General features: G+C 40.7%; 59 protein-coding genes and 2 pseudogenes (1 of these 61 only partly in view). 31 read left to right on the top strand and 30 right to left on the bottom strand.

The features are described from left to right. A protein-coding gene (locus tag ACE1CC_RS25870; protein WP_413273309.1) for an alpha/beta hydrolase crosses the window boundary here: on the top strand, positions 1-1,258 show its 3' portion. 350 nt of this gene lie to the left of the window's left edge; 1,258 of the gene's 1,608 nt are visible here — the last part of the coding sequence; the start codon falls outside the window, past its left edge; it ends in the stop codon at positions 1,256-1,258. Positions 1,259-1,280: 22 nt separating this feature from the next. Here ACE1CC_RS25870 and ACE1CC_RS25865 read toward each other — a convergent pair whose 3' ends face one another. The 8 genes from ACE1CC_RS25865 to ACE1CC_RS25830 form a co-directional block, all read right to left on the bottom strand. Continuing rightward, complete coding sequence (locus tag ACE1CC_RS25865) at positions 1,281-1,616, bottom strand: XisI protein (protein WP_413273308.1); 336 nt, start codon at positions 1,614-1,616, stop codon at positions 1,281-1,283. After that, positions 1,604-2,020 (bottom strand): XisH family protein, encoded by a 417-nt coding sequence (locus ACE1CC_RS25860; RefSeq protein WP_413273307.1) that lies wholly within the window; start codon positions 2,018-2,020, stop codon positions 1,604-1,606. Before ACE1CC_RS25860 ends, ACE1CC_RS25865 begins: the two co-directional genes overlap by 13 nt. Positions 2,021-2,158: 138 nt before the next feature. Then, complete coding sequence (locus tag ACE1CC_RS25855; RefSeq protein ID WP_413273306.1) at positions 2,159-2,875, bottom strand: hypothetical protein; 717 nt, start codon at positions 2,873-2,875, stop codon at positions 2,159-2,161. A 243-nt stretch (positions 2,876-3,118) separates the two neighbouring features. Beyond that, positions 3,119-3,307: a CPXCG motif-containing cysteine-rich protein gene (locus tag ACE1CC_RS25850; protein ID WP_413266160.1), complete on the bottom strand. Its 189-nt coding sequence runs from the start codon at positions 3,305-3,307 to the stop codon at positions 3,119-3,121. A 27-nt stretch (positions 3,308-3,334) separates the two neighbouring features. Continuing rightward, positions 3,335-3,781 carry an SRPBCC family protein gene (locus ACE1CC_RS25845; protein ID WP_413273305.1) on the bottom strand — a complete coding sequence of 149 codons (447 nt, stop codon included), beginning with the start codon at positions 3,779-3,781 and terminating at the stop codon, positions 3,335-3,337. Between the two features lie 37 nt (positions 3,782-3,818). Continuing rightward, on the bottom strand, positions 3,819-5,444 hold the full coding sequence (locus ACE1CC_RS25840; protein WP_413273304.1) for a B12-binding domain-containing radical SAM protein: 1,626 nt from the start codon (positions 5,442-5,444) through the stop codon (positions 3,819-3,821). 27 nt (positions 5,445-5,471) lie between these two features. Beyond that, positions 5,472-5,726 carry a SemiSWEET transporter gene (locus ACE1CC_RS25835; RefSeq protein WP_413273303.1) on the bottom strand — a complete coding sequence of 85 codons (255 nt, stop codon included), beginning with the start codon at positions 5,724-5,726 and terminating at the stop codon, positions 5,472-5,474. 140 nt (positions 5,727-5,866) lie between these two features. Continuing rightward, positions 5,867-6,286 (bottom strand): hypothetical protein, encoded by a 420-nt coding sequence (locus ACE1CC_RS25830; protein ID WP_413273302.1) that lies wholly within the window; start codon positions 6,284-6,286, stop codon positions 5,867-5,869. A 630-nt stretch (positions 6,287-6,916) separates the two neighbouring features. Here ACE1CC_RS25830 and ACE1CC_RS25825 point away from each other — a divergent pair. Beyond that, positions 6,917-9,982, top strand: a complete 3,066-nt coding sequence (locus ACE1CC_RS25825; protein WP_413273301.1) for a transglycosylase domain-containing protein — start codon at positions 6,917-6,919, stop codon at positions 9,980-9,982. Between the two features lie 157 nt (positions 9,983-10,139). Further along, a complete protein-coding gene (gene psb35 / locus ACE1CC_RS25820) occupies positions 10,140-10,364 on the top strand; it encodes a photosystem II assembly protein Psb35 (protein ID WP_413273300.1) in 225 nt (74 codons plus the stop codon). 167 nt (positions 10,365-10,531) lie between these two features. On the opposite strand, the gene ACE1CC_RS25815 is transcribed toward psb35, so the two are convergent. The 5 genes and pseudogenes from ACE1CC_RS25815 to ACE1CC_RS36955 form a co-directional block, all read right to left on the bottom strand. Continuing rightward, a complete protein-coding gene (locus ACE1CC_RS25815) occupies positions 10,532-10,954 on the bottom strand; it encodes a tellurite resistance TerB family protein (protein ID WP_413273299.1) in 423 nt (140 codons plus the stop codon). 194 nt (positions 10,955-11,148) lie between these two features. Next, on the bottom strand, positions 11,149-12,516 hold the full coding sequence (locus ACE1CC_RS25810) for a 16S rRNA (cytosine(967)-C(5))-methyltransferase (protein WP_413273298.1): 1,368 nt from the start codon (positions 12,514-12,516) through the stop codon (positions 11,149-11,151). 215 nt (positions 12,517-12,731) lie between these two features. Then, a complete protein-coding gene (locus ACE1CC_RS25805) occupies positions 12,732-14,516 on the bottom strand; it encodes a DnaJ domain-containing protein (protein ID WP_413273297.1) in 1,785 nt (594 codons plus the stop codon). 41 nt (positions 14,517-14,557) lie between these two features. Further along, entirely contained in the window at positions 14,558-14,905 is a 348-nt protein-coding gene (locus tag ACE1CC_RS25800) for a hypothetical protein (protein WP_413273296.1), read from the bottom strand. Positions 14,906-15,480: 575 nt separating this feature from the next. Continuing rightward, a pseudogene (locus tag ACE1CC_RS36955) lies at positions 15,481-15,675 on the bottom strand (type II toxin-antitoxin system HicB family antitoxin); the annotation flags it as partial. Between the two features lie 48 nt (positions 15,676-15,723). Here ACE1CC_RS36955 and ACE1CC_RS25790 point away from each other — a divergent pair. From ACE1CC_RS25790 to cysE, 5 genes are all read left to right on the top strand, one after another. Further along, on the top strand, positions 15,724-16,188 hold the full coding sequence (locus tag ACE1CC_RS25790) for a XisH family protein (RefSeq protein ID WP_413273294.1): 465 nt from the start codon (positions 15,724-15,726) through the stop codon (positions 16,186-16,188). Further along, positions 16,158-16,481 (top strand): XisI protein, encoded by a 324-nt coding sequence (locus ACE1CC_RS25785; protein ID WP_413258465.1) that lies wholly within the window; start codon positions 16,158-16,160, stop codon positions 16,479-16,481. Before ACE1CC_RS25790 ends, ACE1CC_RS25785 begins: the two co-directional genes overlap by 31 nt. 152 nt (positions 16,482-16,633) lie before the next feature. Further along, complete coding sequence (locus ACE1CC_RS25780; RefSeq protein WP_413273293.1) at positions 16,634-17,836, top strand: Coenzyme F420 hydrogenase/dehydrogenase, beta subunit C-terminal domain; 1,203 nt, start codon at positions 16,634-16,636, stop codon at positions 17,834-17,836. A 206-nt stretch (positions 17,837-18,042) separates the two neighbouring features. Then, positions 18,043-18,507: a hypothetical protein gene (locus tag ACE1CC_RS25775; RefSeq protein WP_413273292.1), complete on the top strand. Its 465-nt coding sequence runs from the start codon at positions 18,043-18,045 to the stop codon at positions 18,505-18,507. A 76-nt stretch (positions 18,508-18,583) separates the two neighbouring features. Beyond that, positions 18,584-19,375, top strand: coding sequence for a serine O-acetyltransferase (gene cysE, locus ACE1CC_RS25770; RefSeq protein ID WP_413273291.1), 792 nt, complete (start codon positions 18,584-18,586; stop codon positions 19,373-19,375). Between the two features lie 258 nt (positions 19,376-19,633). Here the strand turns inward: cysE and ACE1CC_RS25765 are convergent, their stop codons facing one another. Then, a complete protein-coding gene (locus ACE1CC_RS25765) occupies positions 19,634-20,215 on the bottom strand; it encodes an Npun_F5749 family FMN-dependent PPOX-type flavoprotein (protein ID WP_413273290.1) in 582 nt (193 codons plus the stop codon). Positions 20,216-20,380: 165 nt separating this feature from the next. Here ACE1CC_RS25765 and ACE1CC_RS25760 point away from each other — a divergent pair, with 165 nt between their 5' ends. The 3 genes and pseudogenes from ACE1CC_RS25760 to nrdJ form a co-directional block, all read left to right on the top strand. Beyond that, positions 20,381-22,795: an LAGLIDADG family homing endonuclease gene (locus tag ACE1CC_RS25760; RefSeq protein WP_413273289.1), complete on the top strand. Its 2,415-nt coding sequence runs from the start codon at positions 20,381-20,383 to the stop codon at positions 22,793-22,795. A gap of 263 nt (positions 22,796-23,058) precedes the next feature. Continuing rightward, complete coding sequence (locus ACE1CC_RS25755; RefSeq protein ID WP_413273288.1) at positions 23,059-23,895, top strand: NUMOD3 domain-containing DNA-binding protein; 837 nt, start codon at positions 23,059-23,061, stop codon at positions 23,893-23,895. 49 nt (positions 23,896-23,944) lie between these two features. Further along, positions 23,945-25,018, top strand: a pseudogene (gene nrdJ / locus ACE1CC_RS25750) (ribonucleoside-triphosphate reductase, adenosylcobalamin-dependent); the annotation flags it as partial. 186 nt (positions 25,019-25,204) lie between these two features. Here nrdJ and hypB read toward each other — a convergent pair. The 7 genes from hypB to ACE1CC_RS25715 form a co-directional block, all read right to left on the bottom strand. Continuing rightward, entirely contained in the window at positions 25,205-26,032 is an 828-nt protein-coding gene (gene hypB, locus ACE1CC_RS25745) for a hydrogenase nickel incorporation protein HypB (protein ID WP_413273286.1), read from the bottom strand. Beyond that, positions 26,023-26,367, bottom strand: coding sequence for a hydrogenase maturation nickel metallochaperone HypA (hypA, locus tag ACE1CC_RS25740; protein WP_413273285.1), 345 nt, complete (start codon positions 26,365-26,367; stop codon positions 26,023-26,025). Before hypA ends, hypB begins: the two co-directional genes overlap by 10 nt. Then, positions 26,368-27,435: a hydrogenase expression/formation protein HypE gene (gene hypE, locus ACE1CC_RS25735; protein WP_413273284.1), complete on the bottom strand. Its 1,068-nt coding sequence runs from the start codon at positions 27,433-27,435 to the stop codon at positions 26,368-26,370. It abuts the gene before it with no gap. 278 nt (positions 27,436-27,713) lie between these two features. After that, the gene (gene hypD / locus ACE1CC_RS25730; protein ID WP_413273283.1) at positions 27,714-28,850 is read right to left on the bottom strand and encodes a hydrogenase formation protein HypD; all 1,137 of its coding nucleotides are present in this window, start codon (positions 28,848-28,850) and stop codon (positions 27,714-27,716) included. Between the two features lie 44 nt (positions 28,851-28,894). Further along, entirely contained in the window at positions 28,895-29,161 is a 267-nt protein-coding gene (locus ACE1CC_RS25725; protein WP_193982915.1) for a HypC/HybG/HupF family hydrogenase formation chaperone, read from the bottom strand. Beyond that, complete coding sequence (hypF, locus tag ACE1CC_RS25720) at positions 29,152-31,524, bottom strand: carbamoyltransferase HypF (RefSeq protein ID WP_413273282.1); 2,373 nt, start codon at positions 31,522-31,524, stop codon at positions 29,152-29,154. Before hypF ends, ACE1CC_RS25725 begins: the two co-directional genes overlap by 10 nt. A gap of 343 nt (positions 31,525-31,867) precedes the next feature. Beyond that, the gene (locus ACE1CC_RS25715) at positions 31,868-33,034 is read right to left on the bottom strand and encodes an NHL repeat-containing protein (protein WP_413273281.1); all 1,167 of its coding nucleotides are present in this window, start codon (positions 33,032-33,034) and stop codon (positions 31,868-31,870) included. A 64-nt stretch (positions 33,035-33,098) separates the two neighbouring features. Here ACE1CC_RS25715 and ACE1CC_RS25710 point away from each other — a divergent pair, with 64 nt between their 5' ends. Both ACE1CC_RS25710 and ACE1CC_RS25705 read left to right on the top strand, forming a co-directional pair. After that, positions 33,099-33,326, top strand: coding sequence for a DUF2281 domain-containing protein (locus ACE1CC_RS25710; RefSeq protein WP_413273280.1), 228 nt, complete (start codon positions 33,099-33,101; stop codon positions 33,324-33,326). Continuing rightward, the gene (locus ACE1CC_RS25705; protein WP_413273279.1) at positions 33,326-33,730 is read left to right on the top strand and encodes a type II toxin-antitoxin system VapC family toxin; all 405 of its coding nucleotides are present in this window, start codon (positions 33,326-33,328) and stop codon (positions 33,728-33,730) included. The genes ACE1CC_RS25710 and ACE1CC_RS25705 overlap by 1 nt, the downstream gene beginning before the upstream one ends. 174 nt (positions 33,731-33,904) lie before the next feature. Here ACE1CC_RS25705 and ACE1CC_RS25700 read toward each other — a convergent pair whose 3' ends face one another. From ACE1CC_RS25700 to ACE1CC_RS25670, 7 genes are all read right to left on the bottom strand, one after another. Beyond that, the gene (locus tag ACE1CC_RS25700) at positions 33,905-34,978 is read right to left on the bottom strand and encodes a hypothetical protein (RefSeq protein WP_413273278.1); all 1,074 of its coding nucleotides are present in this window, start codon (positions 34,976-34,978) and stop codon (positions 33,905-33,907) included. Positions 34,979-35,124: 146 nt separating this feature from the next. Then, complete coding sequence (locus ACE1CC_RS25695) at positions 35,125-35,463, bottom strand: type II toxin-antitoxin system PemK/MazF family toxin (protein WP_413273277.1); 339 nt, start codon at positions 35,461-35,463, stop codon at positions 35,125-35,127. Continuing rightward, positions 35,450-35,674: a ribbon-helix-helix domain-containing protein gene (locus ACE1CC_RS25690; protein WP_459563921.1), complete on the bottom strand. Its 225-nt coding sequence runs from the start codon at positions 35,672-35,674 to the stop codon at positions 35,450-35,452. Before ACE1CC_RS25690 ends, ACE1CC_RS25695 begins: the two co-directional genes overlap by 14 nt. A 185-nt stretch (positions 35,675-35,859) precedes the next feature. Next, positions 35,860-36,711 (bottom strand): NifU family protein, encoded by an 852-nt coding sequence (locus ACE1CC_RS25685; protein WP_413273275.1) that lies wholly within the window; start codon positions 36,709-36,711, stop codon positions 35,860-35,862. A gap of 41 nt (positions 36,712-36,752) precedes the next feature. Continuing rightward, positions 36,753-36,977 carry a hypothetical protein gene (locus ACE1CC_RS25680; RefSeq protein WP_413266192.1) on the bottom strand — a complete coding sequence of 75 codons (225 nt, stop codon included), beginning with the start codon at positions 36,975-36,977 and terminating at the stop codon, positions 36,753-36,755. Positions 36,978-37,025: 48 nt separating this feature from the next. Continuing rightward, positions 37,026-37,283 carry an asr0689 family protein gene (locus ACE1CC_RS25675; RefSeq protein ID WP_413273274.1) on the bottom strand — a complete coding sequence of 86 codons (258 nt, stop codon included), beginning with the start codon at positions 37,281-37,283 and terminating at the stop codon, positions 37,026-37,028. Between the two features lie 37 nt (positions 37,284-37,320). Beyond that, a complete protein-coding gene (locus tag ACE1CC_RS25670; protein WP_413273273.1) occupies positions 37,321-38,271 on the bottom strand; it encodes a tetratricopeptide repeat protein in 951 nt (316 codons plus the stop codon). 388 nt (positions 38,272-38,659) lie between these two features. Here ACE1CC_RS25670 and ACE1CC_RS25665 point away from each other — a divergent pair, with 388 nt between their 5' ends. The 14 genes from ACE1CC_RS25665 (at position 38,660) to ACE1CC_RS25600 (ending at position 53,765) form a co-directional block, all read left to right on the top strand. Beyond that, on the top strand, positions 38,660-39,622 hold the full coding sequence (locus ACE1CC_RS25665; RefSeq protein WP_413273272.1) for an NADH-quinone oxidoreductase subunit B family protein: 963 nt from the start codon (positions 38,660-38,662) through the stop codon (positions 39,620-39,622). 138 nt (positions 39,623-39,760) lie between these two features. After that, positions 39,761-41,356: a nickel-dependent hydrogenase large subunit gene (locus tag ACE1CC_RS25660; protein WP_413273271.1), complete on the top strand. Its 1,596-nt coding sequence runs from the start codon at positions 39,761-39,763 to the stop codon at positions 41,354-41,356. Between the two features lie 140 nt (positions 41,357-41,496). Next, positions 41,497-41,832, top strand: a complete 336-nt coding sequence (locus tag ACE1CC_RS25655) for a hypothetical protein (RefSeq protein ID WP_413273270.1) — start codon at positions 41,497-41,499, stop codon at positions 41,830-41,832. Between the two features lie 84 nt (positions 41,833-41,916). After that, positions 41,917-42,357, top strand: a complete 441-nt coding sequence (locus ACE1CC_RS25650) for a retroviral-like aspartic protease family protein (protein ID WP_413273269.1) — start codon at positions 41,917-41,919, stop codon at positions 42,355-42,357. Between the two features lie 133 nt (positions 42,358-42,490). After that, positions 42,491-42,802, top strand: a complete 312-nt coding sequence (locus tag ACE1CC_RS25645) for a late competence development ComFB family protein (protein ID WP_413273268.1) — start codon at positions 42,491-42,493, stop codon at positions 42,800-42,802. A 213-nt stretch (positions 42,803-43,015) separates the two neighbouring features. Next, positions 43,016-43,477 (top strand): hydrogenase maturation protease, encoded by a 462-nt coding sequence (locus tag ACE1CC_RS25640; protein WP_413273267.1) that lies wholly within the window; start codon positions 43,016-43,018, stop codon positions 43,475-43,477. Positions 43,478-43,558: 81 nt separating this feature from the next. Further along, positions 43,559-43,777 (top strand): hypothetical protein, encoded by a 219-nt coding sequence (locus ACE1CC_RS25635; RefSeq protein ID WP_413273266.1) that lies wholly within the window; start codon positions 43,559-43,561, stop codon positions 43,775-43,777. 289 nt (positions 43,778-44,066) lie between these two features. Beyond that, positions 44,067-45,131, top strand: coding sequence for a class 1 fructose-bisphosphatase (gene fbp / locus ACE1CC_RS25630; RefSeq protein WP_413273265.1), 1,065 nt, complete (start codon positions 44,067-44,069; stop codon positions 45,129-45,131). Positions 45,132-45,188: 57 nt separating this feature from the next. Beyond that, positions 45,189-46,334, top strand: coding sequence for a transaldolase (gene tal / locus ACE1CC_RS25625; protein ID WP_413273264.1), 1,146 nt, complete (start codon positions 45,189-45,191; stop codon positions 46,332-46,334). 133 nt (positions 46,335-46,467) lie between these two features. Continuing rightward, complete coding sequence (locus ACE1CC_RS25620; RefSeq protein ID WP_413273263.1) at positions 46,468-47,280, top strand: hypothetical protein; 813 nt, start codon at positions 46,468-46,470, stop codon at positions 47,278-47,280. 38 nt (positions 47,281-47,318) lie between these two features. After that, positions 47,319-48,848 carry a glucose-6-phosphate dehydrogenase gene (gene zwf, locus ACE1CC_RS25615; RefSeq protein ID WP_413273262.1) on the top strand — a complete coding sequence of 510 codons (1,530 nt, stop codon included), beginning with the start codon at positions 47,319-47,321 and terminating at the stop codon, positions 48,846-48,848. 114 nt (positions 48,849-48,962) lie between these two features. After that, the gene (gene opcA, locus ACE1CC_RS25610; protein WP_413273261.1) at positions 48,963-50,330 is read left to right on the top strand and encodes a glucose-6-phosphate dehydrogenase assembly protein OpcA; all 1,368 of its coding nucleotides are present in this window, start codon (positions 48,963-48,965) and stop codon (positions 50,328-50,330) included. 232 nt (positions 50,331-50,562) lie between these two features. After that, entirely contained in the window at positions 50,563-52,071 is a 1,509-nt protein-coding gene (locus ACE1CC_RS25605; RefSeq protein ID WP_413273260.1) for a cobyrinate a,c-diamide synthase, read from the top strand. A gap of 137 nt (positions 52,072-52,208) precedes the next feature. Next, the gene (locus ACE1CC_RS25600) at positions 52,209-53,765 is read left to right on the top strand and encodes a phytoene desaturase family protein (RefSeq protein ID WP_413273259.1); all 1,557 of its coding nucleotides are present in this window, start codon (positions 52,209-52,211) and stop codon (positions 53,763-53,765) included. On the opposite strand, the gene ACE1CC_RS25595 is transcribed toward ACE1CC_RS25600, so the two are convergent. Next, positions 53,751-54,635 carry a class II fructose-bisphosphate aldolase gene (locus ACE1CC_RS25595; RefSeq protein ID WP_413273258.1) on the bottom strand — a complete coding sequence of 295 codons (885 nt, stop codon included), beginning with the start codon at positions 54,633-54,635 and terminating at the stop codon, positions 53,751-53,753. The genes ACE1CC_RS25600 and ACE1CC_RS25595 overlap by 15 nt on opposite strands. Positions 54,636-54,978: 343 nt before the next feature. On the opposite strand from ACE1CC_RS25595, the gene ACE1CC_RS25590 reads away from it, so the two are divergent. From ACE1CC_RS25590 to ACE1CC_RS25580, 3 genes are read left to right on the top strand one after another with little or no spacing between them, the layout of a single operon-like run. Then, entirely contained in the window at positions 54,979-55,218 is a 240-nt protein-coding gene (locus ACE1CC_RS25590) for a hypothetical protein (protein WP_413273257.1), read from the top strand. A 41-nt stretch (positions 55,219-55,259) separates the two neighbouring features. Then, positions 55,260-55,772 (top strand): hypothetical protein, encoded by a 513-nt coding sequence (locus tag ACE1CC_RS25585; protein ID WP_459563920.1) that lies wholly within the window; start codon positions 55,260-55,262, stop codon positions 55,770-55,772. Between the two features lie 53 nt (positions 55,773-55,825). Beyond that, on the top strand, positions 55,826-56,692 hold the full coding sequence (locus tag ACE1CC_RS25580) for an NACHT C-terminal alpha/beta 1 domain-containing protein (protein WP_413273255.1): 867 nt from the start codon (positions 55,826-55,828) through the stop codon (positions 56,690-56,692). A 4-nt stretch (positions 56,693-56,696) separates the two neighbouring features. On the opposite strand, the gene ACE1CC_RS25575 is transcribed toward ACE1CC_RS25580, so the two are convergent. After that, positions 56,697-56,876: a hypothetical protein gene (locus ACE1CC_RS25575; RefSeq protein ID WP_413273254.1), complete on the bottom strand. Its 180-nt coding sequence runs from the start codon at positions 56,874-56,876 to the stop codon at positions 56,697-56,699. Between the two features lie 86 nt (positions 56,877-56,962). On the opposite strand from ACE1CC_RS25575, the gene ACE1CC_RS25570 reads away from it, so the two are divergent. Continuing rightward, entirely contained in the window at positions 56,963-57,217 is a 255-nt protein-coding gene (locus tag ACE1CC_RS25570) for a hypothetical protein (RefSeq protein WP_413273253.1), read from the top strand. The last annotated feature ends 83 nt before the right edge of the window (positions 57,218-57,300 follow it).

Below are 57,300 nucleotides of genomic sequence, written 5' to 3'. Positions count from 1 at the left end.
AGATGGTAAAGCTGTAATGGCTTTTATTCAAGCTAATCCAAAACTGTTTGATACTACAAAAATTGGTATTGGAGGTCATTCAATGGGTGGCGCTACTGCTTTAGGTTTATCTAGCGATGATAAGCGTTTTAAAGCTACGGTTGTTTTGGGAATGAGTGGGTTAGCTACTCCAATTTATCCAGCAAATTTGTTGATGGGAATTGGTCTTTATGAACAGTTACATCCGCCATCGGTAATGCGAGAGATGTTGCAATCTGCGACTGGTGAAAATATTTCTGAATTTCAACAAAGTGGCGATTTTCAGTCAGGAAAAGCTAGATTATTGGTGATTTCTCCGACAGCAGATCATTTAATTGAACCTTACGATACTTATTTAATTAAGCAGTCTGTTAGCTGGGTAAAACAAGCTTTTGGCATACCTGGAAAGACAAAACCAATAATTGCAACTTGGTATATGTTGGGTATATTTGTTAGTTGTTTGGGTGGTTTGGGAACGGGTGGTTATTTAGTGCGCTTTGTTGCTTATGAAAAGAAGTTAAAATGTTGGATACCAAGGTTGATTTTGCCGATCGCACTCACCCCCCTAGCTTTAGGAATCACTGGCATAATTGACAGTTTGTGGGCGAGTAATTTGATTTTATTCTCCCTTGCTTTACTGCTTGTTTGCAATTACGTTTTGCGCTTTCCTAAAAAGTGGACAGCTACGCTAAAAATTACCGGACTTTATATTGGTTTGTTTCTGGGAACTTATGGTGCGATCGCCATAATTTTCACCCTACCAGAACTACTATCCCATCCTCAATATATAACTAGCATTCCTCAATTCTTATGGCAATTCCCGATCGCACTTTTTTACAGTCGTTATCGTGAGTTTAGAGCAGTTACTTTTCCCATTTACAGCTACGGTTTACAACCCAGTTATCTGTTACTCATTCCTCTGATTCCAGAATTAATTATACCAGGAATTATCTTAACTGGAGCCGAAAAAACTATCAGTTTTATTGTTCGTTGGTTGCGTCAACCTTTGCATTTTCACAAGTTCTTTTTTGTTAATCTGCGATCGATAATTCTCTTACTAGGATTACTGCCAGTTTTAGCAGCAATTATCTATCACCAAATTCAATCAGGAGTTGTATCTCCAGATACAGCAATAATCGCCATTCAGACAGTTGGACAAGGGGCAATATTACCAGGTGCGATCGTTATTTTAATATTGCGCCAACAGTGGTTTCAGAAGTTAGAAAGTCGCTGTCAGTAGTTACAACTACTTACTGGGAAATTCATCCAACTGCATAACGAGTAAATTGGCGTTTAAAAGCGGAATGAAAACCCAAAACAATATCAGATATTGGTACACCCATTTCAACCAATTTTTCAGCAACAAAATCTTCAGTTCCGTTATATTGAATCCAGATTTTGCCGTCTATAATATCAAAGTGCATCACTGGGCCAAATACTCGTTTATCCCCTTGCCAACCTACATAAGCAAGTTGATAATGGTCATGTTCGCTATCAAATATTAATTCGGCTTTTACTGTATCATTACTGGGAGAAATTTCGGCGTGTTCGGTCAAAATTTGTTTAATAAATTGTCGATAGTTTTCTACTTTATCCATTGTTTAATTTCCTCCAATTTAGGATCGTAAATTATCAGCTTGACTTGGTAACGTCTAAGCGAACGTTGAATAAAAGGAAGCTGAAAAAAATCCTGATAGGTTTCTATAGGAATAGCTAAGTAAACAATGCGATCTGGTTCTTGTTCTTCAAGTGCTTGGCAATAGTTAAGATATTGTCCTAACGCAGTGTGAAATGCGCTAATATCTGAGTCTCCCACAAAACTTTTTATTTCTCTAGCTATTTTTTCTGAATCCCGTTCTGCGGCAAGCATAGTTTCTGCTGCTAGATCAATTTGTAATTTGACCGCTTCGCTAATGCGAATAGTCAGAGGGTCATGGGTGATATTCCATCCATCTTTAATTAAAGCATTTTTAACTTGTTGATGGAAAACATCTTTCGCCATTGGAGATGCTCTTCATCCTAATTGTGGTTAACTTTATTTTATATAACTTTAGCAAGTTACAATTGCATAAAGTACAAAAAAAACCCAGTTTCTTGAAGAAACCAGGTTGTAAGTTTCGGAGAGTTGTGAGATGAAAAATTAATTCCAGTTACGAACAGTTTCTCTGAGAATAGTTTGACCATTTTGGGTAACTCTTAATTCATTGCGAGTCAGAACATAACGGGTATCTCCGTTGACAGCGGCAAAGCGATCGCGTCCATAACTTTGCAAAGGCAATCTGATTCTTCCATTACCATTTTTGGACTCACCAACATAACTACCGGGAAGATCGCCACCACAAATTGAGATTACATAACTTGCTGTTTCAGCTGTTACGAAAGTGCTTTCTCTGTTCCGACAACCTCTGGCGGAAACAGTGTCATCTCCACTTGCAGCTAAAATTCTTTCATTGAGAATTGTTCTGCCATTTTGACTTACTCTCAACTCATAAGGAGTCACGGCATAAATTGTATTTCCGTTAGCTGCAATATATCTGTCGCCGCTTCTGCGTGTTAAAGGAACAGTAATACCACCGCTACCATCTTTCGCCGCACCTACATAATAACCTAAAGAATTCCGCGAGTCTCCAGAACAAATTGTCACGTAATAGTTTGGAGTTTCAAAAGTGCGATCGACTGTTGAACGGCGAGTAGGACAATTCCCTTGTGCAACTAAAAAAGAATCTCTATTTTCTGACCCATCTTGCTGAGAATTACTAAGTGCATTTGCTCCTAAAGAAGGAGCTAAAAACAACAATGCGCCAGCACTTGCCAAAGCTAATTTTAATACTTTGGAGTTAGTTAATTTATGTTGCATAGTGTTAATTTTACCTTGATTTCTGGATGATTTCTTGATTATTTTGGTAAGTTTATTGATGAGCCATTAATTGCTTGATTGCTCACTAATCTATTCTTCAAATTCCCCAACAGCTTTTCCGCAAATTTACTGAGAAATTACTTAAGTACTACATATAAACCTAGAAACCCGGTTTCGCAGAAGTTACCGGGTTTCTCTGCACTTAGTGGTATCATCTAATTCCAGAGAGAAGCCATTAAATTTTTAGCCTTCATATTCTGTATCAATTTCCACATCCAAACTTTCTTCGTCTACGCGCACATATAAAACATTTGGGTGACAACAAACTTGACAATCTTCAGTATAAGTTTGCTGTCCACCCGCACTCAAATCAACAAATGTTAAGTTCGGTTCGCCACAATAAGCACAGAAATATTCTGCTGTTGTTTGCATTTTCCTAGTAATTTTGTCCGCAATAACTTACTTTTCACATTCTCGTTTTGTTACTTCATGGCGATAGCGAAACATATCAGTTAGTCGCGCATTTACCCACCATTCTAAAAGTAATTCAGTTATTAATCCACCTGGTATTTCGTAATCTATTTGATCGGTGAGTTTGGTTTTGCCATTCTCTTGTGTAAATAAATGCCGATGTACCCAACTTTCCATTGGCCCACTAATTTGTCTATCCGTAAACAAGCGATTTGGTTCGCATTCAATATGTCTTGCTACCCATCTTACGGGAAATGGCCCTAACAAAATGCGAAATTCGGTAATTGCACCCACATCTAAACCCCCCTCTCGACGGACTATTTCCACAGGTTGCCAAGGGGGAGTAAGAATTTGCAAAATGTCTGGTCTTTCGTGAAAGTTCCAGACAACTTCTACTGGTGCATCAATTAGTGAGGAGTGATTAAAATGCAGCATAACTCTATTTTATCAATAAGTTGCTCATTAACTAAGATTAATCTTTTGCTTCGGGGAAATTGGCGATCGCCATGCTACGATGTTTTTGTAACGTTGCTACTGGCAATGGCCCAATTAAATGACTCCAAGGTAAAACTTGGTCTAAATCCCAATTAGTATGAACATAGTAATCTAATTCGGGCAATTTTCCGCGCAATTCTTTAAAAGCGCGACGATAGCTACCCAAAGAATCGCCATAATCACGAGTTAATTCTAACAGATGGGATAGTCGGCGATCGCCCCTAGAAATTAAAGCTTGTATAACCGACCAATTATAACTTTCTGGACGAAATTCTATTCCCTGGGATTTCAATTCTTTTTCCAAATACTTCAATCTTTTTTCTGCTTGCTTATTCACCCCAAACCATTGAAAAGGTGTATGCGCTTTCGGAACAAAAGTGCTACATCCTAAAGTTAATCTTAATCCGGGTGCAGCTTTTTTAATTTCTCGCATCATCGCTACAGTTGCATCTAAATCTGATGATTCTTCTCCCGGAACACCTACCATCCCATAAAGTTTGATTCCTTTTAACCCACCTGCTTTAGCATTAATCGCAGCTTGGATAATCTCTTGATTTTCTAACTTTTTATTAATAATTTGCCGCAATCTTTCTGAACCGCTTTCTACTGCTATTGTGAGCGATCGAGTATCGCGTTTTGCTAATATTTCCGCTAACTTCTGCGTCACCGTATTTGTTCGCACCGAAGCAATACTCAACCGCACATTATCATACTTTGATTGCCCTAAATAATCCAACAAATTTTCAAACTCAGGATGCTGAGTTACCGACGCACCAAGTAATCCCAATCTATCAGTTACTTCTAAACCTTTTTCGATCGCCGGAATTAACGAACCCTCTAAACTTGCAGTGCGAAAAGGCAAAGTTAAATAACTCGCTAAACAAAAGCGGCACATTTCTGGGCAACTGCGTACCACTTCCACCATATAGATATTTTCCCAAGCAGCTTTTTCTGTCACCACAGTGGAAGCAGATAAAGTATTTCCCCGATAAGTTTGTTTTTCAACTTGGGCAGGAATTTGGTTATTAATAGGTTGAATTGATTTAATTACACCTGTAGTTTCTTGATAGGTAACTTCATATAAACTAGGAACATAAACCCCTGGAACTTGGGCTAATCTTTGTAGTTTAGTTTGCCTATCAGCGTCACGAACTTCCTGGTAAGCATCAATAAAATTCTCTAAGAGATTTTCGCCATCTCCTAACAGAATAATATCGAAAAAATCAGCGAAAGGTTCTGGATTAGCAGTTAAAACTGCGCCGCCACCAAATATTAGCGGATCTGCATCAGCACGTCTTGAGGAACGCAGGGGGATTTCTAAAAATTCCAGTAAATTCAGGATATTAATATAATCAAGTTCCCAAGACACAGAAAATCCTACTAACTGAGGATTTCTGGGTAATTCTTCGTGAATATCAGTAAATAATCGTTTGACTTCTAAATCCGAACGCATTGCCAAAGTTGCCCAGACAATTTGATAGCCAAGGCTAGTTATTCCCACTGTATACTCATTGGGGAAAGCAAAGATTGTGGGAATAGCATCGGTGTTTGGCGTTGCTTTGGTAAATAGCAAACGTTCAGCAGCAAATATATCGGAGTTCACAAGCGATCGATTTCAACATCATTGTACTTATTCATATCTGATCTTAAGCGATAAAATTAGCAAGTTAAAAATTAAAGTCAGGAAATTAGCCGCAATTACAGGCCAAGATTGGATGAAAATACCGTACAATAACCAGAAAAATACTCCTGTACAAAAGGTAAATAACATTACTAAAGAAACATCTCCAGCTGACTTTGTTTTCCAGGTTTTTACCAATTGAGGTAAAAAAGCGATCGTAGTTAAAGCCGCAGCAATAAATCCCAAAATGTCAATGTTTTTCATTTGTTAAGCTGATTTTGGCAAAATATTTAAACCAGTTTACGTTCAAATATAACAATATCCCACCATCCAAGCAGCTTTGTAGCTTGAGAAAGTTGGGATACTCTAAAGGTTTATTCAATTGTCCTAGTTGGAAATTTTACTTATTTAATTTGAAACTTTTCACTCTCCCGCTTAGATTCATCTCCTACTATAACAAAGGAGACTTCGTATGTTCCAGGTTGCCAAGCCTTAGCCGGAGCTAAAGCAGTAGTGATTTGATTTTGATCTAATTTGGTGGTAAATTCTCTCTCATAGATGGGAACATTTTTGGCTGTGGCGCTTTGATTTAAGCGCCAAAGGACTTTTACCTTTGTTCCTTCCACAGCATTATCCAAGTTAGCTGTAGCGAATATCCGGGGGGTGGTTGTTTTAAAAGTATTTTGACTTTTTTCACAACCTTCTAATGGATTAGCCTTTTCGCAGACTGATACATCACTAATACTTGGCCCCCACAAATTAAATTCACAAGCAGCTAGTACGGAAGCAGCACCGATAATAGCAACGAATGTTTTAGCGTTCATCCTCACAAAACTCCTTAATATGAGTATTCCTTAATCAACCAAGATTTTGATTTTAAATATTCTACAGGGGAATTGACAAGATAGGGGAAAAGATTATACTAAACGACTACCAAAAGTGGATTGGCTACGCTGAAATTATTAGCTGGTGGCAATTCATCTTTGGTTAAAGTTCGTTGTGACGGGAGTCTAGGGAACTCCACTAAGATAGAATATTCGGCTAGACGGATTTCTGTCAACGCGATCGCCAAGCCCGTGCGCTATAGACCTATCGCATTCCCGAAATTCAGTTTATTATCGGCTTACACTGAGATTTGAGCACCATTCTCAATAAGACCGAAAAAACCGGGTTTCTTTACGAAAATCCCCAGCTTTCAGATTTGGCTATTGGCTGCAAACCCGGTTTTTAGCCTTGGTGCAAGATCTGAGTTACAGGCTAATTGACCAGAATCAAAGAGTGGATTAACCTAAATGAGTGTTGAAAGTGAAGAGATGAGCTAAAATTTTAACTCATAGTGACTCGCTCTGCTACCGATGGTCTAGTACGGAGAGGTATAGGGGCGCAAATTCGATAAATAAAACCGAAAATAAAACGAATTTAAACTTGGCCCGTATCGTGTGTGAGGCAGTATCGTGACAAAATTTATTCCCAAACTGCAAGAAATTTCGACCAAGTTCAGTGGCTCTGAATCAAAACCCGAACAGACCTCTGGCAGAGAAACAGAAATTGGGCAACCAACCGCCCACCAAGGCGTAACAAAGGATGGTTCTCCAATTTCCCGTTCGGCTGACCCTGACGGAAGCCCAGGAACTTCCCAAGATCCACTAGAACCAACTCAAATAAATAGTTTAGAAGAACTGGGGAGTTTTTCTGCTGCCTCTTCAGCAGAAATAGCGGAAAGTGAAGAAGATGCGGCACAAAATCAGGAAACAGCCAGCAGCAAAAGCTTAAGTAAACTGAAACAGAAGACCAGAGAAATTGCCACTAAACTACATATTCCCGAATCTGTCCTAGATTCACCTTGGTTAGACCCAAATAATCCGGTATACCGGACAAAGAAATTCTGGCTAATCGCAGGGGCATCCGTCACATTAGGTGGTGGCGCACTGGCGACAGGGATTACTTGGTGGACATTGGAGCGCAACTTACCTTCACCTAATGATGTTCTCACCTTTGTCCGAGATGGAACTCTGACGATCAAAGCAGAAGACGGTGCAATTCTGCAACAGGTGGGTCCGGCCACTAGAGAAAAGCTGCAATTAGAGCAAATGCCACCTCAACTGGTGCAAGCCTTTATTGCCTCAGAAGACCGTCGCTTTTACCAACATCAGGGAGTAGACTGGCAAGGTGTGGGACGGGCTTTTGTTTCCAATATCAGTGCCGGAAACGTGGTGGAAGGTGGAAGTACCATTACGCAACAGCTAGCCAGAATTGTTTTTCTCAATCAAGAACGCACCATTACTCGGAAAGTTCAGGAAGTGATGCTGGCGCAGAAGATTGAGAAGGAGATGAAAAAAGACAAGATTCTGGAACGGTATCTGAACTTAGTTTATTTGGGTGAAGGTGCTTACGGGGTGGCTGATGCGGCTTGGGTTTATTTTAGTAAGCCAACAAGTGATTTGAGTTTGCCAGAAATAGCGACGATTGTGGGTGTGACACCTGCACCTTCAACTTTTTCGCCGCTCGCCAATCCGAAACTAGCTTTAGAAAGACGGAATATAGTGTTAAACCGCATGGTAGATGCAGGTTTTCTCACCAAAGATCAAGCGCAAGCGGCTTCGGCTGAACCTTTAGCGCTCAAGCCAGCCACACCAAAAAGACTTTCCACCGAAGCGGCTTACTTTACTTCCTTTATTCAACAGGAATTACCGAAATATGTGCCGCAAGATGCGATCGAAGCAGGTGGTTTAACTGTAGAAACTAGCCTAAATCCTAAGTGGCAAAAAGTTGCCGAAGAAGTTGTCGATGAAGTAGTTAGCGAAAACGGCAAAGAACAAGGATTTCAACAAGCTGCCTTAGTCGCCATCGATCCCCACAATGGAGAAGTCAAAGCAATGGTAGGGGGGACAGATTTTGAAAATACCCAATTTAATCGTGTCACCCAAGCCCAACGTCAACCAGGTTCCACATTTAAAGGATTTTTGTACACTACGGCTATTGCTGGTGGGATATCTCCCTATCGCGGTTACTTGGATGCGCCTTTCCAGGTAGATGATTATACGCCACGAAACTACAATGATGACCATAGCGGCTGGATTTCAATGCGAGATGCCCTGACTTTATCAGTTAACACAGTTGCCGTAAAAGTGTTAATCAATACGGGATTCCAACCTGTAATTGATATCGCCCAGAAAATGGGCATCAAGTCAGAACTTAAGCCCACTTACTCCCTAGCCTTGGGTGCTTCGGAAGTCAATCTTTTAGAATTGACTAACGCTTATGGCACTTTTGCGGCTAAAGGGGTACACGCTCCAGTGTACGGGATTCGTCGGGTAATTGACCAACAAGGTAAAGTAATTTTTGAAGCCAAACCGAAAGCTGAAAAAGCTTTGGACGGAGAAACAGCGGCAATAATGAGTTGGATGCTGCAAGATGTGGTCAATGATGGAACAGGTCGTCCGGCGCAATTGTTCGATCGCCAAGTTGCAGGCAAAACAGGTACTTCCGATCAAGCCCGCGATCTTTGGTTTGTGGGTTATATTCCCCAACTAGTCACAGGCGTTTGGTTAGGAAACGATGATAACTCACCGACTTGGGGCACTAGTGCTACCGCCGCCCGTACTTGGAATAAATTTATGGTGAAAGCGGTGGAAGATATCCCGATCGAGAAATTCCCCGAACGTCCTAAACTGGAAGGTCGCAAAGGTGTAGTAGCTCTTCAACCGATCAAACCAGAAAAAATGTCTAATATTCGGGCTACAGCTAGCAGAACAGAGGATAGCAACAAAGAACCAGAACGTAGACCAAGATCCCGAAGAGAAGTTAGCCCAGCTGCTACCAGCAGTACACCCACAGTCTCTCGTCCCCGTCGTCGGGATTCTCAAAACACCGCCGCTACTTCTAACACCACTAATACCCAAACCACATTCCGTCCCCGTCGGCGGGATTCTCAAAACACCGCCGCTACTTCTAACACCACTAATACCCAAACCACATTCCGTCCCCGTCGGCGGCGGATTCAGCAAAGCAGTGTCAGCACTTCTAACACCACCAATACCCAAACCACATTCCGTCCCCGTCGGCGGCGGATTCAGCAAAGCAGTGTCAGCACTTCTAACACCACTAATACCCAAACCACATTCCGTCCCCGTCGGCGGCGGATTTATCAAAGTAATGCCAACCCTTCTAACACGACAAATACCCAAACTAGATACCGTGTCCGTCGTCGGGTTTCGGAAAACACTGCTGTTAACTCTAATTCGAGTAGCCCCCAAACCAACTATCGTTCCCGCCGTCGCTCTTACCAATCCAACACTAGCAGAGCAACACAGCAACCTGTAGTACGTCAAAGACGCAGGAGCGTTCAGCAGTCGAGCAGTCCGCAAACCTACCAACCCAGACGCTCTCGCAGAACATACAACAGTTCTAGTGGTTCGGGTTCCTCCAGAACTCGCTCCAGAAGGCAAACTACTCCGCAGGCTGCACCCGCACCCGCACCCGCACCTAGCTTTGAACTCAATACTCACCAAATCAGGTAGGGGACTGGGGACTAGGGACTGGGAAAGTTTTGAGTTTTGAGTTGTCCCAAGAGTCCTCTTGGGACTCTGCCTTTTAGCCTCGAACTTCTGGAGGATGATAATTTTTTTCAATTCTTTATACTTTAGATAAGGTGAAAATTTCAGGAGTTGTTAAAAGATGAGTCTACTTATGGAAGCTGCGACTAATGCGGTTAATGCCCCTCACTTTCCTTGGTCTTTTACTTTAGTTTATGTGGTCGGATTTATTGCCGCTGTGACGATCGGCTCAATTGCTTGGTATAATTCAAAGCGTCCTGTAGGCTGGGAAGACAAAGAACGCCCCTCTATTGTTCCAGAAGTGAAAAAAGAAGAAACTCCTGGAATTGGTACTCCCAAAGGCTAATTAATCCACAACTATTGACACTCTCACCGTCAAGCTTGCGCTGTGACGGGAGATGAATTGCTCCATTGAGATAATAATTTCAGATTGGAGATTTCAGATTGCTAATAGGTAAAAGAATTTCCCGGCTAAATCTGAAATCTTTATCTGAAAGTTGGTTAGTGCGATCGCTAATTTTGTTTTAACACCCAACGTTTGTAGAGTTTTTGAATTGTCCCCAAAACAGAACTTTGGATTGACTGTGGTGGGTGATTTGCTGGATCTAGTTGTTGAATAGTGGTAATTAGTTGTGCTTCTTCAGAGGTGACATCGCTATCACTGTAAATCAAAGCGCTGATCGCTTCAATTAAATTTTGGCATTTCTCGGAAGAAGGGCGATCGCCTAAGTACTCCTGCACCCATTCATAACATTGACTGGACTGTACTGTGCGGAATTCATAAAGCCAGGGATAAATTTCTGGATCGTTCTCCACACCCTTTTCTTTCGCCAGTCGGTATAAATATTCTCGTTCCTCTGACTGAATTTTACCATCAATCCAAGCTACTCCTACGAGAATCTTGAAGAGAATTTTAATATCTGAATCTGAAACCATTGCTTCTTTCCTACATTTATCTCTTAGATTAATCAACAATTTACTGCTAGACAACTAGTAACTCAAGTTGCTAGTTATCTTGAGTAGGGTGCATCAGAGCGTAAAGTTCTGGATATAATCACTAATTTTATGACTCTGACGCACCCTACAGCTGAAACCATTGTTTTTTTCCTTGATTTTATCTATTACATTAATCAAGAATCTGCTGATAGACAACTGGTAGTCGATCGCAAACGTACCATAAAAAATCCGTCCATCTGTTCTCGGTGTGGTAAAACTTTAATCCACCCTGACGGCGTGACAAAAGAGTATATTGGCGAATTAGTTGCAGGTAATTCAATTTGCCAATTTGGATGAGTGGTGAGAAAATTCTTAATCACCTGTTCGTTTTCTAAAGGATGCAAAGTGCAGGTAGAATAAACCAAAATTCCTCCAGGTTTGACATATTTAGATCCACTATCTAACAATTCTCTCTGTAAAATTGCTAATTCTTTAACATTTTCGGGAGTTTGTCGCCAACGTGCATCAGCATGACGGTGTAAAGTTCCTAAACCGGAACAAGGTACGTCAAGTAAAACTCGATCGGCTACATTGGTAAATTGGGGAAAGTTGCGACTATCGCCAGTGCAAATTTCTATTGATTTTAAATTCAATCTTTGCGCGTTTTGTTGGAGTTTTTTTAAGCGGGAAGGAGTGCGATCGCAACTCCAAACTCTCCCCTCATCCTTCATCAATTCTACAATATGTGTCGTCTTTCCTCCAGGTGCCGCACAAGCATCAATTATCACCTCTCCCGGTTGCGGATCTAACAAATGTGTTACCATCTGAGCACTAGCATCTTGGACAGTCCACCAACCTTCTTTAAAACCTGGTATATTTTGAATTGCGCCACTACTCCCAATTAACCTTAAAGCTTGGGGAAGATGAGGAATTTTACTGACTAAAATATCTGCTGATTTTAAGGTCGTTTCTACTTCTTCAATTGTAGTTTTTAACGGGTTAATTCTGAGATCGATCGCTGGAGTTTGATTCATCCATTCGCACAATTGTTCGGTTTCCGTTTCTCCCCATTGTTCTAACCACAATTGAATTATCCAATCGGGGAAACTGTATAAAATTCCTAATCTTTCAACGAGGTTTTCTGGTAAAATTAAAGGGTCTTGGTTGGGGGTGGAGATGCGATCGTACTGGCGCAACAAAGCATTTACAACTCCGCTAAGTCCAGCAAATTTATTTGCTTTTGCTAGTTCAACAGTAGTATTAATTGCGGCTGAAACAGGAATGTTTGTTAGATATCTTAATTGATATAAACCTAAGTGTAAAATGGTGCGAATATCGGTTGGTTGTTGATGAGCTTTCTTTTTACCTAATTGGTCAATAATTGCATCAAGTGTGCGTTGTCTTCTCACGCTACCATAAACTAATTCTGTAGCAAATCTTCGGTTTACATCGTTGAGGTTTGATGCACGCAGAAAGCGATCTAAGGCGACATCTGCATAAGCGCCTTTGTGAATGTCTCGTAAGGTGAGAAATGCCAGTTGTCTGGAGTTTTGCGAGTTCATGCTGGCAAGTTAATTGGGTTCTTTTTAGAACTTACACAAAGTCTCTATTCGTAGGGTGCGTTAGTGACAACGTAACGCACCATCACCGCCTAGTGTCAGTGCCTAAGTCCTACTTTTTTAGGATATCTTGTTAGGGTGCAAGAGAGATCATTTTTTTACCGCAAAGAACGCAAAGAACGCGAAGGAAGAGGAGAGGAGAGGGAAGAGAGGCAATTTTATCTGCTTCTAAAAGCTTGGTATGCTGTGGCGATCGCTTGCATATTAGCTTTAGCTGTGACAGAGTTGTTAATATCAGGATGATATTTTCTGGCAAGGCGGCGATAAGCTATTTTAACATCTTCCGATTGAGCGTTTTTCGCTACTCCTAAAACTTCCCACCATTCACCAGAAAGTAATGTTTCTGATGTAGTTTCCCTTTGAGTAAATGTCTTTTGCCAAATTTGAATTAATTTATCTTTACTACCACTGACTAAAGTTGTTCCATCAGGAGTAAAAGCTACAGGATAGCATCCAGAAAGGGTTTGTAAAAGTTTCCTGGTTTTTAAGTTCCATAATTTTATATTTTGGGTACTACCACTGGCAAAAGTTTCTCCATTGGAATTAATAGCAATAGAAAAAATCGCTGTTGAGTGTCCTTCTAAAGTTGAGATTAACTCTCCGGTTTGCAGATTCCACAGTTTAATAGTTGCGTCGGTGCTACCGCTAATTATAGTATGGTTGTCGGGGGAAATTGCGATCGCACTTACCCACCCAGAATGACCTTGCAAAACTCGAATTAATCCTCTAGTACTTAAATCCCAAATTCTAATAGTTTTATCAATACTGCCACTAATCAAAAACTTGCCATCTGGACTAAAAGCCAAACAAAAAACTGAATCAGAATGACCATTTAAAGTATATTTGAACTCTCCAGTAAAACGACCCCAAATTCTAATTGTTTTATCAGCACTTGCACTGGCAACAACATTTCCATTAGGACTAAAAGCAACCGAGTTAACAAAACCTAAATGACTATAGGGAGAATTTAAATAAAAACAAGTACTAATAAGCTCTTTTTTCCGCAAATTCCAGCGAGTTACCTTATTTTCAAAATCCCCGCTTACCAGCATTTCTCCATCTGGACTTATTGCCACTGAAAAAACCTCTTTTGCAAAACCACAAAAGCTAAAAATCTGTTTTTCCTGCTGTAAACTCCAAAGACTTACTGTTTTATCATCGCTAGCAATAGCAATAATTTCACCATCTGGACTAATAGCTATAGAATTAATTGCGCCTACCTCTCCCCTGAGAGTTTTTACACATTGCCAAGTAGGAGAAGGTTGAACTTGCACCGATACTATTTTCCTCTTACTTATAAAGGGAATAAAAGGTTGTTTATGTAAGTTCGCTGTGGAAAAATTGCAGTAAGCACGATTTTTATAACCTAGTTTAGCCTTGAGTGCTTGGAATTCTTCCTCAACTTCCAAATTGGCAAACTTTTGTTTCCAAATAAAATCAGCTAAACTGCTCTCCAATGACATTAATTCTAATTCATAAAGCGCCTGAGTATAAGCCTCCATATATAAAACTTTCTCTTCCATTCTGGCAAAAACTTGTGCAGCACTTTCCCCACTTCCAGATTTATCAATTAACTTAGCAATCCCATAAAAAGCAAGTCCTAAAACACCTCCCGCAGCTGCCATTGTTCCCATTCCAATACCAAATGCTGTTCCGCCAACACTTAATCCCATTCCCCCAACAGCAGAATAAAAACTAATCCCACCAACAGCACCAATTCCCATTGCACCAATAGCAATTGCATCACCTTCTCCTATTGCTTGAAAAGCGCCATAAGCAGCAGCACCAACAACTCCCCCCGCCGCCGCAACTGGTGCAAAACCAATACCAATTCCGCCAAAACCTCCGACTAATCCCATGTTGCCAACTGTCCCAGAAAAAGCTGCACCTGATGCGGTTCCACTAGCAATAAATGCTGCACCTTCTGTTAAATTATTAGCCATTGTTTTGCGCTTCCTATGTAATTTTAGTTGGTTGATTAATGTTAACTAGGGTTATTTTTGGTCTGCATTTGTGTCTTAAGCGTTTCTAATTCAGCATCAACTTCTAAATCAGTCCAACGCTTTTTATCCTCATATTCTTTGGTGATTTCAGCTAGTGCTTGTAAATTCCTATGGAAATTTTTTCCTGTATCATCTTGATTGATAATTTTATAAGCACCATAAGCAGCAAGTCCTACTACTCCCCCTGCTGCTGCCATTACACCCATACCAATACCAACTCCGCCAAAACTTCCGGCTAATCCCATTCCGCCAACTGTCCCAGAAACAGCTGCACCTGCGGCGGTTCCACTAGCAATAAATGCTGCACCTTCTGATAAATTATCTGACATTTGTTTTTGCTCTCAAACTTATTTAGTCAATCCTAGATTAAGTGAAGTTAATTTATTATTGCTTCCGAATAATTACGGAAATCTTTGCTTATGGGAAAGTAAGTTTTTATGTGAAACCGCTCCAGACGCAGAGGACACAGAGGAAATATTTGAACCACGTTAGCGCAGCGAAACGCTTTCTTCGTTTTAGGACACGAAGGAAGAGGAGGAAGAGAGGTGCGATCCTGAGATCTTGCACCTGCGCTTTTAGCCCGCCCGGAAATCAATTTCCGGGCTAATAGCTCAAGTCCATTAAAATGGACTGAAAACTTTGTATTTAGTCCTCTTTAGAGGACTTTAGCTATTAGCCTGGGACTTGAGTCCCAGGCGTATTTTTGGACTGGTGCAAGATCTCAGGATCGCTCTAGTATCTACAATAGCCATCATTACTGCTTGTCTACTTGATGATAAAAGCCTCGAATTGGATCAACTTCTGACTTTAAAATTTCCTCCTCTCTTTCGGATAAATCTGTTTCTTCAGACTCTCCTAGACTAGCAATACTCATTAAAAAATTACTTTCTTCTGGTTCATCTTTAAAAGAAACACTCAACAAATCAGGCATTACTTCTCCGTGTTCCAGCTTATCCGCCAACACTCGCAACGCTAACGCCTGAACTTTAGCAACTGCTTCTTCCCGCATTTCTCCATAAGCAAGCACACCTGGCATTCCAATCACTTCAGCCAGCCAGCGTCCGTCTTCCTCTTGTTCAATCTCGATCGTAAAGTTCATAACTTTAAAGGTATCGTAATAAAAGCTATTTTAACTTGCTAATAAGAAATGCCGCCAAGAGATAGTATCCACCAAATTGTTAAACAAGCACTGATTAAAGATGGCTGGGAAATTACGGATGACCCCTATGTTATCTCTTACGGTGAACGATTTTTATTTGTAGATTTAGCCGCTACTGAATTAACCAGTAACGATCGCATACCAGGACAATTTATTGGTGCTAAAAGGGAAAATAGCAGAATTGCCATAGAAATTAAAGATTTTCGAGGTCAGTCTGCGATCGCAGATCTAGAGCAAGCAATTGGACAATATATTCTTTATCGATTATTACTTGATAAAATTGATCCATTACGCGAACTCTATCTGGCTGTAACAGACATAACCTATAGCAATATCTTTAGCGAACCTATTGGCGAACTTGTTGTCACTGAAATTCCTTTAAAAATGCTAATTATAGACTCACGCAAAATAGAGGTAAAACAATGGATACCACCGCAAGTTATCGAGAAATAGTAAAACAAGTGATTCTCAAATACGCTAAACTGCGTCCTTCTCATGGCAACATTAGATTAGATCCTGTTTTTGATGAAATGCGCGATCGCTATGCTCTAATGCAAGTAGGTTGGGATAGCGGCAAACGAGTCAGAGGTAATCTAATCTATATTACCTTACAAGATGGAAAAATTTATATCGAATACGATGGTATGGAGCATGGCATAACTCATGATTTAATTGCTCAAGGAATTTCCAAAGACAATATTGTTTTGGCTTTCTTGCCTGACTCTCAGTTGAGTTTTACTGTCTAATTGCATATCTTTTATTTCTTCGCGTCCTTTGCGTCCTTTGCGGTTCAAAAAAAAGATCAGTGTCTTTGTTTAAGCGATTAATCGACAATCTCATTCAATGAGAATAAAGTATTCTAATAAAAGCTATCTTTTGCATAACAGAATAAATTTAGATGACTGCAATAGACTCCCCCAAACACAAAAAAGCCAAAGCCCTCAAACCAACCAGTCGCCGCCCCGCTAAAGATCTTTGTAGCGAATGCGGACTTTGCGATACATATTACATTCATTATGTCAAGGAAGCTTGCGCTTTTATTAATCAGCAAATAGCCGAGTTAGAAGCAGAAACACATGGGCGCAGTCGCAACCTAGAAAACCAGGATGATTGGTATTTTGGCGTTCACCAAGATATGATGGCAGCACGCAAAAAACAGCCAATCCCAGGCGCACAATGGACGGGAATTGTAAGTACGATCGCAATTGAAATGCTCAATCGTGGCATGGTCGAAGGCGTTGTCTGTGTCCAAAATACCAAAGAAGACCGCTTTCAACCAATGCCCATTATCGCCCGAACACCAGAAGAAATTCTCGCCGCTAAAGTCAACAAACCCACACTTTCACCCAACCTTTCTGTGCTAGAACAAATAGAACAATCTGGCATGAAACGGCTATTAGTAATTGGTGTTGGTTGCCAAATTCAAGCTTTACGCGCCGTCGAAAAACAACTAGGTTTAGAAAAGCTCTACGTTTTAGGTACTCCCTGTGTCGATAATGTCACTCGTGCGGGATTGCAAAAGTTCCTCGACACTACTAGCAAATCACCTGAAACAGTGGTGTATTACGAATTTATGCAGGACTTTCGGGTACATTTTAAACATGAAGATGGATCGATCGAAACAGTCCCATTCTTCGGTTTAAATACCAAAGAACTGAAAGACGTTTTTGCCCCTTCCTGCATGGCCTGTTTTGATTATGTCAATAGTTTGGCAGATTTAGTCGTCGGATACATGGGCGCACCTTTCGGTTGGCAATGGATTGTAGTTAGAAATGATACAGGTAAAGAAATGCTAGATTTGGTTAAAGACCAGATAGAAACTCAACCTGTAAATGCTTCTGGCGACAGACGCAACGCAGTCCAGCAAAGCATTCCTGCTTACGACAAAGGTGTAACTCTCCCCATGTGGGCAGCAAAATTAATGGGCGTAGTAATTGAGAAAATTGGCCCCAAAGGTTTGGAATATGCCCGATTTTCCATTGATTCACACTTCACTCGTAACTATTTGTATGTCAAGCGGAATTATCCAGAAAAATTAGCCGATCATGTGCCAGAATACGCCCAAAAGATTGTTAACCAATACAAACTCCCCCAATCATAAATAAACTGCATAAATATCTTTAATTACCCGGTTTATATCTAAAAAACCGGGTTTTTTGTTACCCAAACTTCTGAATAATTCTCTCTCCTGCCAAGAAAAAGTGTGCAGAAATTAAACTGTCATGCCATTGGTCAGTAGCGATCGCTCCCTGAAATAGCTTAGAGATGAAAATAACTTCTACTGACAACAAAACAGGGGGTGCTACTATGTCCAAACAACCAATTAAGCACTTCAAACACACCAGATTTCTCGCTTGGGTAACATTGCTTTGCGCTTCCTCTGTAGTCGCCCAAACAGCTAATTATGGTGCTATTAATGTAGCACCAGGATTTGAACCTTCAAGTGCGATCGCTACAGGTTCCACCGCAGGTTCCTTCTCCTTATTTTCTATTGCCAACCGCGATCGCGACAACAACTTCTGCGTCGGATACAGCACCAGCGTCACACCCGACCACGTAATGACTTTGCAAAAAGACTTCCCCCACCTCAAGTTAGAACTCAGAAGCGGTCGTACCTCTACAACATTGGTTGTTAAAGGGCCAAATGGTGTCATTCGTTGCGGTATCGGCAGTATCGAAGATAAAAATTGGAAAGCTGGCGAATACGAAATTTGGGTAGGCTCCAAAGACGAAGGCGTAAGAGGTAACTATACTTTACTTGTTAGGGAGTGATATCCACACTCAAAAGTGTGACAGATGGCGCTAAGATCGATAGTGCCTAATTATTGCCAAATGTTGGTATCTACTCGTGCTAAATGCCTTAGTAGCTGACTTCCGCATTATCTTCGATCGCGATCCTGCCGCTCGTAACTGGCTGGAAGTCTTATTCTGCTATCCTGGTTTGCAAGCCCTGTTCTTGCACCGCTTCGCTCATTGGCTTTATGTGCTGGGTCTTCCTGTAATCCCTCGCTTAATTTCTCACATTGCTCGTTTTCTCACAGGGATTGAAATTCACCCAGGCGCACAAATTGGTCATGGTGTCTTTATCGATCACGGCATGGGTGTGGTCATTGGAGAAACTGCAATTATCGGAGATTATGCCCTAATTTACCAAGGCGTTACTCTTGGTGGTACAGGTAAAGAAAGCGGTAAGCGTCACCCAACTTTAGGAGAAAATGTTGTTGTCGGAGCAGGTGCCAAAGTTTTGGGCAATATCCACATAGGCAACAATGTTCGCATTGGCGCAGGATCGGTAGTGTTGCGCGATGTCCCTTCTGATTGTACAGTCGTTGGGATTCCCGGTAGAATCGTTTATCGTTCTGGTGTGCGCGTCAATCCTTTGGAACACGGAAGTTTACCCGACTCGGAAGCAGAAGTGATTCGTGCTTTAGTCGATCGCATCGAGTTTTTAGAACAAAAATTTGAAGAACTACAAAATAATCAACAATCTCAAAAACCAATTGCCATCCCAGTTGGAGTCAGAATTAGTGTAGATGATTGCGGCGAGCAACTGACATACAGCGAGGGAAGCGATCGCAAATTAGTCTGTCGCATCAGCGATCAAAAAATTCAAGATTTCTTAGACGGCGCAGGAATTTAATTAAGTTTTGAGTTTTGAGTTTTGAGTTTTGAGTTTTGAGTTTTGAGTTTTGAGTTTGTTTGCTAAACCCGCCCGTACAGAGTTTTGAGTTAAGAAAAAATGCAGCAAAGGAGGTAGAACCTCCTTCACCTCGTTCCCAGGTTCAACCTGGGAACGAGAAACAGAGGCTCCGCCTCTTGGTGCAAGATTTCAGAAAAAGTTTTAAGTTTTGTTTTCCATTCTTCTCCCCTCTGCTCCCCTGCTCCGAGAACTCCTTGCTCAAGGATTAACTTTCTCAATCAACCAATTTCCTTCGCTATCTATTTTGTAGAGCGATCGATTTTGTGGCTCTCCCCGCAACTCCAAATGATCCACAAAATCAGGTTCTAATAACAACAAACAAAAATTATCTAAAGGCTCATTTGGATTTGGTTGTGGTGCTTGAAAAGCTGCTGCTTCTGCTCTCAATTTACCAGTTTCCGGCCAAGTAAATTGCGATCGCCCTGCATCAGAAAGTTCTTGCCAAGCAATTTTTCGCGCTTGTTGTAACTGTAAATCAACCTCATTATTTTTAACTAAAATCAACTTTCCCGAAATCCGAAATTGTTCGCGAGTATTAGCAAAATACCAACAAATTTCGCCCCAAGGTTGGTAATCAATTTGCTCAACTTTCGGACTTCTGGAATCTGTAACAAACTTCAATTGATTAGTATTCTCTAAAAACCCCCGAAAAACCACAGTTCGATTCGCCGGACGATTATTTTCCCGCACAGTCGCCAGTTGTACATAACGGGAGTAAATCAGACTGCGGTTACGTTGTAGAGCGTGGGTGAGATGCGATCGCCAAGGAGCAAGGGACACGGGGATTGGGGATTAGGGACTGGGGACTGGGGACTGGGAATTGAAGCCGGATAAAATGGCTGATGTAAAGATATTTAGAACCTATATTTAGCGCAAAAAGTCTAATTTGTAAAGCTTTCTACTCCAGATATAATAGTGAGTCTGTTGATCTATGACAAAAATAATATGGTTCGAGAGCTTGAAAAATTGCAGCAGACTAGTCAGTTTCCTGAAACTGCCCCAGCTGCCAATCCAGTATTTTACAGAACGTACAGTCGCCGCACGGAGAAAGGGCGGGAAACTTGGGATGAGGTGTGCGATCGCACCCTCCAAGGACTAACCAAACTGGGCAAACTCACCCCCGCAGAAGCTACCATCCTAGACCGGATGCAACGGCAAATCAAAGCCCTTTCCTCCGGGCGTTGGTTGTGGGTAGGCGGAGTCGAATGGATCGAACAACCAGAAAACTTTTCCGGTGGATACAATTGCAGCAGCACCAACATCTGTGACTGGCGAGCCTTTGGACTGCTGATGGACTTAGCAATGATGGGCTGTGGCACGGGAGCAGTCCTAGAACCTAAGTATATCAATCAATTACCAGCAATTCGCAACTATTTAAAAGTTACTTTGCAAGGTGAAATTGGCACAATTCCAGTCAATCAACGACGCGAAGAAACCGAAGTTACAATTGTTGGCAATGAAGTCACAATTTATGTAGGTGACAGCCGCAGAGGTTGGGTAAAATCCTATCAAACTTTACTGGAATTATCTACAGATGAACGCTTTACTGGAGAAGTTAAAGTAATAGTAGATTTGAGTAATGTTCGTCCTGCTGGAGAAAGATTAAAAGGATTTGGCGGAGTTGCCAATCCCATTAAATTACCCGATCTTTATTTGCGTTGTGCGGCAATTTTAAATAAAGCATTAGGGCGACAATTAAATTCAGTTGAATGCTGTTTATTAATTGATGAAGCTGCGGTAGTCGTGGTCGCTGGCAATGTTCGCCGCTGTTTGCCTGCGGGAGCTTTAGTGCATACAATATCAGGGCTAGTGCCGATCGAGAAAATTAGAATTGGCGATCGTGTATTAACCAGCAAAGGTTTTTACCCTGTCACCAACTTTTTTGATCAAGGCGTGCAGTCATTATGCCGGATTCAAACAGAAGATGGATTTTTTGAATGTACATCTGACCATAAAGTTGCTGTTTTAACTGATGTTTACGGTAACTATAAAATGGTGAAAGCGAAAGATTTGAGAGAAGGCGATCGCTTAATTTTCGTACCTCAATCTATTCCGGGAACCCCAACCGAATTACCAGAATTTAAGCAGAAACTTTCATCCCAAGCTAAACCAATTTCCGTTCCCGCTTTAACTTCAGAAGTCGCTTATTTCTTAGGCTATTTACACGGCGATGGATCTGTTGCTACAGACGGTTGGCGAGTCAGATTTCGGATCGCAGAAAATCACCCAGAAATTATTGAGCGATTGATTGCAGTAGCGCAAGAATTTGGACTAGAAACATACACCTTAAGAACACCCGAACAGTGCCAAACAAAAGCCTTTGAACTACAGTTAAACAGCAGCGCACTCAATCAGTATCTTGCTCAATTTAAAAAGCCATTTACCTCAATTTCAGTTCCCGATTGTATCTTACTTGGAACTCAAGAAATTCGCGCCGCTTATTTATCTGGATTAGCTGATGCTGACGGATGTCATTCTCAAGGTGTTTTAGTTGCTTCCAGCTATCAGGATTTTCTGCGTCAAGTTCAAGCTCTCTATGCTTCATTAGGAATTACTACCAGATTATGTTCCTCAATTCTTAAGAGCGCAGATAAATGGGAAGGTGAGTTAGTAACCGTTGGTGAGTCTGCTTTTGAGGCTGTCCAAAAGTTAATGTCTACCTATTCAACACAGTTTACTCTGCGACAAAGGCAACGTCCTAAATCATTTAAAGATCATGGGTTTCCTGTGGAAATGGTCAGACCTTTGGTTAATACTTACCAATACCATTACGGAGCGAATCAGCAGCAAGTAATTACACCAACTTTAAAAAGGCTGTTACCTGATGCAACTGAGTTAATTCCTATTAAGGTTAATTCGGTAGAATTCGATGTGAAGACAACTCAAACTTATGATATTGAGGTTGCCACAATCCATGAATTTGTATGTCAGGGTATCCTAGTTTCAAATTCAGCCGGGATGCGCCAAGGAATTAGTAATGACGAATTATTTGCTAATGCCAAATCAAATCTTTGGCAACAAGATGAAAATGGAAACTGGAGAATCGATCCAGAAAGAGATGCTTTGCGAATGGCAAATCATACGAGAGTATTCCATTCCAAACCAACATTACAAGAATCAATTGAAGCTGTGAGAAAACAGTATTATTCTGGTGAAGGTGCGATTCAGTGGGCTGGAGAAGCATTAGCTAGGTCAAATTGCGATCTTTTGACTAGTTCGGAATTAAGAACTGAGTTTCTGCAAGCATATTCTCAAGGAAATGGAAAAGAATGGTTGCAAGAAAAATTCCCCCAAATTCCTGAAAGTGACTTAGAACATCGTTTAGGTCGCTATGGCCTTAATCCGTGTGGTAGATGGTAATTTTGCCTCACGTTAAAAACCCCGTAAAATCGGTAGAAACTGTGATGTTAATACCGAGGTAATCGAAGGAATTAAAAAGCCTTTGACACCGTACAGCGTAGAGAGTGAACCTAGATTACAATGAAAAATGATTTCTAGAATATAATCTCTCCAAGAGTGCGGGGGTGCGTGTGACCAGTACTTTCTATGGCTACTCAGGTTTTTATGGTGAGCATTGTTTAAGGTCTAGTCTCGAATATATCTATGCAAGGTACTTGGACTACATGAATATTGCCTGGACATACGAACATAAAACTTATACGCTTTCAAATGGAGTCAGGTATAAACCCGACTTCTTACTTGAGACTGGCGAATATGTTGAGATCAAGGGCGTTTTCAATTTTCAGTATGACTTGGCAAAAATTCAGCGTTTTGAGTCAGAGTACAATGTTAAAGTATCTATTCTTCAAGAGAAAGATCTCAGACGGCTCATTAAGCCTACTCCTTTTGTTTTTGAACACCTGAAGCAGGAATGGAAAGCTCGCACTAAAGTCCGAGGGATGGATAATTTCGGCAAGAGAAATCCCATGTATGGGGTAACTCAATCTGAAAGTACCAAAGCTAAAATTAGGGCTAAGGCAAAAGCGAGATTTGAAGATCCTGCATTTAGAGAAAAGTTTCTCAATAGTCCAAAACGCAAGGCATATCATCAATCACGCATAGGTAAGAAGACAGGAACACTAGTTCCCAGGATCAGCCTTATATGTGAGATATGTCAGCGATCTTTTGAGGTAGTACAGCATAAAGCATCTAAACGTAGGTTTTGCTCAAAACACTGCTCAATTCAGGCACAACACGGTAAAACTTCCATGACTGATTCAGGAATTCGGTCATTAACTTATGCTTTTGCGTTAACAAACTCTGAGCAACTTTTTTCTGCAAAGTTGAATCAACTGAAAGACATTTTTCAGCCTTTATTGGATTCAATTAAAAAGGAGTACAATATTCTGGATATCAGAACTATATGCCAGATTGTTGTTGGTATACCATGCAGTAGAAAGGAATTTCTCTATCATTTAAGGTCATACGTACAAAATGTACGCGGAGCTACCACAAATTAGGAAGTGGTAGAACTAGAGGATAAAAAGCCTTTAGGTTAACAAACCTTTGGAAATTATCGGTGCGAATTTTCATTGCAACCTTTCGGAGATCCACCTAAATCAAATTGACCCGAAAAACTACCAAGAACAGGAGGATGCTTTCACCGCAGGTGCTTTATCTGTTGCAACACTTTTGAATCACAAATTTGTTGAACCTCGTTATCGATACAGTCGGGAATTAGACCCAATTGTAGGGGTTTCTTTTACAGGTTTGTTTGACTTTTTTGTGAATGCTTTTGGTGTTGATTGGTTACATTGGTGGACGGAAGGAAGACCGGAAACTGAGCAAGGATTGAAGTTTAAAGAACAGGAAGCAGAACACTTAAATCGTTGGCGAGAAACTGTGCATCGGGTGGTTTGGGATTATTGCGATCGTCACAATATCAAACGCCCAAATCGTTGTACTACCATTCAACCTTCGGGAACCAAATCATTACTAACTGGCGCATCTCCCGGATGGCATCCCCCAAAAGCACAGCGATTTATTCGACGGATTACCTTTAGGAAAAACGACCCTGTAGCCCTTGCTTGTATTGACTACGGTTACAATGTTATTCCTGCTCAATCGGACAAAGATGAAAATGGTAATTTGTTAAACGATCCCTTCGATCCTCGGTGTTCCGAATGGTTAGTAGAAATTCCGGTTTCTGTACTTTGGGCTGATTTACCGGGTGCTGATGAAATAGAAATTAGTAAGTTCTCAGCCTTGGCACAAATGGACTTTTATATGCAAGTCCAAAAACATTATGTGCGGCACAATACAAGCGCGACTATTGAGTTGCGAGAAAATGAAATTGAGGCTTTGGGTAATCGAATTTACGAAGCGATTCGTGATGATGAAGGGTACATTTCGGCGGCACTTTTAGCCAGATTTGATGACTTACAAACTTTCCCTCGGTTGCCCTTTGAACCGATTTCTAAAGAGAAGTATGAGCAATTAATGAAAGAGGTGAAATTGCGGCGGAAAACTGATAATTTCTATACTGCTTTGCGGCAATATGATTTGGGTGAAATGACAGAAGCAGGGCCAGCAGGTTGTGATTCTGATAAGTGCATGATGCCAGAACAAAAACCTGAGTCTTAAAAGAAGGCAGAAGGTAATATCATGTCTGGTTGATTACACATAATGTAGAGACGTTATATATAACGTCTCTACAAGTTGATCTCGTTCCCAGGTTCAACCTGGGAACGAAAAATAGAGGCAAAGCCTCTTTTGAGAGCATAAAGAATGGTGCGTTACGTTAACACTAACGCACCCTACGAATACTTGTTAAACACCTAACCATTGATACCAAGTTTCTAAGCCTGTTCCGGTGGTGGCAGATACTTGAAATATTTTGAGGTGAGGATTGACTTGATGGGCGTATTCGATGCAGCGATCGACATTAAACTGCACATAAGGTAATAAGTCAATTTTGTTGATTATCATTACCTGACTAGCACGAAACATATAGGGATATTTAATTGGTTTATCTTCTCCTTCTGTCACTGATAAAATTGCTACTTTGGCAGTTTCTCCTAAGTCAAATAAAGCCGGACAAACTAAATTTCCGACATTTTCAATCATCACAATTGAGTTAAGGGGAGGGTTGAGTTCTTGCAATCCTCGTTCTACCATTTGGGCATCTAGGTGACAGCCTGTACCTGTGTTAATTTGGACGACATTGCAACCTGTGGCTTTAATGCGATCGGCATCATTTGTAGTTGCTTGATCGCCTTCAATTACATTAATTACAACTTTGTCTTTTAAATCTTGAATCGTTCTTGCTAATAAGGTTGTTTTTCCCGATCCGGGAGAACTAACTAAGTTAAGTGCTAAGATATTTCGACCTTTAAACCAACCACGATTTTGGGCAGCTAACAAATCGTTTTTAGCTAAAATGTTTTGTTCTAAAGTAACTGTTGTTCCGTGCATTTTAGCGTGCAATTGAGCAGTTTCGTTGGCAACAGAATGGTTGTGATGATGTTCGTGAGAATGTTCGTGATTATGGGAATGGGAAATAACTGTACCGTCGGCTAAAACATGAGTGTGTTCTCCTGTTTGGGGATTGGTAACAGTTACATTGGCATCATCAGAACAACCGCAAGTTACACACATAATTCTTCTACCTCTAATTCCTTAATTTTAAGTTCTTCGCCTTGAAAAATTTCTAAATCGCTACTACCGCAAGCGTGACAAATACCGAATGGCATTTCTAAAGAAACCTCTGTTTGGCATTGACGACAACGGGCTAAACCAGGAATTTCAATAATTTCTAATTTTGCCCCTTCTAGTAATGTTCCTTGAGAACAAACATCGAAACAAAAGCGGATCGAATCAGGTAAGATTGCTGATAGTTTGCCGATTTCTAGAGATACTCTTTTTACCCTAGAACCGTTGGCGTGTTCAGTGGCGATCGCTACAATATTTTGAGTAATTCCTAATTCGTGCATTTAACAAATCCTTGGCAGTTGTTCGCCTACTAACATATCAACGATTCTTTCTGTACCAAATTCAGTTTTCAGCAACAAAAACCCAGCAGGATTGGCAATAACTTCGCCAATGATCTGAGAATCTTTGCCTGTGGGATGCGATCGCATTGTCGCCAAAACCTCATCTGCTGAATCAGGGGGAACTACAACTACTAACTTACCTTCATTTGCCAAATATAGCGGATCGAAACCCAACAATTCGCACATTCCAGCTACCTCTTTTTTAACAGGAATAGCTGATTCATGTAAACGAATTCCGACATTTGCACTTTGGGCAAATTCATTTAATACTGTTGCTAATCCGCCACGAGTAGCATCGCGCATCGCCCGAACTTTTGGGCAAACGGAAACGATCGCATCAACTAACCCATTTAAAGGTTGACAATCGCTTTTAATATCAGTATCTAAAGATAATTCTCCCCTTGCTACTAAAATAGCAGCACCGTGATCTCCCAAAGTACCATTAACTAATACAATATCCCCTGGTTGAATCTCTTTAGCAGCGGGAGAAATGCCTGTTTTAATTACACCAATACCTGTAGTATTGATAAATAATTTATCAGCAGAACCGCGAGGAACGACTTTCGTATCTCCGGTGACGATTTGTACGCCAACTGCTAAAGAAGTAGCTTTCATACTATCAACAACTCGACGGAGAGTGTCAATTTCTAAACCTTCTTCGAGAATCACGCTACAACTGAGAAAAAGTGGTTTTGCACCGCTAACAGATAAGTCATTAACAGTACCATTAACTGCTAAAGTTCCGATATCACCGCCAGGGAAAAATAGAGGAGTAACGACGTAAGAATCTGTGGTGAATGCTAGGCGATCGCCTAACAACATTAAACTACTTAAATCGATTCGCGCTTGATCTTCCAATAAAGAAAGAGTGGGATTATCGAAACTATCCACAAAAACATCATCAATCAAATCGCGCATTGCACTACCACCGCTACCATGAGCTAAAGTAATAGTGCGTTCCTGAAATTTTTTCTTACGTTGAGGCATTTTTAAATGAGAGATATTCATATAGTGAGTTTAAATGATTTGTGTGAAAGATTTTTTTTGAACCACGTTCGCGTAGCGTGTGCGTAGCACGTAAGACACGAAGGACACGAAGAAAGAAGAAGAAAGAAGAAGAAGTTTTCACAACTCATTTTCAGCACCAAAAGACTAAGCTAACATCTGCGTTCATCTGCATTCATCTGCGTTCTAAAAAAATCTAAATCTCCCCACCAAAAGACTACGTTAACATCTGTGTTCATCTGTGTTTATCTGTGGACATCTGTGGTAAAAAAAACCCAAATCTAATTAACTTTCACCTCTTCCCGCTTACCTATTGACAAACGCCCATATTTATAGTATGCAGCACAAGCCCCTTCCGAAGAAACCATACAAGCACCAAGGGGATGTTCAGGAACACAAGCAGTGCCAAAAACCTTACACTGCCAAGGTTTCAGCACACCTTTCAAAATCTCCCCACACTGACAAGCTTTGTGATCTGCGACTTGCCTTCCGGGGAAAGTAAATTTCGCCTCTGCATCAAAACGCGCATATTCTGGACGCATTTTCAACCCAGACAGCGGAATATCACCCAATCCGCGCCACTCAAACGCCTCTCTCACCGCAAACACCCGTTGCATCGCATCCAAAGCAACGGCGTTACCGTGAGATTGCACTAAGCGACTATATTGATTTTCCACCTCACAACGTTTTTCTGCCAATTGTTTAACAACCATCCAAATTGATTGCAAAATATCTATTGGTTCAAACCCAGAAACTACGACAGGTTTATGATATCTTTCGGCAATAACTTGATAAGGTTCTGTACCAATTACTGTGCTAACATGACCTGGGCCAACAAATCCTTGTAATTGCAAATCGGGATTAGCTAATAATGCTTCTAATGCTGGTACAACTAATACATGATTGCAAAATAAACTAAAATTTTCTACGCGATCGCTCTCCCCTTGCAGTACAGTTAAAGCAGTGCTAGGTGCGGTTGTTTCAAAACCGATCGCAAAAAACACCACTTCTTTTTCAGGATTTTGTTTAGCGATTTGTAGCGCATCTAAAGGCGAATAAACCATGCGAATATCTGCACCATTCGCTTTAGCTTGCAGCAAGCTATATTTAGATCCGGGAACTCGCATTGCATCGCCAAAAGTTGTGAAAATAATGTTAGATTGTTGTGCTAGGGCGATCGCATCATCGAGTCTACCTTTTGGCATTATACACACTGGACAACCGGGGCCGTGAACTAGTTCGATCGTTTTTGGTAACAAATCTTCTAGTCCATATTTAAAAATTGCATGGGTATGTCCGCCGCAAACTTCCATGATTTTAATCGGTTTTTCGCTGGAAATTTGGTTGCTTATTTGCCGGATTTGTTCTATTAATGTTTGCGCTTTTTGTGGATCGCGAAATTCGTTGATGTATTTCATAGTGGTTTGTTATTGGTCATTGGTCATTTGTCATTTGTGAAAAGTTAATTACTAACCGTTAGGGATTCTTGAATTTCTGCTAGTTCCTCCAGTAATTTTAGGGTTTCTGCTGCTTCTTTGGGGTCGATTCGTTGCATGGCAAAACCAACGTGAACTAATACCCAATCTCCTAAACAAGATTCAACGGGATGGGTATCATCGACTATGCAAGCAATGTTAACTTGACGTTTTACGCCACTAATATCAACGGTGGCGAGTTTGTTTTTTACGTCTGTGATTTCGACTATTTGACCGGGGATTCCTAAACACATTTTATGTTACCTTTTTGAATTGATTTTGCTGCTGCGATCGCAACTTGTCCCAAAGACAATCCGCCATCATTTGCAGGTACTAAACTATGAGTTAAAACAGTTAAATCCATCACATTTAACTGTTTACTAACCTGTTCTAATAATACCTGATTTTGAAAGACACCTCCTGTTAAAGCAACTTGAGTAAAAGAGTGAGTTTCTCGCAAATGATTTACCATTGATGCGATCGCTTTTGCCAATCCCAAATGAAATCGAGTTGCCATCACTCTCTGGGAAACTCCTTGTTGTAAATCTGTTAATAATGCTTGCCACATTGTCCGAGGTTCTAAATAGTAAATCGGCGCAGATATGATTTCAAAAGGATATCCTGTTTCCTCATCAATGTCATCAACTAAAGCTTCTAATTCAATCGCACCTTGTCCTTCATAACTCGCACGATCGCAACAAATTCCCAAAGCAGCAGCTACCCCATCAAACAAGCGTCCGGCGGAAGAAGCTAACGGAGAATTAATCCCTTTTACTAACATTTGGTTTAAGAGCGATCGCGGTTGTCTCCCTAAAAATTCCAGAATTTCTAACTCTCTATATTTTACCTCCAATTCCTCCCAATTAAATCCTGCCATCAGGTGAGCGTAAGTATTCCGCCAAGGTTGATAAATCGCCTGTTCTCCTCCTAACATAGCAATTGGTTTGAAGGTTGCTAATCTTTCATAGCTGCGATAGTCTGCTAAGAGAAACTCACCCCCCCAAAGCGTGCCATCTTCACCATAACCTAAACCATCTAAAGCTATTCCTAAAATCGGTTTAGTTTCTAAAGTTATCCCGTTTTCTGCCATACAAGCTGCAATATGGGCGTGATGATGTTGAATAGAATAGACTTGATTAATTCCTAATTCTTTACCTATTTTGGTCGAGAGATATTCGGGATGGAGGTCTAGTGCGATCGCTTCTGGTTTATGTTCAAACAAATGCAAATACAATTCCAATGTTTCCCGATAAGCTGTCAGCGCCGCCACATTTTCTAAATCCCCCAAATGCTGAGATAAAATCGCCTCTCCCTCGCGCAACAAACAAAAAGTATTTTTCAATTCACTCCCCATTGCTAAAATAGGAGGAGCTTGTTCAAATCCTGATGGCAGGCGGATTGGCGCAGGTGCATAACCACGCGCACGACGGAGGATTTGCAGGCGATTTCCTACTACTTTGACTACCGAATCATCAACCCGATTGACAATATCTCGATTGTGGAGTAAAAAATAATCAGCGATTTTACTCAACTTGTCTTTTGCTACTTCATTAGTAATACATTGTGGTTCATCGGAAAGGTTGCCACTGGTGAGTACGATCGGACGTTCCATGCGCCGCAATATCAGATGATGCAACGGCGTGTAAGGCAACATGAAACCAAGAGATTTAATATTAGGCGCAACCGAAGCAGCAATAGGTTTGGGAATTTCTGGATTGTGTTCTTTTAATTTTAAGAGTACAATGGGAGCAGCAGCACTTTCTAACAATTCCCTTTCTAACTCATTGATGACGCAATACTTCTCGATAATTTCTAAATTCTTCGCCATCAAAGCAAAGGGTTTGTGATAGCGATGTTTGCGTTCTCTCAGTTTTTGCACTGCTGTTTCATTCGTGGCATCACAAGCGAGATGAATCCCACCAATACCTTTAATAGCAACAATTTCTCCTCGTTGCAACAGAGTACAAACTGCATCCACATCGTCCAACATTGAAAACATATCTGATACAATGGGTTTACCATCTGCTCGTTCTAACCAAGCTTTTGGGCCACAAAAATGACAGGCGACAGGTTGGGCGTGAAAGCGGCGATTTGTGACATCTGCATATTCTTTCGCGCAATCCGCACACATAGTAAAATTTGCCATGCTGGTGTTGCGGCGATCGTAAGGAATAGCGCGAACAATGCTTAACCGAGGGCCGCAATGAGTACAATTAGTGAAAGGATAGCGATACCAACGACTAAAAGGATCGAAGATTTCCGCTTTACATTGAGGACAAGTTGCAGCATCGGGAGTAATGCTGGTTTTGACTTTATTACTAATACTTTGAGTAATGGTAAAATCTGTATAGTTTGGTGATTGGGATAGGGGGAAACGTGCGATCGCTTCAATTTTTGCTAAAGGCGGACATTCTTGTTGAAGTCGATCGACAAAAGTTTCTACAGCTTCCGCAGTTCCCACAACTTTAATAAGTACGCCTTCCCCATCATTACAAACTTCACCTCGCAAATTACAAAGTTTAGCAAGGCGATAAACTGTCGGGCGAAATCCTACTCCTTGGACTGTACCACGTACTCGAATTTCTTCAGCTATTTTTAAGTTAATATTGGTTATCATTTTGTTAAAATTAGAATCTTAATCTTTTCTTTCTTCTTCTTTCTTCGTGTCCTTCGCGTCTTACGTGCTACGCACACGCTACGCGAACGCGGTTCAAAAAAATCTCTAAAAATAAAGGTTACTAGATTTTTGATTTTTACCACAGATGAACACGGATGAACACAGATGTACATTCAGCTTTACTGTTTGCTGCGATCGTTTTTTTAGAACGCAGATGAACGCGGATGAACGCAGATGTACTTAGAGGTTTACTGTTAATGCGATCGTTTTTTTTACCATACTTATATTTAAGCGATCGCAAGTCAGATTGACCAAAATTTCAAACTTTCTTAGCAACTATCCATCAAGGATTATTCAAATTCCATAGCATAACTCGATTGTTCCCTGAATCAGCGATCGCAACTGTATCCCCACAAACCTCTACTGCATAACACCAACAAAAGCTATCTCGCAACGGTAAACCATAAACTCGATTTTCCCCTTTGCTTTGAAAATCCGATTGTCCAATCAAAGCATTCGCAGGTTTACCTGGAAGCGATTTTAAATCTCCCGAAAACTGCCAACCTAATAAGCGAGAATTAGCAGTATCAGCAACTAATAACCAATCTTTCGCTACTGTCACCCCATAAGGCATATTTAAACTTACCGCACTGGGAAAGTAAACTCCTCGATTCAGTTCTACTTGCTCAAAATTAGACTGTCCCAAAATCGCCACGCAGGGAGTATTATTTTCTTTGGGAATACCTTCCCACAACATTATCCGATTATTTCCCGCATCCGCTACTACTAAATTACCTTGCCAAATCGCAATACTATGACACCAACGCATACTCGCCGCTGTCGGTGTTCCTCCGCCATTCTCATTGCGGGAGGTAAAATCAGGTTGTCCCAAAACTAAATCCGCAGGTTGTCCGTTTGACTCTGGTAGCTGATTCCAAATCAAAACTCGACGATTTCCGGTATCAGCAACAAATAACTTACCTTGATGATAGAAAACACCATAACACCAATGCAAGCGATCGCACTCTGTATCCACAAATCCTCTATTAGGTTCCCCTTGCGAAAAATCAGCTTGTCCTAACACAATATCAGCAGGAACATTACTATCTTCTGGGATTTGTTTCCAAATCAAAACTCGATGATTCCAAGCATCAGCAACAGCTAAACCTTCACCACAAATACAAATTCCCGTCGGAACACTTAAGGTAGAAGCAGTAGGATTACCGTTAGAATTTTTACCTTCGCTAAAAAAGTCAGGTTGTCCGATGATCCAATCTGCTGGTTGATTGTCTGATTGAGGATGCGATCGCCATCCTAACAAACGATGATGTCCCGTATCCACCACCCACAAAGAACCATTATCAACTAAACAAATACCTCTGGGGCCAAATAAAGTGTTTGGAGTTGGTGCGATCGGAGTCGGGATGATAGAATCTCCCAAACCACCAATAATCACTTTTGCACCTTGAGGTGAGAGAAGGGGAGAGGGAACTGCTTCTGGAGTTATCATAAAAAAACGGAAGACTATCTTCTTTTCTCTTAATGTAAACGCTAACAACTAAGGAGATATAATCATGACCTTAGAACAATGCTTGCTTACTAAGTTAAAGCAATTGCCTGCAGATAAACAACAGGAATTGTTAGATTTTGCTGAATTTTTATCTCACAAAACCTCCTCTCAACCTCCTTTAAAAACGATTCGGGGACTTTGTGCTGATTTAAAAGTAGATATTACAGCAGAAGAGATTCAGCAAGCTAGACAGGAAATGTGGGCTAATTTCCCCAGAGAGGAGTTATTATAGTGACAGCAGTAGTCATCGATACTCATGTTTTAATTTGGTATATCTTTGATCTCAATCGATTATCTGACGCAGCTTTGAAAACCCTTGAACAAGCTGTTAATACAAATAGTCCTATCTATATTTCTGCTATTTCAATTATTGAGATAGCTTACTTGATCGAGAAAGGACGGATTGCAGCAGAGGTATTAACTAGGGTTTTGAGTGCTATTGATAATCCTAGCGTCAATATTTTTCTAGTTCCAATAGACCGAAATCTTGCCGCATCTATTCAGCAAATTGATAGAACAGTTGTGCCAGAAATGCCCGATCGAATCATTGCTGCTACTGCTTTATATTTACAGTTACCTTTAGTGACTTGTGATTTAAGAATTCAAGCATTATCTAACATAAACGTGATTTGGTAAATTTTAATATAGCCTTTCTCTGACTCATGAGGTACACCCTGTCCTACTATTCTATTTCTTGCAAAAAAAGAGAGAAAGATGAATGTACCTCACCAGTGTGAGAAATGCTATATGAGTTTCTTGGAAGAAAGTTGCGATCGCACAACCTTTACCTAGCAAGTATAACACCACAATTTATCTCTGACTAACAGCTGTATAATTAGTTCGATAAACTGTTAGCTTTTCTTTAGCTTGGGCAGAAACAAAAGTATTATTTGGAATAGGTTCTAACAAACTAATTGCTTCTTGCCATTTCGCTTTTGCTTGCTGCCAAACTTCCGCTGATTGAGAAGGATTTTGTACCATAACTGATGCTTCCATTGCCAGTTTTTTAGCTGTTTCTAAATTTTCTGCTGCTTTCTGTTCTGTGTTCAATCTATTGGTGATAGATTTGTAGCTAGTTCGATAAACAGCTAATTTTTCTCTAACTTGTGCAGCGATAGGCGCATCTTTGGGAATTGCTTCTAATAAGTTAATCGCTTCTTGCCATTTAGCTTGGGATTTCTGCCAAACTTCGATCGTATGCGGCGGATTATGAGTGATAACTACAGCTTCCATTGCCATTTTTTGAGCAGTTTCCCAATTCGAGATTATCTGCTCTTTTTGAGAATTAGTTACTTGAGACTTTCGGTTTTGTTCTTCAGTATTTGAAGGAGTAATAATATTAGTTATGTTTGGTCGATCGCTTGCTCTTTTAAATTCGCTTTGATAAACTAAATAACCTACTGTTCCGATGAGCATTGTTGCTAAAAATATCAACCCAAAAAACCGATACTGATGCTGTCGCTTTAACTGTTGGATTTCTCGATCTTTTTGCTGAATTTGAAGTGCTAGTTGCTGGTGTTTTTGGTCGGTTTCTTGCTGAACTTGTAACTTTAATTGCTCAAAATTACGATCTTTTTCTTGAAGCTGATGTTTGAATTGTTGGATTTCTTGGTCTTTTTGCTGAATTTGAAGTTCTAATTTTTGAATTGCTTGTGCTTGTTCCTGCGGAGGTTGTTGTTCAGTTTCGTTATTACTATATTTTGGTTGTGGTGGTTTTTTTAGCTGTCCAAAAAATCCCTCTATTTTTTCTCCTATTTCCTCAACTGCACTTTCGGTTCCGCTAATTACCCCACCAACTCCCAGATCAATTGTTTGATTAATATCCTGATTTAGGCTATTAAAGAAGTCTGATAGATTTTTATCAAAATTTTTCTTGTCTGGCATAAGTTACTCTCATGTTTATTTACGAGAAGTTTTGGGGATTTGCGATCGTAAATTCCCTCTAAAAATAATCTAAAAACTTTTTCACTAAATACCTACAGTATAATTACTGAAATCAAATCAGAAAAATCGCATTTTTTCAATTATTTTCAATTTAAACCCAAATGTAATTTAATTGCAGCATCCACTAATTGCATTATTTCCTCACTCAAACTTCCCACTACATCACCATCGATTCGCTGCTTAGAAATTGTGCGTACCTGCTGCGCCTGCACTTTAGAAGCTTTAGATAAACCGCTGTTCTCTGGATTAAGTAAAACCTCAAAAGGGTAAACACGACTAACATTAGATGTCAGTGGCAAAATCGTTAGTGTGGTAGCGGCGCGGTTATTAGTATCATTACTCACTATCAACACAGGACGACGTTTATCCATTTCAGAACCAATTGTCGGACTGAGATTAGCATAGTAAATTTCACCACGTTTCATCTGTCAAACCATCCCCTATTGTGATATCCCAATCGGAGTCAATTTCTTCAGAAGCTTGTCGATAAGCTTCTTCTAATTCCTGATTTTGTAATAATTCCAATGCCGCCTGAATCACTTGGGATGAAGATTGATACTGATGGGAAGTTTTGTATTTTTCAATAAAGTCTACTAAAGAGACTGGTAAGGAAATAGATAAATTTTCGATCTGCATCTGCATAAGTTAGCACAGAGAAGTTTTGACTCTATTGTAAGCGATTCCTAAAAAAGGCGGGCAGGATGCCCGCCCCACAAGAAAGCTGTAAATCTTGTGGGGTGGGCATCCTGCCCGCCCCATCCTTAGATAACTATTCTCACTTTATTTATTTGCACCTACTTAACAGAAAATAGCGATCGCTATCACTTTATTTCAACAAACACTCGTCCATCTTTTACTTGTACCAGATAAGATTGCAAAGACACTTCTGGAGAAGTCAAACATTCCCCAGTTTCCAAAAGATAGCGAAACTTATGACTAGGACAAGTTAAAATCCCATTGCTAACATTCCCATAATCTAACGGTTCACCAAAATGACTGCAAGCATTTTCATAACAAACAACTTGAGAATTAACTTTCGATAATATTAACGATTTTCCAAACAATTTCATCGCCAAAACTCCTTGGGTAGGAACTTCAGCGAGTGACGTTACCTCTATCCAATCAGAATCTACACTTTGAGATAAATTTTGATTAGGCAAAAAATCATCTTTTGCTACAGCTATCACTTGGGTAATCTCAGGACAGTAACGCTTAATTGCTTGTTCTACACTGTCGGATAAAGTAAGAGTGGAAGCAGGACAATTACTACAAGTTCCTGTTAATCTAACTTTGACGGTAGGTAGATCGATCGCCACCAGTTCCACATCTCCATTATGGCTTTGCAATCCTGGTCGAACTTCCGCCAAAGCCAGTTTAACTCTTTCTTCCAATGGCGGTTGCGGCGATTTTACCAAATCATAATAACGCAATAAACCGTAAACTACCTCATCTTCAGCCGCACGCCGCAAAGCAGATAAAGAATCCTGTTTCACACTCCGAATCAGGCGGATCAAAGCTTCGCGATGCAAAGCTTCGATCGCCCTTTTCAATCCCATCACTATTACCCGTTGCGACTCATCCCATTGACTAGCGATCGACTCATAGCGATCGATTTCTCGTACCAGTTCTTCCAGCGTCGAACTTGTTTCTACTTGATTTGGCGCTTGAACCATAATTATGGAAATTGGTAGTGATTAGCGATCGATTAATTCAATTACTGCATTTTCACATCTTTAAGCAAAAATGGCATGAATACCCCAGTCAAAAAACCCGATACTGGAATTGATAACCATAATTCACTACCCAGTTTATCAAGTCCTACTAATAACAAAAAGCCAATCATCACTCCAAGCGCCGTTTGTCTAGCAAAATAACCAGGATTTCGTAATAACTTCCCTTTAAAAAGTAACTTTGTAGAAAACCAACCCACTTCTAACATAACTTTTTCTCCTTTCTTTGCGTCCTTTGCGTTCTTTGCGGTTTAAAATTAATTAATTGCCAGTACAATTAACCCAAGCACAGTAGCAGGGATAATTGCTGCTGGCCCAAATAATCCCCCAATCATCGCTGAAAGTCGATAACCGAGATCTTTTCCTGCTAATAATATGCCACCGATCGCACCTCCAAGAATTGAAAAAGCGATCGCAATCCCCAACCAAACTAACCCTGTCTCCAAGTTCACCTCTCCCGCAAAAAAACTAGAGATAAAATCCTGTACCAATGGATCGTTAATTAACTCATTCATTGCCTTCTCCTAAAAATAGTAACTCAACCCTTAAAACCTACAACTCACTAATCGCCTGTTCTACCATTTCCGCCTGTTCAAACCTGCCATATTGACGAAAAATAGCACCCGCTTCCTGATAATATTCCCTTGCTTGCAACAAGTTATTATCATTACCTGCTTCAGGATTTTCTGAATCATCAGGAAGATTGCTTAAGGCGTTAGCTTTATTCGCTAAAGTATTCGCATATTCGATCGGCGTATCCCGTTGATTACGAACTTTCAAAGCTTCATCATAAGCTCTAATTGCCCGCCAATTATTTTCTACCGCATGAGCACTTGGTAAATATTGTAAAGCATTGCCCAAATTATTTTGTAGCATTCCATACTCGTTGGGATGGTCGATCAGGGTGATCCACTCTAAAGCTTGTTGAAAAGATTGTACAGCTAAAGCTTGTCGCATATCTTCCCCTTCCGAAGACATTGGCATAGAAAGGTAAGCGATCGCAATATTATTATGCAAAATCGCAAATTCTTGGGGATAACTATCGCCCTTAAATACCCTTAAAGCCCGCTGATATAACTGAATGCTATCTACCAATCTAGCTTGATGAAAAGGAACCAAAGCTTGTAAAACCAAACCTAGATTCATTTCCGTTTCTGCTACTTCCTCTGGCGAAGCATATTCCTGCAACAAAGGTAAAGCAGATTGATAACAATCCCTAGCTTGTTGTAACAAATCAGCGTCTTCGTTGGGGATCGATCGCAAAGCCGTTCCCATTCCTGTGAGCACCCTTGCTTTCAAAAATGGAAACTGTTCCTTGCATAATTCCAAAGCATGAGAATAGAGTGACACAGCATTCCAAAGATCCTGAATTTCTTTAGGCTTTTTTTGCAATTCCATCCCTAATTCGATCAGCATCTCGATTTTTTCTTCTAAAGTTGCTGACTCAGATTCAATAGCGGTTATCGCAGCCTTAACTGCCACCTCAGTCATGCTTGGTGTCACAAAACTTTCCCCTCAATCTCTTAATCGACTAAAATTGATCTTGATTAACGACAGAAATTCTTAATTAAGTTCTGTGTGCTAACTCGATCGACGTAATCTTAAACGTACTAAAATTTTTCAGTTTTGGCAAATACTTTATAAATAGTTCGATCGCTTGACTCAATTTAATCTTTCTTAAATTTTGTTAATTAACAACTTTTTTATTGTCAAAATATCAATAGATTCTCACTTTTAGAAATATGAAATATTCCTTAAATTAAGCAGACAACCTAAGAAACTCGTTTGATGATAAGAAGAATTACACAATTTCAATTGGGGTGGCAGATAGTGAAGAAAGCCACCTAAATTCCTGTGAAAAATTACAACAACTGAGAATCTAAGGTGGCGTATGGTCAATGTCCTTTGGCTTCAAGGTGGTGCCTGTTCTGGCAACACAATGTCATTTTTAAATGCAGAAGAACCCAGTGCTTGCGACTTAGTAACCGACTTTGGGATTAACATTTTGTGGCATCCTTCGTTAGGAGTCGAACTAGGAGACAACCTGCAAAAATTGCTGTGGGATTGCGTAGAAGGAAGAATATCTTTAGATATCCTAGTATTTGAGGGATCGGTAATCAATGCTCCCAATGGTACAGGAACCTGGAATCGATTTGCTCACCGTCCGATGAAAGATTGGCTGGCTGACTTATCAAAAGCAGCGAGTTTTGTAGTTGCAGTGGGAGACTGTGCGACTTGGGGAGGTATCCCAGCGATGGCACCTAACCCCAGCGACTCTACAGGGTTACAATTTCTCAAACGCAAAGAAGGCGGTTTTTTAGGCAAAGACTACCGTTCTAAAGGCGGACTGCCAGTAATTAATATACCCGGATGTCCTGCACATCCAGACTGGATTACTCAAATTCTAGTAGCGATCGCCACCGGAAGGATCGCAGACATCACCTTAGACGAACTAAACCGTCCGCAAACCTTCTTCAAAAGCTTCACCCAAACAGGCTGTACCCGCAACGTCCACTTTGCCTACAAAGCCTCAACGAGTGAGTTTGGACAACGCAAAGGTTGCCTGTTCTACGACTTAGGTTGCCGGGGACCGATGACACACTCCTCCTGCAACCGGATATTATGGAATCGAGTCTCCTCCAAAACTCGTGCCGGAATGCCTTGTTTAGGTTGCACAGAACCAGAGTTTCCCTTCCACGATCTTAAACCAGGCACAGTCTTCAAAACCCAAACAGTGATGGGCGTACCCAAAGAACTACCAACAGGAGTCAACAAAAAAGATTATGCCCTACTCACAGTAGTAGCAAAAGATGCAACACCCGACTGGGCAGAAGAAGACATTTTTACAGTTTAGTCATTGGTTATTTGTCATTTGTCATTTGTGCCCAATAAAAAACCATCATGAACATCTGCGTTCATCTGCATTCATCTGCGTACAAAAAAACGACCAATGACAAAAAAGTAAAACTTTCAGAGAGGAGACAATAAAAGAATGCCAGTTCAAACCTTAGACATTTCGCCAGTCGGAAGAGTAGAAGGCGACTTAGATGTACGGGTAGAAATACAAGATGGATACGTTACCAACGCTTGGACACACGCCGAACTATTCCGAGGCTTTGAAATCATTTTACGAGGCAAAGACCCCCAAGCTGGATTAATTGTAACCCCTCGTGCTTGCGGAATCTGTGGAGGTTCTCACCTCACCTGTGCTTCTTGGGCATTGGATACCGCTTGGGGTACAGAAGTTCCGCGCAATGCTATTTTAGCCAGAAACTTAGGACAATTAGCCGAAACAATCCAAAGTATTCCCCGCTATTTTTATGGGTTGTTTGCGATCGATCTAACCAACAAAAAATACCAACATAGTTCATTCTACGAAGAAGCTTGTTACAGATTCGCCCCCTACACAGGTAAATCCTACGAACTAGGAGTAACAATCTCTGCCAAACCAGTAGAAATTTATGCTTTATTAGGCGGACAATGGCCTCATTCTAGTTATATGGTGCCGGGTGGTGTAATGTGCGCCCCTACCTTAACTGATATCACTCGTGCTTGGTCAATCTTGGAATATTTTCGCACCAATTGGTTAGAACCTGCCTGGTTGGGTTGTTCGTTGGAACGCTACGAACAAATTCAAACTTATGATGATTTTATGGCATGGTTGGAAGAAGACCCGAAACACGCTAACTCGGATTTAGGTTTTTACTGGCGCATGGGTTTAGATATCGGGTTGGATAAATACGGCGTTGGTGTGGGAAAATATGTCACTTGGGGATATTTGCCACACGAAGATAAGTATCAAAAACCGACTATAGAAGGCAGAAATGCAGCGGTGATCATGAAGAGTGGAGTGTATGACAGCTTTAGCGATACTCACTACTTAATGGATCACACCTTTGCTCGTGAGAATACCACTCATGCTTGGTATGATGAAGGGACTGGAGATGTGCATCCGTTCGATCGCACAACCAAACCAACAGAGAAAAACACCCACGACTTTGATAACGCCTATACTTGGTCTAGTGCAGTCCTTCACGCTGATTTCGGACGTTTGGAAGCAGGCGCATTAGCAAGACAACTGGTAGCGGGTGGCAAACATGGCGAAGATTGGCAACACTACGACGGGTTGATTCTCGATTGTTTCAAGAAAATGGGTGGTGCAAGTATCCATCTGCGTCAACTAGCGAGAGTACATGAAATCGTCAAACTGTATCGTCAAGCTGAACGCTGTTTGCGAGAGTTCCGCTTAAACGAACCTTTTTATATTAAACCAACCGAGAGAGATGGTCGGGGCTGGGGTGCAACGGAAGCTGCTAGAGGTTCTCTGTGTCACTGGGTAGAAGTGGAGGGAGGTAAGATTAAAAATTATCAGATTATTGCGCCTACCACTTGGAATGTTGGCCCTCGCGACGGTGAAGGTAAAAAAGGGCCGATTGAAGCAGCTTTAGTGGGTACACCTATTGCCGATCCTACCGATCCTGTGGAAGTTGGTCATGTTGCGCGATCGTTCGACTCTTGCTTAGTTTGTACTGTTCATGCTCATGATGCCAAAACAGGCGAGGAATTGGCAAGATTTAGAACAGCTTAATTTTAAAAAGAATCTAGGTACGTTGTTGCGCTTCAGCGCTATAGTTTAGCGCTAAAGCGCAACAACGTACTTTCTTAATATGGTTTGCGATCGCACGATAAAATAAATGTAAATTCAATTAACAGTATCGCTTTAAAACTATGACAGATGAAGAACTAAAGCAACTCGTTGAAAGCAATGCTCGCGCTATCCAAGCACTCACTGATAACGTCAATCGGTTTACAATTGAAAGTAGACAGGAGCAAGAAGAATTTCTTCGCGCAATGCAAAGTTTTTCCGATCGAGTTTCTGAAGCAATACAACAGGCGCAAACTGAGCGAGAAGAACTCCGTCAAGCAACTATAGGCATTGCTAATCTGCTCGCTTCTCTCGATCAAGATCGTCCTACAATTCTCAGAAAAGTAACAGCAATTGAAAACAAAATTGACAGGATTTTGGAGAGAGAAAATGGCGATCGCTCTGTCAATGGAGAGTGAGGAAGCAAATTATTACTTGAAATTAATCAAAATCACATATAATTAAAAGAGATAATAACTCCGACTAGTTAGGAGGAGGCAAATATGCAAATTAAAAACAACGAAATGGGAAAAGTTTTCGCAACTCTGAAAATCATTAATCGCGCTGACGAAATCTTGGCAGAAGCGGGAGTAATATCAGAAGAACAAATCAGGTCGATTACGCTGAAAAATGTATTAGTAGACACGGGAGCAACTACTTTGTGTTTACCACCAGAAGCGATCGCAAAACTAGGACTAAAACTCCTCAAAGAAGTAGACGTAGCAACGGCAATGGGAATTGGTAAAGCCCGAATTTTCCGAGATGCTACCATATCAATGTTCGATCGCGAAGGAACCTTCGAGTGCTTGGAACTCCCCGGAGGAGGAGATCCGCTTTTGGGAGTGATTCCTTTAGAAGCTTTGGGGTTAGAAATCGACCTGCAAAATCAAACTTTGAAGCCATTACCCATCAGTCCAACTGAAACTTATTTGACGATTTTGTAGGGATGTGAATTTAGTGAAATTGTATTTACAAATTAAATTGAATCATTAAATTAATTGATTGGCGATCGTGCTATCCATCCTTGACGCGACAACCAATACAATTTAAACTATTACTATTTATGTTCCTTAAGCTATGGATTCCCTAGATAAATCAGCTTCGCTTTATCGTAATGCAATGGAAATGCTAGTAATTGAAGAAATAGAGCGGCAACTACAAAGCCATCCCCAGAATCTCGCAGAATCCATAAATAGACATGAGGCTATAGCTTACGCTCTTAATCGGTTGCCTCCTTTGTATGCTACCTCTTCTGAAGGATATTCTTGGCAACAAAAACGAGCCAGAGAGACATTAAAAGATTTAATTTCTAAAGCTGCTAGGTGGGGAATCAAAGCGGCTCAAAGAAAAAGAGAATTACGCTCTTATGGAAATGCGAAGGTCAATTAGCAATGTCAACTCCTTTAATAAAATAATCTTCATTGAATTTACTCTTAATCAAATCCAACAAAAAACACCAATTTACACCTCAAAGTAAACTGGATAATTAAACATCTTAACTCAATACTTATGAAACAAAATGACAGTAATAAAGAAAGCATAATTATATTATATTTAGGATTGCTAATAAATTTTAAATGAGTTAATCGCTTCCCTGCTTCCATGCTAACAATTATTGGCTGTGGCAATTTAAATCGATGCGATGATGGTGTAGGCGTAATAGTTGCTCAACGTTTGCAACGTCACTTAGCAGAAAATCCCCAAGATAATGTACGAGTTTTTGATTGTGGTACAGGTGGAATAGATGTGATGTTTCAAGCAAGAGGGAGCACATCTTTAATTATTATTGATGCTAGTAACAGTGGTTCGGAACCGGGAGCAGTTTATAAAGTGCCGGGAGAAGTTTTGGAAGAGTTACCAGAAGCTAGTTATACTTTACATGACTTTCGCTGGCATCATGCGATCGCAGCCGGACGCAAAATCTTTAAACAAGACTTTCCCAATCAAGTAACTGTCTATTTGATAGAAGCAGAAAATTTAGACTTTGGTTTAGAGTTAAGTCTCCCAGTTAAGCGTGCTGTAGATACAGTAACCGCAGAAATTTTACAAGCAATTTATCCCTAATTTATCAATAATCCCAATCCCCAGTCCCCAGTTTACGCGCTACAATCCCAGAGGAATCATCACTGCACCAGTATATTACTTATGTTTCTCGACGAACTAACCCCCGTTTTTAAAGAAATGATCCAAAACCCAGTTTCCTTTATGGGTGGATTTATTTCTGGTATTCTTCGCCTCAGCTTAAATGATGACCCTGTGAAAAGCTGGTTAGATCAACAAACAGGTGTTACTACCCCTAGTTCTACTACCACTGAGGGTAACAACGGTAGAAGTAGTGGGCCACAATCAATTTCGATCGAATAAGTAAGACACATAGATCCCCGACTTCTTGAAGAAGTCGGGGATCTGGCTTGGGTTTACCTGGCTTTAGGTAGACCTTTTTGTTTAGAAAATAATACCTAAGACGTATTGCTTAATAAGTGTTTATGCCTTATCAGCAAATAGTATTTCTGTAGTTCGTCTAAAGTTAGAGGCTCTATGAAAAAAGCGTCTTTAAGATTATTAATAGGAGACGCTTGGGCATGAATCGCAAGAGCAATATCTGAAAACTGCCCCACTCAAAAAGCGGCTTTTATAGAGAGGAGGAAGATTAATGTCGGAAGCTATTGGGTCTCTAGCTCAGGAACGTGCCCTAGACCGGGATTGTACCACGCTGTCCCGTCATGTGTTGCAGCAATTACAAAGTTTCTCAGCAGACGCACAAGACTTAAGTGCTTTGATGAATCGCATTGCTTTGGCGGGAAAATTAATTGCTCGTCACATGAGTAGAGCAGGTTTAATGGAAAATGTCCTGGGATTTACTGGGGATGTAAATGTACAGGGAGAGTCTGTCAAAAAGATGGACATTTACGCTAATGATGTTTTTATCTCGGTGTTTAAGCAAAGCGGATTAGTTTGTCGCTTAGCTTCCGAGGAAATGGAAAAACCCTATTACATCCCAGAAAATTGCCCAATTGGACGTTATACTTTGCTCTACGATCCGATCGATGGTTCTTCCAACATAGACATCAATATTAATGTTGGTTCTATCTTTTCCATTCGCCAACAAGAAGGCAATGATGAAGATGGTTCTGCCTTGGATTTGTTACAAAATGGACACAAACAAATTGCTGCTGGTTACATACTTTATGGGCCTAGCACAATGCTGGTTTATTCGATCGGCAGAGGTGTCCATTCCTTCACCCTTGACCCCAGTTTAGGTGAGTTTATTCTCTCTAACGAAAACATTCAAATTCCTCAACATGGGCCGATTTATAGTGTGAATGAAGGTAACTTTTGGCAGTGGGAAGAATCGATTCGGAATTACATCCGTTATGTGCATCGTCATGAAGGTTATACTGCCCGTTATGGTGGCGCATTAGTAGGAGATTTCCATCGCATTTTGTTCCAGGGAGGAGTATTTTTATATCCCGGCACGCAAAAGAAACCAGATGGTAAATTGCGGTTGCTTTATGAAGCTGCACCTTTAGCTTATTTAGCTCAACAAGCTGGTGGTCGTGCTAGTACTGGAATGCAGGAAATTATGGATGTAATACCCAAGAAATTGCATGAGCGTGTGCCACTAATTATTGGCAGTAAAGAAGATGTGGCTTTGGTGGAATCTTTTATCACTGAAGGCGTTAGAGAAGGTAAGGAAAAAGCTGTCGCCAGTTCATAACAAATTTAATTTACACCAACCAGTTCGTAAGTAGATAGTAGTAAAATAAGGAAGAACATGGCAACCAATCATATCTTAGAAATTCAAGAATACGGTCAAAGTATCTGGATGGATAATTTGACTCGCGATCTGATTGAGTCCGGTGAACTCAAACGAATGATTGAAGAGCGTGGGATTAAAGGGATTACTTCTAATCCGGCGATTTTTGAAAAAGCGATCGCAGGCAATAAAATTTACGATGCCGATATCGAAAAAGGCATCCGGGAAGGTTTACCAACTTACAAGATTTACGAATCTCTGATTTTTGACGATATCCGTCACGCTTGCGATATCTTCCGTCCAATTTATGAAGCATCAAATGGCTTAGATGGTTACATCAGCATTGAAGTACCACCAACCATTGCTCACGATACCCAAGCTACCATTAACGAAGCCCGCCGTTACTATCAAGAAATCGGTCGGGAAAACGTGATGATTAAAATTCCTGGTACTAGTTCTGGACTACCAGCAGTTGAGCAAGTAATTGCCGATGGGATTAATGTGAATGTAACATTATTATTCTCAGTAGACAGTTACATAAATACTGCTTGGGCTTACATTTCTGGATTGGAAAAACGTGCTGCTGAAGGTAAAGATATTAGCAAGATTGCTTCGGTTGCTAGTTTCTTCCTCAGTCGGATTGATTCTAACATTGACAGTCGGATTGACAACAAGTTAAAGGCGGGTGTGGAAAACATTAACGTCGAAGCAAAATTACGGACTGTGAAAGGGAAAGTTGCCATTGCTAATGCCAAGATTGCTTACCAAAAGTATAAGGAGATTATCGAGAGCGATCGCCACAAAGCATTAGCCGAAAAAGGTGCTAAAGTACAAAGACTTCTCTGGGCTTCCACTAGCACCAAAGATCCCAACTACAGCGATGTCATGTACGTTGATGAATTGATCGGCCCAGATACAGTTAACACTTTACCACCAAACACAATTGAAGCTTGTGCCGATCACTGTCATGTAGATAATCGGGTGGAATCGAAAGTTGAAGAAGCCTACACCCTGATCGAAAATCTAAAAGATCCAGACATTGACATTGATATCAATCAAGTCATGGATGAACTTCTCACCGAAGGAATTGAGAAATTTGTCCAACCCTTCCAATCATTAATGGATTCTTTAGAAACCAAGGTAAAACAACTGGAGCCAGTGTAAATTAAGGCTATCGTTGCTGCAAATCGCCCTTAATGTAGTAGAGACGTTGTATACAACGTCTCTACTGTCTACACAGGGGGAGCAGCTTTACCTCAATAACTACAGTTGTGTTGCCAAATTGGAGACTACTGCCATGTTAAGTACCAACACGATTTCAGACAACAGCGACCCTCATTTCCAGGCAGGAGCCTGGGAACGAGAACTTGATGCTTCTGAAAAAGCGAGGCTTGGCGAACTAGAAACTGTCATCGAACGGGGACTTCACACCTTTTACGAAGTCGGCAAAGCTTTGGAAGAAATACGGGAAAAGAAACTGCACCGGGAAACTCACAAAACTTTCGAGGCTTATTGCCGAGATAGGTGGGGAATGGCACGACCCACAGCCTATCGTTTCATTAATGCTGCCCTGGTGATGGAAAATTTGTCTCCAATTGGAGACATTTTGCCGAGAAAGGAAAATCAAGTTCGTCCCTTGACCCAACTTTCACCAGAGTTACAGATAGAAATTTGGCAACAGGCAGTGGAGTTAGCGCCAAACGGTATTCCCACAGGTGCGGTAGTACAGCGGTTAGTTGACGAAAAACTGTCATCAGCGAAGACAAAGCGAAGTACTTCGGGTAATCTCTCGGAAGTAGAGCAGTTGCGCCAAGAGAATCAGCAACTCAGAGAACAAATTCGGCGACAGAATATCGACAGGGAAAAGCGTTCAGCTGAAGTAGCGGCTGAATTAGAAAGATTGCGGGAAGAAAACAGACAACTCAAAGCCGAACTTAGACAGCGAGACATTGATTGGGAACGTCGTTTAGCTTATGAAAGGGAGAAAATTAGAGCCGAAGTGAGAGCCGAACTGAAAGCTGAATATGAAGGAATCATTAATTCTTTAACTGCTCAAGTCAAGGAATTAACGCAACAGTTAGAAGAAATACGGTTACAAATTAAGTCGTAATCGAAAATTGACACTATATATAAGGTAGAAAGAACAAAATGGTTACACTTTTACCCAATCCCCTGCGTGTAGGCTTACAACAAGAGAAGATGCCCGAACCACAAATTCTGGTAATCTTCGGTGCATCTGGCGACTTGACTCAACGCAAATTGATTCCGGCAATTTATTATTTAAGACGAGAGCGACGACTACCACCACAAACAACGATCGTCGGTGTGGCGCGTCGAGACTGGAGTCATGATTATTTCCGCGAACAAATGCGGAAAGGATTAGAAGAATTTTCTGAAGGCGTTGGTAACGAGGAACTTTGGGAAGAATTTGCTCAAGGGTTGTTCTACTGTTCCGGTGATATTGACAACCCAGAAAGCTATCACAAACTGAAAGAATTTTTAGTGGAGTTGGATAGTAAAAGGGGTACCAGAGGAAATAGGGTATTTTACCTATCAGTTGCACCCAAATTGTACGGGGAAGCAATTAAACAGTTGGGAAATGCGGGAATGACTGCTGATGCGACAAAAACCCGCGTAGTGATTGAAAAACCTTTTGGTCGAGACTTAGGAACTGCGAGGGCGCTCAACCGAGTTGTTACTCAATATTGTAAAGAGCAACAAGTTTATCGGATTGACCATTATTTAGGGAAAGAAACCGTTCAAAATTTGTTGGTATTTCGGTTTGCCAATGCGATTTTTGAACCTTTGTGGAATCGACATTATGTGGATCACGTTCAAATTACAGTAGCAGAAACGGTAGGGGTAGAAGACCGTGCAGGTTATTACGAAACCTCTGGGGCGTTGCGTGATATGGTGCAGAACCATTTAATGCAAGTATTTTGCTTGACTGCAATGGAACCGCCTAACTCTTTGGAATCTGATTCTGTGCGGACAGAAAAGGTAAAAGTTTTGCAAGCTACTCGGTTGGCAAACGTACATGATTTAACCCAATCAGCAGTTCGGGCGCAATATTCAGCTGGTTGGATGAAAGGGGAAAAAGTGCCGGGATATCGTGATGAACCTGGAGTCGATCCTAATTCCACTACGCCAACTTATGTGGCGATGAAATTGATGATTGATAATTGGCGTTGGCAAGGTGTACCTTTCTATTTAAGAACTGGCAAACGGATGCCGAAAAAAGTATCGGAAATAGCCATTCATTTTCGGGAAGTGCCTTATTTGTTATTTCAGTCGGCAGCCCAACAAGCCAATAATAATGTCCTGATCATGCGAATTCAACCAAACGAAGGAATTGCTTTGCGTTTTGAAGTGAAAATGCCCGGTTTAGAAGTGCGAACTCGGACTGTAGAAATGGACTTTGGTTATGGCACAGCTTTTGGTAAAACTAGTGGCGACGCTTACGATCGCTTATTGCTAGACTGCATGATGGGCGACCAAACTTTGTTTACTCGCGCCGATGAAGTAGAAGAAGCTTGGCGAGTAGTTACTCCCGCACTTACAGCATGGGAAACTCCGACAGATCCAGCATTAATTCCCCAGTATGAAGCAGGAACATGGGAACCAGCAGAAGCTGAATTGCTGATTAACCGTGATGGTAAACGTTGGCGAAGACCCTAACAATTTTCGATTTTAAATTTTCGATTTTCGATTGATGCTGAATCGAAAATCGGAAATTTAAAATCGTTTTGCTCGAAAATCTAAAATCCAAAATCCAAAATCTAAAATTGAACTATGACTACCTCATCTGCACCATTAGTTTCATTACAAGCACCAAAAGATGTATCTGTCGCGGATATTGAAACCGAACTGAGTCAAATTTGGCAAAGTTACAATCCAGGCGGTGAAGGTTCTTTTGCAGCTGCAACTAGGGCAGCAACTTTTAGTTTAGTAATTTATGAACCGGAGGAAACCCAACAACTGTTAGCGGCTTTAGGATATTATATGGGGCCGATTGATGGGATTGAAGGGCCTCGGACTCAAGCAGCTTTAGAAGTTGCCCAAAAAGCTTTGGGATTGGAAGTAACCGGAAAGTCTAACCCAGAAACTTTGGCGAAATTAAAAGAAGAAATTGCCAAAAAAGGTGATGGGATAAAAGCTGATGGTAACGGGGCAAAAACTACGAAATATGCGTTAGATACTTCCGGCGCAGGTTTTGCTGATGCGATCGCTTCTGTTAACCCTTGTCGGATCATTGCGCTATGTCCAACTGTGGGCGAAGATGAAGGTGTAAACGCGCAAGTTTCGGCTTATTGTCCGGTACAAAAACGCACTAGTTCGACGTTAATTTGCTGCGAATATATTACGCTGAGAGGGACACAAACGGCGTTAGATCGGATTGGTGGGATGATTCCCGAATTGGCGATCGCAGATTTACCCAAATTCGTTTGGTGGAAAGCAACACCCGATCCCAATCATGATTTATTTAAGCGCATTGCTGAGTCTAGCAATTGCATTATTCTTGACTCTTCTCACTTCAATGCGACAGAAGAAGATTTGCAAGTTGTGCAAGATTTGATTGAGTCGGGATTGAATGTTGCTGACTTAAATTGGCGGCGTTTGTTCAATTGGCAAGAATTAACCGCAGAAGCATTCGATCCACCAGAACGTCGTCCTCATGTTAAGGAAATCGATCTGGTGACAATTGATTATGAAAAAGGCAATCCAGCACAAGCTTTAATGTTTTTAGGTTGGTTTGCTTCTCGGTTACAATGGCATCCAGTTGCTTATGAAAATCTAGGCGGCGAATATGACATTACAAAGATTAAATTTGTCGGTGCAGATCAAAGACAAATTGAAGTAGAATTAGCCGCAATTCCGATCGCCGCTGGAGAAATCCCTGGTGATTTAATTGGTTTACGTTTAATGTCAACTAATCCCCAAGCTGACTGTTGCACAATTTTGTGTTCGCAAATCGCAGGTTGTATGCGAATGGAATCTGGCGGTGGCGCACAAAATTGTCGCATTGAACAAGTAACACCAATGTTCGATCAACAAGCAGAGAATTTATTGAGTCAGCAATTACAACGCTGGAGTCGTGATATGTTATACGAAGAAAGTATGGCAGTTACGGCAGAAATTCTCAAGTTAGTGAATCGGTAATAACTCAAGTTGCTAGTTACAAATCTGGCTCTTTCTTAGCCCCCCTTTTGATCCCCCTGGAGCCCCCCGAAGTTCGGGGGGCTCCAGCGGAAGAAGAGCTATTAACATCACGGGGGAACTCCGAAAGAATTAATAACTAGCAACTTGCGTTAATATCAATTTTAGGTTTTCGATTTTAGATTTTCGATTAAGTATAAAATCGGAAATCTGAAATCTAAAATCTAAAATCGCTATGAGTCTAATAATTGCCGGAGAACGCAGCGGGGTAGGTAAAACAACTGTAACCCTTGCCCTGCTTGCCACTTTAAAACATCGCCATTTAGCAGTACAATCTTTTAAGGTTGGGCCTGATTATATTGACCCAATGTTTCATCATTATGTAACCGGAAAACCCTGTCGAAATTTAGATCCGGTACTGACTTCGGAAACTTACGTAAAGCAATGTTTTTCCCGTCATATTCAAGGGGTAGAATTTGCTTTAGTTGAAGGGGTGATGGGGTTATTTGATGGGGTAGGGGCGATTCATGAATCGCCCCTACGACTGGGGACTGGGGAAGAAGATAACTTTTTTGCTAGTACTGCACATATTGCTCGGTTGTTGGATTTACCTGTATTATTAGTAATTGATTGTAGTCGGTTGTCTGGTTCTGTTGCTGCGATCGCACATGGTTACAGCACTTTCGATCCTAGAATTAAGATAGCTGGTTTAGTATTAAATCGGGTGGGAAGCGAGCGACATTTAGAACTTTTAAAAGATGCTTTATTACCTTTAAATTTACCAATTTTAGGAGTTTTACGGCGAGAAGATGATATTGCAATTCCCGATCGACATTTAGGTTTAATACCCACCGCCGAACTTCCCCAAATGGATGCTGTAATTGATAAATTAGCCAATTTAGGAGAAATTTGTTTTGATTGGGAAAAACTTCTCCCAATGTTAAAAAGTCAAGTAGGACAGGCATCTTGCCTGTCATCGGTAGGACAGGCATCTTGCCTGTCATCGGTAGGACAGGCATCTTGCCTGTCATCGGTAGGACAGGCATCTTGCCTGTCATCGGTAGGACAGGCATCTTGCCTGTCATCGGTAGGACAGGCATCTTGCCTGTCATCGCCTGTGAAAATTGCGATCGCACAAGACAAAGCATTTAATTTCTATTATCAAGATAACCTAGATTTACTAGAAAAATTAGGAGCAGAATTAGTATTTTGGAGTCCTCTTAATGATACTACTTTGCCCAAAGATGTGCAAGGATTTTATTTTGGGGGTGGGTTTCCCGAAGTTTTTGCCCAAGAATTAAGTGAGAATTTACCGATTAGAGAAGCAGTGAAAAAAGCGATTTTAACAGGAACTCCCACTTATGCAGAATGCGGCGGTTTAATGTACTTATGCGAGGAAATAATAGATTTTTCAGGAAACAGTTACCCGATGATAGGAATTTTCCCGACAAAAGCCGAAATGGGTAATCGTTTAACATTAGGATATCGCCAAGCAACAGCATTGCAGGATAGCCCTATTTTACCATCAGGTGCAACAGTTTGGGGACATGAATTTCATCGTTCCAGCTTATCCGAAACTCCGACAAAACCCTTGTTTAAAATCAAAGGATTTTCTGCTAACTTAGTAAATGAAGAAGGATGGAACTTGTATAACATTCATGCTTCTTACATTCACTTGCACTTTGGTAATCATCGAGAAATTCCCACAAGATTTTTGCAGCAATGCCGATTAAATCGTATTTAAAAAAGTATGTTGTTGCGCTTTAGCGCCATAGTTTAGCGCTAAAGCGCAACAACATACATAGAAAATTCTTTAATTGTTGTGACATTCCGTAAATTCTCTAATAAGGGAATCGGTATTAATCTAAGATAAAAAAACTTATGAAGCAACCAAACAGAAAATCTGATATCTTAATTATCGGTGCAGGACATAACGGATTAGTATCAGCAATAATCCTAGCACGCCAAGGATTTAACATTCTAGTATTAGAAGAAAAACCAGTAATAGGCGGCGCTTGTCGAACCGAAAAACCCTTCAAAACCGCACCGAACTTAGGAACATCAACTGGCGCTTATCTACTAGGTTTAATGCCTCCTGAACTCCTCCAAAAACTCAACATAAACTTACCAACAATTAGGCGCGATCCACATTATTTTTTACCTACTACTGATAACAGATATTTGCTTTTTGGTTCAAATCAAGAAGCAATAAAACAACAGTTTATTGACTTCTTTTCTGAAGCAGACTGTCAAGCAAACGAAGCATTACAAAATGAGATTTCCCAAATCAGAGAAGACATCGCCCCAACTTGGTTAACTTCGCCGCTTTCAATTGAAGAAACAGCCGAAAAATACGTCCGTCCAAAACTGCGCCAAATATTTATTGACTTATGTCGAAAATCAGTGGGAGAATATCTCGATCGCTTCGACTTCAAAAGTGATTTAGTCAAAGCAATGTACGCTGTCACCGATGGATTTTCGGGAGTTTGTGGAACTTGGGATACACCCGGAACAGGGATGAATTTTTTAATCCATAATATGTGTAGATTACCGGGAAGTGACGGAACTTGGATGGTAGTAAAAGGGGGAATGGGAACTGTTACCCAAACTTTGGCTAATGAAGCAATTAAAGCTGGGGCAAAAATTGAAACTGGCAAAGGTGTCAGCCAAATTTTGGTAGAAAACAATCAAGTTAAAGGCGTAGTTTTAACCGATGGTAGCGAAGTTTCTGCTAAGATAATTATTGTTAATGCCGATCCTTTCCGAATGCGAGAATTAGTTGGGGCGGAAAAATTACCAAACGATTACAATCAAAGGTTAGATAGCTACCGGAAAAATGGTACAACTTTTAAAGTAAATATTTGTTTAAAAGACTTGCCGAAATTCACCTGTTTACCGGAAAATAAAGGGCAGTTTAACACGACAATTCATTTATTACCAGATGAATCGGAGGTAATGCGATCGCTAAACACCACTTTCGCCGAAGTTAAAGCCGGAATTTTACCCAATTTTCCCACAATTGAATGGTACATTCATACAACTATCGATCCATCTTTACAAGATGAAAAAGCAAGGCATAATTCAGCATTGTTTGTGCAATGGGTACCTTATGAACTAACAGGAACGACTTGGGAAAAAGAAGAGAGTCGCTATGTAAATCATTTGTTGTCAATTTGCGATCGCTTCGCCCCCGGAACATCCGAATTAGTCCAAGAAGTCTTTCCCTTACATCCCCAAAAAATCGAGCAACATTTTGGCATTACCAGAGGACATATTCACCACATTGATAACTCTTATGGATTTAGCGATCGCCTCCCATATACTACACCAATATCCGGGCTTTATTCTGCTAGTGCAGGTTGTCATCCTGCTGGTTCTGTTATTGGTGCAGCTGGATATAATGCTGCTCAAACAGTATTACAATTACTTAAAAGCTAACATTCCATTAGGCGAAACTTTATGTAACCAAGCCTTGCCACAAGAACCAAAAAGCTGTAACTTATCTGCTACAACTGATTGCATAGCTGCGATCGACTTTTCCATCACATCTAACAAATCAGGGGAAGATAAAGAATTAGTGGATTTTAATACCTCTAAATAAGCCTCCCGCACTTCCGTATTAACATTAAACTTGCAAACTCCCAATTGAATAGACTTGCTAATCATAGATTCAGGTAAACCCGAAGCGCCATGCAAAACCAAAGGTATATCAATTAACCTCCGAATCGCCGCCAACCGATTAAAATCTAACTTAGGTTCACTTCTATATTTGCCGTGAACATTGCCAATAGTTACAGCTAAAGTATCAACTTTTGTTGCTTTAACAAATTCCTTTGCTTGTTGCGGATCGGTCATTTTTGCCTCGTATTCCGCCACAGTTAAACCATCTTCCGTACCGCTAATTCTGCCAATTTCTGCTTCCACAACCGCCCCATTTTCATGAGATAATTTAGTCATTTCACGAGTAAAAACTAAATTTTTCTCATACTCCATAGGAGAACCATCTGCCATAATAGATTTTATTCCTGCTGCTAAAGCAGCTTGAATATCTTTTTCCGAAGTGCTGTGATCTAAGTGAACGGAAATTGGTACTAAAGAAGACTTAGCAGCTTCCAAACAAAGCGCCACCAAAGGCGATTTTCCATAACTTAAAGCGCTGGGATGCAGTTGCAACATCGCTGGACTTTGCAAAGCTTCAGCCGCATTAATTACCGCTTTTACCCCTTCCAGGTTATAAATATTGAAAGCACCGATCGCATAAGCATTTCTGTGCGCCGTTTCCAAGAGTTCAATGGTTGAGGTAAGCATGATTGTGGCATTGCTGAGGAACTATTATCTTTCTACCATTAAACTGAAAAAACCTCAAAACAATTCAAGACTTTAGGCGCTCAATTTAGTATAATCGAGGACTAAAGTCTTTAAGAAAACTGGTTTTAACCCAAATTAGTGTGAAGTTCTGGAACCAAAAGTAGTAGAACACTGAAACTAAAAGTTAATGTAAGTGTTAATTTATTCGCTAAAAAGCCAGCAAATTTAACAGATAGGGAGTAGAAATCGAAATTCAGGAACTTAAAGCTTTAATTAAAGAGAGTGTTCGGGAAGCTAACTATATGGTTAAACTTAAATTAGAATCAGCCAGAGGCTTTTAATCATGAAATCCAAACTCTTAGAATTGGAAGGAACTTGGGAAGAAATTGTAGCGCACTCATCTGAACTAGCTGGACGGCGAGTGCGTCTCACTGTACTAGCTGATGAACCTACAACAAAACCCCTTTGGGAGCAAATTATTGAGATTGGCGAACAAATTCCAGAAACAGAATGGGATAAATTACCAAGGGATTTAGCCCGTAATTTTGAACATTATATGTATGGATCTCCCAAGAAAGAATGAGGCAGATCTTTGTTGATACGCAATATCTTATATACACAGCCATGCTTGACTTAGCAAAAATCCACTCTATTGCTCAATCTTACTCTCCACAAGAACTGTTTGCGGCACTAATTTGGCAGCGTCGATTCAACGAGTTTGATGGCGAGGAAGTGATTACTGACCTTTCGCAAAATCCTGATTTATGGGTGAGTTTTCTATTTACAAAACCAATTTTTGCTTCTGATCCTGATGGACTGAGTTTTGGTGGTGTAATTGATACTCTGATTGCAATGGCTAACTATCGTCCCATGCCAGAAACGAGTATTATTCATTTCATTGCTTATCCAGCAGATACGCTGTTTATCCTCACAGAAAATCAGGATACAACGGTTTCTCAACTTTTGGATTTGGGTAAAAAGTGGCGTGCTGATTCAGTGGATATATGTGATGGCATGAGTGAAGAGTACGGTTTTCGGCTGAAACGCCGACTTTTGACGCGATTAACAAAAGCTCTTGATGATGAATCAGGAATGCAGATGCGTGATGCAGTGGTGATTTCTTATTGGTGGGATTGAGTTTGAGAAGAAAGTATTCAAGTCAGGATTGGGAAACTAGCAAAGAGGGGATAATGATGTTAGAGAGAATGGCTCGTGACACTCGTAACGTCAAAGCTATTAATGCTCTTACGGAAGTATTAGACAATAGTGAAGCTCAAGAAGCATTGTATACTGTGGCTGATATCCTGTTAGCCATTGACCCTGGTAATCAGACGGCTATCAATGTTTTAAGTCGTTGGTTTCCCTCTGGAATGCAGTCAGGATGGGCTAGGACATTGTGGCAAACCCAGTACGCTAATCAAATTCCAACAAAAGTTGATTTTACTGGGGTGGATGAAACTATTAAGGACAAAAATACTTATGACGAGATAATCTGGAACTGCGCCCAAAACATGACTTACCCAGAATTTTATCAAGTTTGGCATTATTACCCCACTACTACCCATCCAGAAGCACCCGATAATATCCCTGCTACTTTTTCTCCCAGTTTTCAATCCCTAGAAATCCAAATCGCAGATATTTCTTCTCAACTACAACCTACTGCTCAAACTTACCCTCTTTATATTGATGCTCAAGCGTTGGTAGGGGAGACAAACATCGCAACTTTGGCGCAAGAAATTTGCACCCAAATTTATCTTGCTGCGTCGTTAGATTCAGAACTTCCACAGGAAACAGTCAACAGCGCGGCTCAACTGAAAACAAAAATTATTCAAGTCAAAAATCGGCTGCAAAAACAGCATTTAGCTTTAATTTTTCACAATTGCCAACCTCATACAGAATTAGTTAATTTCAGCCGAAAACTTCTCCCTGGTTTAAATAATTTTCTCCATATCGCTTGGATAACCGAGGTGCCTATAGAACCACCTTTAAGGGGTTTTCCACCTAATCAACCGAATTTATCTAGTGTGATGCAAAGCTGGATCGATGAGATTGAGTAAAAAATCATGTATTTGGCAATGTAACTGAGTTTACAGGTTCAGAAGAATTGAGTTTTTCTAAGATAGAACAGTCATATCCAAAATTTAAAGATGAAAATGTGAAAGCAGTTGCGATCGCTTTTTCCCCATCTGCCATAACTAAATAAAATAAAATTGAGTAAGTTGGAGATGCGATCGAGTTCACTGATGGCGAATTTTATTCGATAAAGTTAATGTAAGTGTTAATATATTCGCTAAAAAGCCAGCAAATTTAACAGATAGGGAGTAGAAATGGAAATTCAGGAACTTAAAGCTTTAATTAAAGAGAGTGTTCGGGAAGTTTTGCGAGAAGAAAGGCTTTTACTCTGTCAAGCTTTAATACCCTACATCAGCGATGAAGAACAAGAAGAACTGAATGAAATGTTTGGTTCCCCATCAGACTATGAAGATGAAGAGTTAGTTGATATGACAGATTGGGTAAAACATGGTGGGCTCTCCCGTATTTATGGTGATAACAAAATCTTATTTAACTGTAGGGTGTGTTAGGCACGGATAACAAATTCAGCATTTCAACCAATAATTAAATTCCCGTGCCTAACGCACCGTTTTCAAAGTTTGTAACACCTATG

Source organism: Floridaenema aerugineum BLCC-F46 (assembly GCF_041929345.1).
Taxonomy (GTDB): domain Bacteria; phylum Cyanobacteriota; class Cyanobacteriia; order Cyanobacteriales; family Aerosakkonemataceae; genus Floridanema; species Floridanema aerugineum.
This window is presented reverse-complemented; position numbering and strand designations above follow the sequence as displayed.

What these genes read in the sequence shown, in the direction of transcription:
- ACE1CC_RS25865 (WP_413273308.1), bottom strand. Translation starts at nt 1,616, where the DNA reads ATGGATAAAGTAGAAAACTATCGACAATTTATTAAACAAATTTTGACC.
- ACE1CC_RS25860 (WP_413273307.1), bottom strand. Translation starts at nt 2,020, where the DNA reads ATGGCGAAAGATGTTTTCCATCAACAAGTTAAAAATGCTTTAATTAAA.
- ACE1CC_RS25855 (WP_413273306.1), bottom strand. Translation starts at nt 2,875, where the DNA reads ATGCAACATAAATTAACTAACTCCAAAGTATTAAAATTAGCTTTGGCA.
- ACE1CC_RS25850 (WP_413266160.1), bottom strand. Translation starts at nt 3,307, where the DNA reads ATGCAAACAACAGCAGAATATTTCTGTGCTTATTGTGGCGAACCGAAC.
- ACE1CC_RS25845 (WP_413273305.1), bottom strand. Translation starts at nt 3,781, where the DNA reads ATGCTGCATTTTAATCACTCCTCACTAATTGATGCACCAGTAGAAGTT.
- ACE1CC_RS25835 (WP_413273303.1), bottom strand. Translation starts at nt 5,726, where the DNA reads ATGAAAAACATTGACATTTTGGGATTTATTGCTGCGGCTTTAACTACG.
- ACE1CC_RS25830 (WP_413273302.1), bottom strand. Translation starts at nt 6,286, where the DNA reads ATGAACGCTAAAACATTCGTTGCTATTATCGGTGCTGCTTCCGTACTA.
- psb35 (WP_413273300.1), top strand. Translation starts at nt 10,140, where the DNA reads ATGAGTCTACTTATGGAAGCTGCGACTAATGCGGTTAATGCCCCTCAC.
- ACE1CC_RS25815 (WP_413273299.1), bottom strand. Translation starts at nt 10,954, where the DNA reads ATGGTTTCAGATTCAGATATTAAAATTCTCTTCAAGATTCTCGTAGGA.
- ACE1CC_RS25810 (WP_413273298.1), bottom strand. Translation starts at nt 12,516, where the DNA reads ATGAACTCGCAAAACTCCAGACAACTGGCATTTCTCACCTTACGAGAC.
- ACE1CC_RS25805 (WP_413273297.1), bottom strand. Translation starts at nt 14,516, where the DNA reads ATGGCTAATAATTTAACAGAAGGTGCAGCATTTATTGCTAGTGGAACC.
- ACE1CC_RS25800 (WP_413273296.1), bottom strand. Translation starts at nt 14,905, where the DNA reads ATGTCAGATAATTTATCAGAAGGTGCAGCATTTATTGCTAGTGGAACC.
- ACE1CC_RS25790 (WP_413273294.1), top strand. Translation starts at nt 15,724, where the DNA reads ATGCCGCCAAGAGATAGTATCCACCAAATTGTTAAACAAGCACTGATT.
- ACE1CC_RS25785 (WP_413258465.1), top strand. Translation starts at nt 16,158, where the DNA reads ATGGATACCACCGCAAGTTATCGAGAAATAGTAAAACAAGTGATTCTC.
- ACE1CC_RS25780 (WP_413273293.1), top strand. Translation starts at nt 16,634, where the DNA reads ATGACTGCAATAGACTCCCCCAAACACAAAAAAGCCAAAGCCCTCAAA.
- ACE1CC_RS25775 (WP_413273292.1), top strand. Translation starts at nt 18,043, where the DNA reads ATGTCCAAACAACCAATTAAGCACTTCAAACACACCAGATTTCTCGCT.
- ACE1CC_RS25760 (WP_413273289.1), top strand. Translation starts at nt 20,381, where the DNA reads ATGGTTCGAGAGCTTGAAAAATTGCAGCAGACTAGTCAGTTTCCTGAA.
- ACE1CC_RS25755 (WP_413273288.1), top strand. Translation starts at nt 23,059, where the DNA reads ATGAATATTGCCTGGACATACGAACATAAAACTTATACGCTTTCAAAT.
- hypB (WP_413273286.1), bottom strand. Translation starts at nt 26,032, where the DNA reads ATGTGTGTAACTTGCGGTTGTTCTGATGATGCCAATGTAACTGTTACC.
- hypA (WP_413273285.1), bottom strand. Translation starts at nt 26,367, where the DNA reads ATGCACGAATTAGGAATTACTCAAAATATTGTAGCGATCGCCACTGAA.
- hypE (WP_413273284.1), bottom strand. Translation starts at nt 27,435, where the DNA reads ATGAATATCTCTCATTTAAAAATGCCTCAACGTAAGAAAAAATTTCAG.
- hypD (WP_413273283.1), bottom strand. Translation starts at nt 28,850, where the DNA reads ATGAAATACATCAACGAATTTCGCGATCCACAAAAAGCGCAAACATTA.
- ACE1CC_RS25725 (WP_193982915.1), bottom strand. Translation starts at nt 29,161, where the DNA reads ATGTGTTTAGGAATCCCCGGTCAAATAGTCGAAATCACAGACGTAAAA.
- hypF (WP_413273282.1), bottom strand. Translation starts at nt 31,524, where the DNA reads ATGATAACCAATATTAACTTAAAAATAGCTGAAGAAATTCGAGTACGT.
- ACE1CC_RS25715 (WP_413273281.1), bottom strand. Translation starts at nt 33,034, where the DNA reads ATGATAACTCCAGAAGCAGTTCCCTCTCCCCTTCTCTCACCTCAAGGT.
- ACE1CC_RS25710 (WP_413273280.1), top strand. Translation starts at nt 33,099, where the DNA reads ATGACCTTAGAACAATGCTTGCTTACTAAGTTAAAGCAATTGCCTGCA.
- ACE1CC_RS25700 (WP_413273278.1), bottom strand. Translation starts at nt 34,978, where the DNA reads ATGCCAGACAAGAAAAATTTTGATAAAAATCTATCAGACTTCTTTAAT.
- ACE1CC_RS25695 (WP_413273277.1), bottom strand. Translation starts at nt 35,463, where the DNA reads ATGAAACGTGGTGAAATTTACTATGCTAATCTCAGTCCGACAATTGGT.
- ACE1CC_RS25690 (WP_459563921.1), bottom strand. Translation starts at nt 35,674, where the DNA reads ATGCAGATCGAAAATTTATCTATTTCCTTACCAGTCTCTTTAGTAGAC.
- ACE1CC_RS25685 (WP_413273275.1), bottom strand. Translation starts at nt 36,711, where the DNA reads ATGGTTCAAGCGCCAAATCAAGTAGAAACAAGTTCGACGCTGGAAGAA.
- ACE1CC_RS25680 (WP_413266192.1), bottom strand. Translation starts at nt 36,977, where the DNA reads ATGTTAGAAGTGGGTTGGTTTTCTACAAAGTTACTTTTTAAAGGGAAG.
- ACE1CC_RS25675 (WP_413273274.1), bottom strand. Translation starts at nt 37,283, where the DNA reads ATGAATGAGTTAATTAACGATCCATTGGTACAGGATTTTATCTCTAGT.
- ACE1CC_RS25665 (WP_413273272.1), top strand. Translation starts at nt 38,660, where the DNA reads ATGGTCAATGTCCTTTGGCTTCAAGGTGGTGCCTGTTCTGGCAACACA.
- ACE1CC_RS25660 (WP_413273271.1), top strand. Translation starts at nt 39,761, where the DNA reads ATGCCAGTTCAAACCTTAGACATTTCGCCAGTCGGAAGAGTAGAAGGC.
- ACE1CC_RS25655 (WP_413273270.1), top strand. Translation starts at nt 41,497, where the DNA reads ATGACAGATGAAGAACTAAAGCAACTCGTTGAAAGCAATGCTCGCGCT.
- ACE1CC_RS25650 (WP_413273269.1), top strand. Translation starts at nt 41,917, where the DNA reads ATGCAAATTAAAAACAACGAAATGGGAAAAGTTTTCGCAACTCTGAAA.
- ACE1CC_RS25645 (WP_413273268.1), top strand. Translation starts at nt 42,491, where the DNA reads ATGGATTCCCTAGATAAATCAGCTTCGCTTTATCGTAATGCAATGGAA.
- ACE1CC_RS25640 (WP_413273267.1), top strand. Translation starts at nt 43,016, where the DNA reads ATGCTAACAATTATTGGCTGTGGCAATTTAAATCGATGCGATGATGGT.
- ACE1CC_RS25635 (WP_413273266.1), top strand. Translation starts at nt 43,559, where the DNA reads ATGTTTCTCGACGAACTAACCCCCGTTTTTAAAGAAATGATCCAAAAC.
- fbp (WP_413273265.1), top strand. Translation starts at nt 44,067, where the DNA reads ATGTCGGAAGCTATTGGGTCTCTAGCTCAGGAACGTGCCCTAGACCGG.
- tal (WP_413273264.1), top strand. Translation starts at nt 45,189, where the DNA reads ATGGCAACCAATCATATCTTAGAAATTCAAGAATACGGTCAAAGTATC.
- ACE1CC_RS25620 (WP_413273263.1), top strand. Translation starts at nt 46,468, where the DNA reads ATGTTAAGTACCAACACGATTTCAGACAACAGCGACCCTCATTTCCAG.
- zwf (WP_413273262.1), top strand. Translation starts at nt 47,319, where the DNA reads ATGGTTACACTTTTACCCAATCCCCTGCGTGTAGGCTTACAACAAGAG.
- opcA (WP_413273261.1), top strand. Translation starts at nt 48,963, where the DNA reads ATGACTACCTCATCTGCACCATTAGTTTCATTACAAGCACCAAAAGAT.
- ACE1CC_RS25605 (WP_413273260.1), top strand. Translation starts at nt 50,563, where the DNA reads ATGAGTCTAATAATTGCCGGAGAACGCAGCGGGGTAGGTAAAACAACT.
- ACE1CC_RS25600 (WP_413273259.1), top strand. Translation starts at nt 52,209, where the DNA reads ATGAAGCAACCAAACAGAAAATCTGATATCTTAATTATCGGTGCAGGA.
- ACE1CC_RS25595 (WP_413273258.1), bottom strand. Translation starts at nt 54,635, where the DNA reads ATGCTTACCTCAACCATTGAACTCTTGGAAACGGCGCACAGAAATGCT.
- ACE1CC_RS25590 (WP_413273257.1), top strand. Translation starts at nt 54,979, where the DNA reads ATGAAATCCAAACTCTTAGAATTGGAAGGAACTTGGGAAGAAATTGTA.
- ACE1CC_RS25585 (WP_459563920.1), top strand. Translation starts at nt 55,260, where the DNA reads ATGCTTGACTTAGCAAAAATCCACTCTATTGCTCAATCTTACTCTCCA.
- ACE1CC_RS25580 (WP_413273255.1), top strand. Translation starts at nt 55,826, where the DNA reads ATGATGTTAGAGAGAATGGCTCGTGACACTCGTAACGTCAAAGCTATT.
- ACE1CC_RS25570 (WP_413273253.1), top strand. Translation starts at nt 56,963, where the DNA reads ATGGAAATTCAGGAACTTAAAGCTTTAATTAAAGAGAGTGTTCGGGAA.